A 55,259-nucleotide genomic window follows, 5' to 3' on the forward strand; every position below is an offset into this window, starting at 1 on the left:
TTGCCGACCCCACACCGGAGCCGACGCCGGAACCGATACCCGAGCCGGCACCCGAGCCGATACCGGAACCGATACCGGATGAGGGTGTCACCCACCTCGGCACCGACGGTGACGACCTGTTCCGGGTCCACAGCACCCGCGATACGATCGAGAACGCGGGAACCGGAACGGACACCGTCGAGACCACCGTCAATTTCACCCTGCGGCGGCATTCGGACGGTGATGACCTCGACAACCTCGTGCTCGCGGGGGACGCGGACCTCGTCGGTGTCGGCAACTCCGCCGACAACGTGCTCACGGGCAACACCGGCGACAACCATCTGAGCGGCGTCTGGGGGGATGACACCGTATTCGGCGGCAGCGGCGATGACACGATCAAGGGGGTCAACGGCGATGATTGGCTGTTCGGCAATCAGGGACAGGACGAGATTTCGGGTGGCAAGGGACATGACACGCTCATCGGCGGAGGCGGTGATGATCAACTGATGGGTGATGCCGGCGATGATCTCCTTTCCGGCGAAGGCGGTAACGACATCCTGACCGGTGGAGAAGGGGCGGATCGCTTTGTGGTCCTCACCGACAACGACGGGCTGGATGTGATCCGGGACTTCACGCTCGGAGAGGATGTCCTTGACCTGTCGTTCAGTGGAGCAAGGTCTGCGGCGGATTTGGTTGTCGAGGTGCAGGATGATCGTGTGTTGATCCGGGAACCTGGCGGCAGCGGCGTCGCCCTTCTCGATTTCGACAGCAGCGACGTGGAGATGCTGACCGACACCGGAACGATCTTTTCCGGTCAGGGCGGTGCGGCGCAAGATCCCGCATACGTGACAGCCACCGCATATGATTATCCGGGCGATGAATTCCTGTCCGATCCTGTCGCGTATGACACGGCGCCGGGGGGCGGACCGGCCGACGGCGTCCTGTCCGGTTGGTAAGGGGAGGTTCTCATGTATGGTCGCGTGCCACCGATCCCGTTCGACCCGTCTCGCCTGTGGGCCTGTTCCGCCTGCCTGTGCGTCCGCGTCTCATGCCCGACACGCGGGCCTGTACGGTCCCGGCCTGTGGACGCCACGATGATTCCTGCGTGATCTCTAACCTGTGCTGGAGGCTGTTCGGTATGGTCAAGATATTCAGATCGGCGCGGAGCGGAGCGTCCGGTTGGTTGCCCGGGCGGTTCCTGCTCTCATGCATGGGAGGGAGCGCCATTGCCAGGCCCCCGGAAATCCCGACGTGTTTGGCAATTTTTATGCGAGGACGCATCCGGCAGCCGATGGCATCCGGTGCCCGGCATACGATCTCGCCCGTGCCGCACCCGCGAAACGAAATATGGAAAGCTGTCGGAAAATCGCTTACAAATTCGGCATGGGTGCAGCGTGCACAGAAACGGTGCGGAGCTTGGTCCGCCGCCTTTGCAGGTGGCAACTGCGCCCTGCTTCGGAAAGGCGCGGGTAACATGGTGGCACCTCCGACCCTGACGCAGGACATGGTCGGGACCTTCGACCTCTGCCCGACGGCGATTCTCGTGTTCGAGATAGAGAACTTCGGGATCGTCGCAGCGAACGCCGCAGCGGCCCGGCAATACGGTTACTCCAAAGAAGACCTCTCAACCATGACGATCATGGATCTGCGGCCGCCGGAAGAGGTGCCGAGGATCGCCGCCCTGGCCAGCCGGATTATGGACGGTCCGGACGCCGCGGGCCGGTCGCGGCATTTGAACAGCGAGGGCGAGGAGTTCATCACAGAGGTGACCACACAGGTGGTGGAGATGAACGGGCGGCTTTGCAAGCTGGCGGTCATCCACGACGTGACGCAGCAGGTCGAACAGGAAGAGAAGGCGCACGCGCTGTCGGTCGCGGCGACGCAGCGCAGCCGCGAGGCCGACGCGACGGCGCGGCATTTTGCCGAGTTGTTCAACCTGGCCCCCGGGCGCTGCGCCATCGTCACCCCCGGGAGTTTCGAGGTGGTCGCGGTCAGCGACCGCTACCTGGACGCGGTGGGAATGCAGCGTGCCGGGGTGATCGGGCAACCACTGCTCGGGCTGTTGGCTGGCCTTGCCCCGGAGACCGGGGACGACCCCGCCGGGCGCGTGCGCGAGTCGCTGGACCGGGCCGCCCGGACCGGGCAGGATGACGTCATCGAGACCACCGGGCTGGCTTTCGACCTGCCGGCCGCCGGTAACGGCTCTGCTCCGGACTGGAGCGTGGTGCACATGCCGCTCAAGGGGCCTGACGGGGTGGTCGAATTCGTGCTGCACTGCCTGTTGGCGGACCCCGAGAGCGATACCGGAACACCCGAAGACGCCGATGCGCGCGAATTGCACCGTGCCCTTTCAGACAATCTGCATGGGCTGGAAGCGGCCAAGCTGTCGCAGCGACTGGCCGAACGCGAGGCGCTCCTGCGCACGACCAGGCGGCTACTGAAAGTACATGTCTGGCGTTTCGACGTCGACAGGCAGCGGCTTGAATGGACGGATGATCTGTTCGCGTTGTTCGGCCTTCCGCTCGACACCGAGGCCCCCACCTTCGACGCCTACGTGGCGATGGTCCACCCCGAGGACCGCGATGCGATGATCGCCAATTTCGAGGCGTTCATGGCAAGCCCGGATCAGGAGTTCGCCTTTGCTCACCGGATCGTGCGCCCCGACGGGCAGGTCATTTACCTGAAGGGGGCCGCCGAACGGATGTTCGAGAACGGGCGCACCGTGTTGAGCGGCGTCGTGCAGGATGTCACCGAAGAGGCACGGACCCGCGCCAAGGCGGAACGCCGGGATTACCTGGTCCGTGTTGCCGGCGGGCTCGGCAATATCGGTGGCTGGCGTGTCGATCTGGAAAGCAGGATTGTGGAATGGTCCCCCGAGGTCGCCCGTATCCACGAAATTCCGGAAACCCGGCAGGTGGGTCTGCAACGCGGGCTGGATTTCTATCCGCCAGAGTACCGGGACCGAATAGCCGAGCGGTTCAACGCCTGCGCCGAAGACGGCACCCCGTTCGATGAGATACTGCAGATCGTCACGGCCCGCGGCAATCGGGTATGGATCCGGGTTGTCGGCGAGGCCGATCGCGATGCGGGGGGGCGCATCGTTGCCGTGATCGGCGCGTTTCAGGATCTGTCCGAAGTTGTCCGGATCGACGAGGAGCGCCAAGCGCTGCGCGATCGGCTGGGCCGAACGCTCGAGCGCATGGGGGACGCCTTTTTCACGCTCGACCCGAAGTGGCGCTTCACTTACGTGAACCAGCAATGCGAGGCGCTGCTGCGGCGCACGCGCGCGGAGCTTCTGGGCAGGAATGTATGGTCGGAATTCCCCGAGGCCGCCGGAAGCCGCTTCGAAACCGAGTATCACCACGCCGTCGAGTCGGGTGAATCGGTCGAGTTCTCGGAATATTTCCCCCCGCTCGACACCTGGTTCCGGGTGACCGCCCATCCCTCGTCCGACGGTCTGGCCGTATATTTTCGCGACGTGACCCGCGACCGCCTCCGCGACCAGAGCCTGCGCATGCTCAATGCCGCGGTCACGCGGATGGACGATATTCTGTTGATTACCGAGGCGAGCCCGATAGACGCCCCGGACGGACCACGGATCACCTATGTCAACAGCGCGTTCGAACGGCTGACCGGCTACAGCGCGGAAGAGGCGATCGGCCAGACCCCGCGTTTCCTGCAAGGGCCCGAGACTCAAAAGGACGAACTGGATCGTATCCGCGCCGCCCTCGAACAGCAGGAACACGTGCGCGCCGAGATCATCAACTATGCGCGTGACGGTCAAAAGTACTGGATCGAGATGGACATAACCCCGCTCACCGATGCGGCGGGCAAGACCACGCATTACGTCGCCCTGCAGCGCGACGTCACCGAGGGGCGAAAATGGATTGAAGATCTCCGGGTCAGCGAAGAACGCTTCCGGCTGGTCACGAATGCCAGCAAGGATGTGATCTGGGACTGGGACGTTCGCACCGGATCGCTGTGGTGGAGCGACAAGCTGCGCACGGTGTTCGGGTACGACCCGGGAACAACCCCCGCCCTCGCGAGCGATATCACGGCTTGTGTGCACCCCGATGACGCCGAAAAGGTGAGGTCCGGGCTCGGTCGCCTCGTTGAGGGCCGGAAAGACGTGTGGCAGGAGGAATACCGTTTCCTGCGGGCGGACGGGCGCGTCGCCTATATCCGTGATCGTGCTATCGTCCTGCGGGATGACGACGGCGCGGCCATGCGCGTGATCGGCAGCATGGTCGATGTGACGCAGGAGCGCGAAAGAGAGGCTATCCTGCGCCACTCCCAGAAGCTCGACGCTATCGGCCAGTTGACGGGCGGGGTGGCGCACGATTTCAACAATCTTCTGACCGTCATGCTGAACAACGGCGATTTTCTCGTTGAAAAACTGACAGAGCGCGAGGATCTGCGTGCCATGGCAGAGCAGATCGTCGGTGCCGCCGAGCGCGGCGCCGAGTTGACCGCCCGGTTGCTCGCAGTCGCCCGGCAGCAGCCGCTCTCGCCGCAGGTAACCGACCTGAACGAAGTGGTGCGCTCGATAGAACCGCTGCTGCGCCGCACCCTCGGCGAGGACATGGAAATGGAGGTCATGCTGACCGATGACCTCTGGCTCGTCGAAATCGACCCCGGTCAGCTCGAGGGGGCGTTGCTCAACCTCACGCTCAATGCCCGCGATGCCATGCCGTCAGGCGGCAAGCTGACCGTCGAGACCGCCAACGCCTGGATCGACGCCGGAACCGCCAGCCTGATCGATATGGAAGAGGGGCCGTTTGCGGTCGTCGCCGTGACCGATACCGGTGTCGGCATGTCGTCGCAAGTCAGGGACCGCGTGCTGGAGCCGTTCTTTACCACCAAAGCCGAGGGGAGCGGGCTCGGATTGCCGATGGTGTTCGGCTTCACCAGGCAGTCGCACGGGCATCTCAAGGTGTATTCCGAGCAGGGCGAGGGCACGACGATAAAGCTCTTTTTCCCGCGATCCGCTGCCCGGGAGGCCGACATGTCAGGCGCTCCGGGGATCACGGAGGTGCCCGCGGGCCAGGGCGAACACATACTAGTCGTCGAGGACGATCCGCATGTGCGGCAGAATGTCGTGACCATGGTCGCCAGCCTCGGCTACCGGGTGACCGCAGCCACGAACGCCGGCGAGGCGCTCGACGTCCTGGAGGGCAGCGACGACATCGCGCTGTTGTTCACGGATATCGTCATGCCCGGCGGCATGAACGGCCACGAACTGGCCCTGGCCGCTCGCGAGCGCCGCCCCGACCTGCGCGTGCTTTATACCTCTGGCTACACCAAGAACGCGATCGTCCATCAGGGGCGTCTCGATCCCGGGGTGGACCTCTTGTCAAAACCCTATCGCAGCCAGGATCTCGCGCAGAAGCTGCATTCCGTTCTGACGGACCGCACACCGCGGGGGTGACACATTTTCAGGCTCCTGCGTTTTCACGGGTATCGCGGTCGAAAAAGGTCACACAGGCCCCGTACATTTTTGCACATGCCTCGCACGTTTTCGTGGATCAGGACCAAAAAATGGCGAAAGACGGGCTGCATACAGGTGTCGTCGGCAAATGGGCCGACGCACTTACTTGGGGGTAGAAAAATGACCAGAACGATGCTCGTTGGTGCCGACCGTGCACTCTTCAACGAAACGGCGGATTTGCTGCGTGAAGCCGGGGATCAGGCATTGGTCGTCGCCGATGTCGAACGTGCAGAGAAGGAAATTGCGAGGTTTCGGCCCGAAATGATCGTGGTCTCGCTCGATGACACTGAGGCCAGCGGCTGGAAGTTCATGTTCCGGCATGGCTTCAATGGCGGGGCACGGGTCATTGCGGTAACGGCCCATGGTGACGCGTCTCAGGAATTGACGGTCCTGCGCCTTGGTGCGCAAGACTATATCCGTTTGCCGATTTCGCCCGAAGTGCTGTTTGCGCGCATAACGTTTCGTGCGGGTTTGAACGAAGACTCTCATGCTTGCGCGGTGGAGCAGACCCTCGAGGTCAAGGGAAAGCGTGGTACGCTCGTCCTGGACAAAAGCCGCTTCCAGTCATTCTGGATGGAGTCCGAACTGGTCCTGACCAAGACGGAATTCGAGATCCTGTTTGCTTTGGCGCGTCATGACGGGCTTGTGAAATCGCGCGAACAACTGATTGACGCCGTCTATGATCACAGCCAGCAATCCGACGTCAATGACCGCAATATAGACAGTCATATCAAGCGGGTTCGCAACAAGTTTCGAAAGGTCGACAGCTATTTCGATGGAGTGGAGACGATCTACGGAGTCGGCTACAAGTTGCGGGTCGATCGCACGCGCCGGGTCAAGCATGCCGCGATACCGATTCAACGCAAATGGTCATCCGGTGCGGTGTGCGGGTCTCGGGCGTCACGCCTTGTGACGCTACCGCATTCGGCTGCGCACACGGCTGGAATGTGACAACGGAGGCAAAAGGGACCGTGATCACCCTCCGCGGACGGCATCGCAGTCTGCCGGGATGGAGATCAGGACCCAGAGCCAATAAATACCGGAATACACGACGGTGTTGCGGTGGGGGGCGAAATGGAGTCGGTTTGGAGATTCTCGACAAAAGGATCTTCAGGATGTCCAACGCCATGATCGCCCCTCTGCTTGGCACGCTACGCGGTCGCGCCCCGGCAGGTGATGACAGAGGCCGCGCGTGGAGCCATCTGGCGTGGCGTGAGCCGCGCGACCCCGCCGGAACGCGCGTCCCGAACCGCACATAGTGCATCAACGGCGGCTGCACCCGCGTCTATTCGGAAATGAACCGTTTGCGCATTTCCACTTCCTGCTGCCGCATCAAGGCCCAGGCGGTTTTCATGTGGTCCGTCATGACCGCACGCGCGCGCTCCGCGTCTCCGACCCTGAGGGCCTTTACCAGATACTGCTGGTGGTCGCGGCCCTGCTGCCAAAGTTCGCGGTTCGGTGGCGAATAGAGGCGGCGGTAGACTGTCAGGTCGGTGAGCAGGTTCACCATGAAGTCTATCGCGAACCCCAGGAGCGGGTTCTCCGACTGTTCTGCAAGGATGGCATGGAATCGCAGCGATGCCACATGCTGTTCGCGTTCCTCTTCCAGCGTCGTGGCCGGCTCTGAATACTCCGCGATATTGGCCTCGAGCTCCTGCAGGACGTCTTCGCCGAGTTTCCCCGCGAGGGAGGCCGAAAGCTCCGGCTCCAGCGCGAGGCGGAGCTGGTAGATGTCTCCGATCGTCAGGTTCTTGAAGTAGAAGTAGTTGCCCAGGAGCGCCTTGGCCCGCTGTCGGCTGACCTCGTGCACGAAGCTGCCGCCGCCCGGTCCGGTGCGGGTCTTGATGATCCCCTGCGCTTCGAGAATGCGCATGGCCTCGCGGACCGTGCCCTTGGACATGCCAAACCGGGCGATGAGATCGGTCTCGCCGGGCAGGCGGTCGCCTGGCTGCAGGCCCTCGTCCACGACCCAATCCTTGATCGCCTCCGCGACCTGGACGGGGCGGCTGGGCCTGGCGTCAGCCTTCGGGCGGTTCGATCGGGTGGTGGCAGGCGGCAAGTTGATCTTCTCCCATTGGTCTGAGCCGCGGCTCGTCGGTCCGGCACCGCTCGGTCGCGCGCGGGCAGCGGCCGGCGAAGGCGCAGCCCGGGGGCGGGTCGAGGGGATCGGGAAGCTCGGTGCCCTTCTGCTCCGGCGCGGTTAGCGCGCGGCCCACCGCCGGGGCGCTGTCGGCCAGCAACTTCGTATACGGATGCCGCGGTGCTGCAAAGATATTCTCGGCTTTTCCCAGCTCGACGACCGAACCGAAGTAAAGCACCATGATCCGGTCGCTGACGGCTTCGACCACCGCCAGATCGTGGGTGATAAAGAGATAGGTCAGGCCAAACTCTTCCTTCAGCCGACCCAGCAGGTTGAGCACCTGCGCCTGCACCGACACATCGAGCGCCGAAACCGGTTCGTCGAGGATGATGATCCGCGGGTTGGCGGCCAGTGCCCGGGCGATGCCGATGCGCTGTGCCTGCCCGCCCGAGAACTCGTGCGGGTAGCGCTCGAGAAACTCCTCGCGCAGGTTGACCGAGTCGAATATCTCGCGGATACGCGCGTCGCGCTCCGATTTTCGCATATTGTACAGTCGCTTAAGCGGCGCTTCCATAACCTGGCGAATCGATTTGCGGGGGTTCAGGCTGCTGTTGGGGTCTTGAAACACATACTGGATCAGCTTGCCGAATTCGGCCGGGTCGGCATTGTCCAGCGCGCGGCCCTCGATCTCGATCGTGCCTTCGGTGGGCTCCAGGAGCCCCACCAGCATCCGCGCCAAGGTCGATTTTCCGCAGCCGGATTCGCCCACCACGCCCAGCGTTTCGCCCGGTTCGACCGAGAAGCTCATCGGCCGGACAGCGCGCACGCCGTCTTTCGCGGGGCGGAAGAACCCGCCCTTCAGGGGGAAGGTCTTGGCGAGGGTCTCGACTTTCAGCGCGGTCATGCGGCACCCTCCGGAACGGGGTGAAAAGGCGTGTCTGTATCACGTCGGTATTCTGTCGGTATCACGTCGGGATGTCTGACCGTCATAGCGCCTCCTCGGGGTAGAGGCAGCGCACCGCGCGCACGCCCGAGCGGTCGAGGCTGACGTCACCGGCGCGGCAGCGATCCTGCGCCTTGTCGCAGCGCGGCGCGAAGCTGCAACCCGGCGGCAGGTCGTCCACCACCGGCGGCAGACCGGGGATGGCGGCCAACTCGCGGCGGCCTTCGCCCAGTTCCGGCACGCACGCGATCAGCCGCTTCGTGTAGGGATGCAGCGGATGTGCCAGCACGTCCCCGGTCGGCCCTTCCTCGACGATGCGGCCGGCATACATCACCGCCATCCGGTCGCAGAGTTGGGCGACCACGCCGAAATCATGGGTGATGAAGATGATCGCCAGCCCCCGCTCGCGCCGCAGATCGTTGAGCAGGGCGAGGATCTGTGCCTGCACGGTGACGTCGAGCGCCGTGGTCGGTTCGTCGGCGATGATCACGTCCGGCTCGTTGGCCATAGCCATGGCGATGCCGACGCGCTGGCGCATCCCGCCGGACATCTCGTGCGGGTAATTGTCCAGCCGGCTTTCGACGTTGGGAATGCGCACATCTTTCAGAAGCTGGATCGCGCGGTTGCGGGCCTCGGAACTGGACACATCGTGGTGCGACTGAATCGATTCCGCCAGTTGATGGCCCACCGTGTAGAGCGGGTGAAGAGTCGAAAGCGGGTCCTGGAAGATGTAGGCGACGCGATCACCGCGTCGCCGCCGCAGCGTCTCGTAGGGCGCACCGACCAGGTCCTCGCCCTGAAAGCGCACCGCACCGCCCGTGATCACCCCCGGAGGAGAGGCGACCAGCCCCATCACCGACAGCGCTGTGACGGATTTGCCCGAGCCGGACTCGCCGATGACGCCGAGACATTCACCCGGCTTCACGGCGAGAGAGACACCGTCCACGGCCCTGTAGATACGCTTGCCGACGTGAAACTGAGTCGCCAGCTCCTGGATGGCCAGCAGATCGTCGGTTGCCGGCGGAACCTCCCCCTTGCGGTCCACCAGGGTGGTGGGCAGCGGCCGCGACAGCGCGCCCGAGCGCAGGCGCGGATCGAGCGCGTCGCGCACGCCGTCGCCCAGCAGGTTGATGGACATGACGATCAGGAAGATCATGATGCCGGGCACCACCGAGGTATGCGGGTGCGAGATGAGCGCCGAGCGCGCCTCGCCCAGCATGGAGCCCAGGTCGGCCTGAGGCGGCTGGGAGCCCAGCCCGAGGAAGGAAAGGCCCGCGGTTTCCAGGATCATCCAGCCCACGGTGGTGGACATGGCGATGATGATGACCGGCAGCACGTTGGGCAGAAGCTCGGTCAGGATGATGCGGGTGTGCCCCATCCCCGCAAGCCGCGCCGCGTCGATGAATTCGCGCCCGGCGAGACCGACCGTGATGCCGCGGATGTTGCGGGCGAAGAACGGCACGTTGACCGCCGCCACCGCGATCAGCGCGTTCATCAGCCCGGGGCCGAGCGCCGCGACGATCGCCAGCGCCAGCAGGATGTAGGGAAACGCCATCAGCATGTCGACGCCGCGCATGAAGATGTTGTCCACCTTCCCGCCGAAATAGCCTGCGGTGATGCCGATCGCCGAGCCCAGGAAGGCCGCGATGACCGCTGCCGCGACGCCCACGGCCAGCGACAGGCGCGTGCCCCAGAGCAGCCGGCTCAGCAGGTCCCGTCCCAGATGATCGGTCCCCAGCAGATGCCCGCCGGTGAGCGGTCGCTTGAACCGGTCGGCCGTTGCGGTCACGTCCGGGTCCGGCAGGGGAAGGAGGGGGGTCATCAGAACCAGTATCACGATGACGGTAAGAACGACCGCTCCCAGAGTCGCCAGCTTGTTGCGGAAGAGAAGTTTCAGGAACGCGATCATGTCTTGATTCTCGGGTCGAGGAGGCTCTGCGCGACGTCGACGGCGATGTTGAACAGCACGTAACAGGCCGCGACGAAGACGACGCCGCCCTGCACCAGCAGCAGGTCGCGGGTGAGGATGGCGTCGACCAGCATCCGGCCCACGCCCGGCCACTGGAAGACGATCTCGATATAGACCGCGCCGGACAGCACGAACCCCGCCTGGATGCCCAGGACCGGGATGATCGAGACCATCGCGGCGCGCAGCGCGTGGCCCATGATCACGCGGCGCTCGTGCACGCCCTTGGCGCGGGCGGTGCGGATGTAGTCCTGCCGCAGCACTTCCAGCATGGCCGAGCGCGACAGCCGCGCGATGACGCCGGTGGCCACCGCCGACAGCGCCAGCGCCGGCATGATGAGGTGGCGGATCAGGTCGGGCATGTCACCGCCGCCATAGATGGCGTACATGCCCGAGACAGGCAGCCACTTCAGGTCCACCGCGAAGAGCAGGATCATCATCATGCCGAGGAAAAAGGACGGCACCGAGATGCCGATCAGCACGGTGAAGGTGATGGCCTTGTCGGCCAGTCCGTATTGCCGCGCGGCCGAGACGACGCCGGCGAGGATGCCCAGGACGGAGCAGAGCACGAAACTGCTGCCGGCCAGTACCAGCGTGGCATTGAAGCGCTCGATCACCTCGTCGAGCACGGGGCGGTTGAGTGAAAACGAGCGGCCGAAATCGCCCTGGAGCATGTTGCCGAGCCAGATCAGGTATCGCTGCACCATCGGCTTGTCGAGCCCGAGATCGCGGTTGAGCTTCTCGACGTTCTCGGGTGTGGCGTAGGAGCCGAGGATCGCGGTGGCCGGGTCGCCGGGGATAAGCGACATGATCAGAAAAACGATGATGGTGATTCCCAGCAGCACCGGGATGGCCGAGAGAAGTCTCTTCAGGATGTAGCCGCCCATGGTGCGCCTCCGGTTGGGGACGTTTTCCCGAGCAGAAAACGGGCCGGAATTCTTTGCTGATTCCGCCGGGTCCCGGGCGCGGACCGCGCCCGGGCCAGTGGCGTCAGTTCTTGGTCACGCCCTGCAGGTTCAGCAGAAAGGAGGGCTGAAGCCGGAAGTTCGCGACCCGGTCGCTGGTCACCGCGTTCTGTTTCCAGTTGGCGATGAAGACCCAGGGCGCTTCCTTCTGCACGATCTCCTGCATCTCGCGGTAGAGCTTTGCGCGTTCCTCCTGGTCGGTCGCGGTGCGGGCCTTTTCGAGCAGATTGTCGACCGTCTCGTTGGCGTAGTAGCCCGAGTTGAACCCACCCTTGTCGGGCCATGCCTCGGAGCGCAGCGCGAGATAGGGCAGCGTGTCGGGGTCGTTGGTCATCCACGCCATCTCGGCCATGTCGGCCTTGCCTTCGAGGCCGGGGTTCACCTCGCCCAGGAAGGTGTTCCATTCGTAGGTCTCGATGGTCACGTCGAAGCCCACCGCCTCGAGATCGGCCTGGATCGCCGTGCCCATCGGCACCGGGTCCAGCATTCCCGAGCCGCCCTCGGTGACGTAGAAGGTCAGCTCCGCGCCCTCCGCGCCAGCCTCGGAGATAAGCTGTCTGGCCTTCTCCGGGTCGTAGGGATAGGGGTCGAGTTCCTCGTTATAGGCCCATGCGAAGGCGGGCGGGGTCGGGCCCGCGGCGACGGTGGCCGTGCCTTCGAGCACGTCGTTGACGATCGCTTCCTTGTTGATCGCGTAGTTGGCCGCCTGCCGCACCTTCATGTCGGCGAAGGGGCCTTCCTTGGCGTTGAGGATCAGGAACCACACATGCGGACCGGCCTGCTCGTGAACGGTGTACTCCGCGCCCTCGAACTGGCCCATCGAGGTGGGCGGCACCTCGACCATCATGTCGATGCCCCCGGCAAGCATCTCGGCCACGCGGGTGTTGGCGTCGGTGATCGGGCGGAAGACGACGGCCTGCGTGCCGGCGTTCTCGCCCCAGTAACCCTCGTAGCGGTCAACCACGACGCGCGCGTTGGATTGCCATTCGACGAACTTGAACGGCCCGGTACCCACGGGGTTGCGGCCGAAATTCTCGCCGTCGGCCTTCACGGCCTCGGGTGAGACGATCAGGCCCGTCGGGTAGGCGAGGTTGGACAGGAACGGCGCATAGGGCGCGTTCAGGGTGAAACGCACCGTCATGTCATCGACTGCCTCGGTCTTTTCCACCGCACCGAAGAAGAAGGACAGCGGGAAGGGGCCGGTATCGTGATAAGGGTGATTCTCATCGAGCATCCGGTCGAAGTTGAACTTCACCGCCTCGGCGTCGAACGGAGTGCCGTCATGGAAGGTGACGCCCTCGCGCAGGTTGAAGGTGTAGACGGTGCCGTCCCCGGAGATTTCCCAGTCGGTTGCCAGCGCCGGCTCGGGTTGCAACGTGCCGTCCTTGTAACGGGTCAAACCTTCGTAAAGATTCACGAGAATCCGGAAATCGTTGACCGCCGTCACGGCGGCCGGGTCGAGCGATTTGGGCTCCGCGATCTGGCCGACGATGAGCACGTCCTGCGGTGTCTGGGCGTTGGCGGAAGGGGTCTGGAATCCGAGCGCGAGCATAGCGCCCGTCGCCGCTGCCAGCACGCCTCGCCGGGTCCGGTTGAAGAATGTCATGAAAGATCTCCCTGTTGATTTTATGGCACCGAAATTATCATGATAAATTGCACCGGTCAATTTTTCATGATAAATGAGAAGTATGATGATCGGCACGACACCATGACCTTTTCGATCCTTGCGCGGGACCGCGAAACGGGTGCCATCGGCGGCGCGGCCGCCACCGGCAGCCTCTGCGTGGGGGGCTGGGTGTTGCGAGGAAACCTTTCGGCCGGGATGAGCGCCAGCCAGGGCGCTTCCCCGTCGACCATCTGGGGCGAGGACGTGCTCGAGGTCATGCAGGGCACCGATGCCGCGACGGCCGTGGCACGGATCACGCAGGCGGATTCAGGCCGTGCCTGCCGTCAACTCGCGGCGTTGGACCTCGACGGCGGGACGGGCGCGTTCACTGGCGACAGGAACACGCCCGAGATGGGCAGCCATGTCTTTGACGACGGGATCGCCTCCGGCAACATGCTGACCGGGCTCGACGTTTTGGATGCGATGACCGGCACCTTCCGGTCCGCCAGCGGCACGCTCGGTACCCGGCTCATCGCGGCGCTCCGCGCGGCGGAGACGGCGGGAGGCGACAGCCGGGGCCTTCTCTCGGCGGCGCTGTTGGTGCTGCATCCCGATTGCGCGCCGCTGACACTTCGCGTGGATCACCATCCGGACGACCCGATCGGCGCGCTTGCCGATCTGCACGGGCGGGCCACGACCGGGGATTATGCCTGCTGGGCCCGCAAGGTGCCGGTATTGACCGCGCCGGAGCGCGGGTTTGACTGACCGGGGCGACCGCGCCGCCGGGTTCCCCGAACCCGGACCGGGCGTGACGTTGCTGCCTTCGGATGGGATCGCGCCAGGGGTCCGTCCGCGAGGGCCGCCTTGAAAACCACCGGCCCGCAACCGGCACCACAGTTCGCCACCGGTCCGACCGCGGCCCACCCACACCCGCCCCAGCCACGGCGGTCAGCCGCGCCTCAACAGCGGCAGGTTTCCGCCCCGGCAGCGGGTCGATGCGTCGGGTGCGCTGGTCGCGGCCTCCGCCGAGAGCAAGGCGAAAATGACGGACCAGACCTTGAGGGCGTAACGTTCGCCGCGCAGGTGCCGGTGCCCGCGCGCCGCTCACCGCTCGCTCAGAGCGCCGCGCGCCGGGCGAGCCGCCGGTCGATCAGCCTCATGACGTGATCAAGACAGGCCGCCGCGCCCGGGCCGCCGAGACCGCGCGCGGCGTGGGCGAGTGCGCCGTCGCCCGCGTCGCGCGCCACGCCCGAGAGGAATTGCGCGGCATAGCTGAGCACGGCGTCGTCGGGGTCGGTGCCGAGAAGGTCGCGCATGTGATCGAGATCGTCGCGATAGGCGAGCGGGTCCGGTGCGACGTCGTCCGCCGGGAGCGGGCGCAGCCCCGGCACGCCCTGATCCGGCGGCAGGTGGCGCAACATTTCGGCCTGGAACAGATCAAGCCTGTCCAGCGGTTTGGCGAGAAACCCGTCCGCCCCCGCCGCCCGCGCGGCTTCGTCCATACCGACTGTGCCGCTCATCGCGAGAATCGTGCCGATGCGGGGCTGCGCACGGGCGAGCGCCGCGACGAGATCGAGCCCCGAACCGTCCGGCAGCCCGGCATCGATGATGATCGCCGACGGGCGATAGACCTGCAGGTGGCGCCAGGCCGCGCCGAGGCTGTCGGCGCGGCGGATCCGCGCGCCGCTGCGCAGGCACATGAGGCGAAGTGCCTCGGAGGCGAAGCGGCTGTCCTCCACCACGAGGATGGTCAGGCCCAGAAGCGGGCGCGCCGTGCGCCGCGCGGGGCGGGGGGCGAGGCTGTCGTGATCGCGCATCGCGATGATCCCTCCTTGTTCGGTGCCCCCGAGCATGGCCCGGCATTGGTGAACGCAAGGTTAACGGCGGGCTGCGGCGGCTCGTCTGCTTGCCTCACGCGCGCGTCGGCCCCATAACGTGGCCAGATCTGCCAGCAGAGGAGTGCCCCATGATCGGACGTCTCAACCATGTCGCCATCGCCGTGCCCGATCTCGAGGCCGCGCGCGCACAGTATCGCGATGCGCTGGGTGCCAAGGTGGGCGCGCCGCAGGACGAGCCCGATCATGGCGTGACGGTGGTGTTCATCGAATTGCCCAACACCAAGATCGAGTTGCTCTATCCGTTGGGAGAAGACAGCCCCATCCAGGGCTTTCTCGACAAGAACCCGGCGGGCGGCATCCACCATGTCTGCTACGAGGTCGAGGACATCCTCGCCGCCCGCGACCGCCTCAGGGCCAGCGGTCTGCGGGTGCTGGGCGATGGCGAGCCGCGGATCGGCGCCCATGGCAAGCCGGTCCTGTTCCTGCACCCCAAGGACATGAACGGCACGCTGACCGAGCTGGAGCAGGTGTGATGGGCATCACCTCGGCCATCGTGCTCTATGTCGTGATCTGGTTCCTGACCTTCTTCGTGGTGCTGCCGGTGCGCATTCAGACGCAGGGCGATCTGGGCCGCATCGTGCCCGGCACGCAGGCCGGATCGCCCGAACATCACCACCTGAAAAAGAAGGCGTGGATCACCACCGGCATCGCCGCCGTGCTGTGGGCGGTCTGTGCCTATGTCATCCTGTCGGGCATGATCTCGGTGCGCGATATCGACATGTTCAACCGGATGGGCCCGCCTTCCGCCGGATAGCGTGGTAGATATGGGTGAAGGTGGCGGCCCCGAGGATCGGGATCAGCAGGTTCATCACCGGCACCGACAGCGGCATCGCCATCAGCACCCCCGCCGCCCAGATCGTCAGCCGGTTCTTCTTGCGCAGGCGGATCGCGGCGATGCGCCCCTCGCGGCGCATGGCGGCCAGCGTGAAATATTCCATCCCCAGCAAATAGCCGTTGAGGCCCCAGAAGATGAACAGCGCGAAGGGCGTGAAGATCGCGTAGAGGATCAGCGCCAGCGTGTTGGCGAGGATGATGACCCCGAGGAAATTGACCGTGTCCTTGAGCCCCTCGCCGAAGGAGGGGCCCTCGACCGGCGGCAGTTCGCGGTAATGGCGGTCCTCCACCGCCGCGGCCACCTCGTCGAGGAAAAGCGACGTGATCGCCGAGGCCACCGGCACCATCAGGAACACCGAAAGCACCACCATCAGGAAGAGCGACGCCCCGCTGAGCAGATCGCCCAGCCACGTCACCTCGCCGATCACGGGCAGCACGGTGGTGTCGCCCACCGTCGCCTGAATGAGCCACAGCACACCGGCATAGACCGCGATCAGCAGCGCGAGCGTCAGCCCGACGCCGAGCAGCAGCACCCGGCGGAACCGCCGGTCGCCCAACTGACCGAGGGTCTTGAGGAAGGCGGCGAAGATCATGCGTCCATCCAGGTGGTGAGGGCGTCGGTGTCGGGGCGCGGGCGTTCGGGCGGTGTGGCCGATTCGGTGCCGATATGGATGAAGCCGGTGATCCGCTCGTGATCGGCGAGGCCGAGCGCGTCGCGCGCGAAGGCGGCGTCATGGCTGGCCCAGCCCGAGAGCCAGTTGGCCCCCCAGCCCGCCGCCAGAGCAGCATTGAGCAGCCCGTAGGCCACGCAGGCGGCGGAATGCCCCTGCTCGATCCCGGGCACCTTGTCGGAAGGTTTGGGTGCGAAGATCACCGCCACCGCCAGATGCGCGTCGGCGAATTGCGCGCGCTGCTTGGCGATCTCGGCCTCGGTCTTGCCCAGCCGCGCGCCGCAGTCTGCCACCAGCCCGGCGACGCGGGCGAGGGCGGCGCGCTCCAGCACCACGAGGCGCCACGGCTCGAGCTTGCCATGATCGGGGCAGCGCAGCGCCATGTCTAGCAGCGGGCGCAGCGCGGTCCGGTCGGGCACCGGCAGGCCCAGCGTCCTGGCGGGCCGCGAGCGGCGTCGTTGCAGAAAGGCTAGGGCGGCGGGGTCGGGATCGGGCATCGGGATGTCTCGCGGCTTGCTGCCGCTTAGATGTCGGCAACCCGGCACCCGGGGTCAACCCCCTTGCTTGCGCGCGGCCCCGGCCCGTTCGTGCCCGACGCCCGCGGGGCGCGGGCGGCCCGGAGCCCCCGAGGGACCACGGAGAGGTCGGGCCGGGGGGACCAGTTGGCCTATACCTGCCATTCGCCTCCCTGGCGCCGGCGCGGAATCAAGGCCGAAGGCCGCCGCGCCATCGCATGTCCGCCCCGTCGCACCGAAGGTGCGCCGATACAGGCGGCACGCCTTTGGCGTGACGGACAGGCGATTTGGCCAAGCCAGCGCGCCGATTGCATGTTTTGCGGGAAAGCAGACATAAAGCGTGCTGAAAAACCGTTGGATCGCCTGCCCGGGGAATCGCCTGCCCGGGGACATGCGATGGCGCGGCTCACCCCGAACGTCCCCTTCAGGCCAGGACCACCCCCCGTCCCCGGTCACGCCATGGCCGGCGGTGCCTCGCCGCCTCGCCGCCGGTCGCGCCTGCGCCCGCCGACCGTCACCGCCTGACCGGATCCACGGCCGGGGCTTGCACAGACCAAAGGCGCGTGGAAGGTAGGCCGGGCGCGAACGCCCCGCGCCCCCTGTGACCCGGAGATGCCCCATGCCCTCCCCCCGCCTCGCCGTGCGCGCCGTCATCGTCGAGGACGGGCGGCTCCTCCTCGTAAACGCCTTCGCCGATCCTGCCAGCACGCTGTGGTGCGCGCCGGGCGGCGGGGCCGAGGCGCATGCCTCGCTGCCCGAGAACCTGATGCGCGAGGTGCACGAGGAGACCGGGCTGGAGATCTCCATGGGCGCGCCGTGCCTCGTCAACGAGTTTCACGAGCCTGAGCGGGGCTTTCATCAGGTGGAGGTGTTCTTTCGCTGCCGTCTGGTCGGCGGTGCGCTGCGCGACGACTGGCGCGATCCCGAAGGTGTGGTGAGCCGCCGCCGCTGGGTCACGCGGCAAGAGATGGCGGCGCTTCGGGTCAAGCCCGACAGCCTTGGCGACGTGGCGTTCGCGCTGGGCATGGGGTACGATCCGCTGGAACGTCTCGTCAGCCCCTGAGCCGCAGCACCGAAATCGCCACACCGCCCAGCACCAGCGCGCTGGCCAGAAGGGTTTGCAGCCCGAGGCTCTCGCCGAGGAAGATCATCCCCCCCGCCACGGCGATCACCGGCACCGTGAGTTGCGCCACCGCCGCCACCGCCGAATCGAGCCCCGGCAGGACCCGGTACCACAGCGCGTAGCCCAGACCGGACGTGACCGCCCCCGCGAGGACCGCCAGCGCGATGCCCTCGGCCCCGGCATGGGTGCCGCCCGCGCCCGCGGGCAGGGCAAGCCCCACGAGCACGCCCAGCGGCGCGGCGAGGATGAAATTCGCCGCCGTGGCCTGGAGCGCGTCCGGCTCGCGCCGCCCGGTCAGCGAGTAGAGGCCCCAGCCCACCCCCGCGAGCGCCATCGACAGCCCGTGAGGCACGCTGATCTGCGGCCCCGCGCCGGGCCACAGCAGCCACGCCAGCCCGGCAAAGGCCAGCGCCGCCCCGATCCAGCGGCGCGGCGGCGTGGCCTCGCCTGCCAGCAGACCGCCCGCGAACATGGTGATCTGCACCACCCCGAACAGGATCAGCGCGCCCAAGCCTGCGTCGAGCGCGGTATAGGCGGCGGAAAAGCCGTACATGTAGACCAGAAGCGCCAGCACGCCCATCACCCGCCCCGCGCCGCCGAGCCGCAGCCCGCCGCGCAGCGCGAGGCTGAGTGCGCCGAGCATCACCGCCCCGGCAATCAGGCGGATGCTGCCGAAGCTGGCCGCGTCGATGCTGCCCCCGGCGAGCGCCATCCGGTTCAGTACCGAATTGGCGGCGAAGGCGGTCATGGTGAGGGCGGTGAGGAAAAACAGGCGCATGGCCCCCCAATAGAGCGGTGCACGGCAGGTGTATAGTCACGGATGGATGACCGGGGTGTCTTGACCTCCGGCGCGACGCCCCGCACGTTGCGATCCGACGCCACCTCCCGAGGACTGCCATGACCCCCGAAGAGATCGCCCGCCTGCCCTATCGCCGCTGCGTCGGCGTGATGCTCGCCAACCGCGCGGGCGAGGTGTTCGTCGGGCAGCGGATCGACAACGACGCCCCCGCCTGGCAGATGCCGCAGGGCGGCATCGACGGGGACGAGACGGCGTGCGAGGCGGCGCTGCGCGAGCTGTGGGAGGAAACCGGTGTGACGGGCGACAAGGTTCGCATCGAGGCCGAGACGGCGGACTGGCTGCATTACGACCTGCCCCACGACCTCGTGCCGCGCATCTGGAAAGGGCGCTATCGCGGGCAGGCACAGAAATGGCTGCTGATGCGCTTTCTCGGTCAGGACGCGGACGTTGACATCGCCACCGACCACCCCGAGTTTTCCGAGTGGCGCTGGCTGCCGCCGGGCGATCTTCTGTCGAATATCGTGCCGTTCAAGCGCGCGGTCTATGCCGCCGTGCTCGACGAATTCGAGGGCAGACTCTGAGCCATTTGCGCCGCTTCCGCGATCCGCGATGTCGGAATCGGCTTGTTGCACGCCGGTCCATGCCTATACTCCTCTGCTAATGCAAGAGGGTCCGACCCGCGCCGACGATGTGGCGCGGCTTGAGGAGCGGACCACGGAACAGGGGGCAGGCGGACATGGATAGCGCCGGAGTGTTCTTGCCGATTATCGCGGCGCTGCCCTTTCTGGGCGCGCTGCTTCCGGGGCTAATGATACAGGCGGGGCGCAACACCTGCACCGTCTTTACCGCCGCGCCGACGATCCTTGCGCTGGCGCTGCTGATGCTCTGTGTGCCGTCGGTGCTGCGCGGCGAGGTTCTGACCTATCACATCGACTGGCTGCCGTCGCTCGGTCTCAACGTCAATTTCATGCTCGACGGCCTTGGGCTTCTGTTTGCCGGGATGATTCTCGGGATCGGATTTCTCATCATCATCTACGCCCGGTTCTACCTGTCGCGCGAGGATCCGATGGGGCAGTTCTTTACCTACCTGCTGCTCTTTCAGGGCGCGATGGTGGGGATCGTCCTGTCGGACAACATCCTGCTTCTGCTGGTGTTCTGGGAGCTGACATCGCTGTCGTCCTTCCTGCTGATCGGCTATTGGAAGCACCTGCCCGAGGGGCGGCAGGGCGCGCGCATGGCGCTTGTCGTGACCGGCATGGGCGGGCTGGCGATGATCGCGGGGATGCTGATCCTGGGCAACATCGCCGGAAGCTATGACCTGAGCGTGATCCTCACGCAGAAGGACGCCATTCAGGCGAGCCCGATGTACCTGCCCGCGCTGATCCTGATCCTGGCGGGGTGCTTCACCAAATCGGCGCAGTTCCCGTTCCATTTCTGGCTGCCGCACGCGATGGCGGCGCCGACGCCGGTCTCGGCCTACCTGCATTCGGCCACGATGGTGAAGGCGGGGCTCTTTCTGATGGCGCGGATGTGGCCGGTGCTGGCGGGCACGCCGGAATGGTTCTGGATCGTGGCCTCCACGGGCCTCATCACGATGGTGATCGGTGCCAAGATCGCGCTCTTCAAGGATGACCTGAAGGCGCTGCTGGCGTTCTCGACGGTCAGCCATCTGGGGCTGATCACCCTGCTTCTGGGGCTGGGGACCAAGGCGGCAGCGGTGGTGGCAATGTTCCACATCATAAATCACGCGACCTTCAAGGCGGCGCTGTTCATGACCGCGGGGATCGTCGATCACGAGGCGCATACCCGCGATATCAAACGGCTCGGCGGGTTGCGGCACCTCATGCCGATCACCTTCACCATCGCCACGGTGGCGGCGCTGTCGATGGCCGGTATCCCGCCGCTCAACGGGTTCCTCTCCAAGGAAATGATGCTGGAAGAGGTGGCCCATACCCACTGGATCGGTCCGGCGTGGATGATGGGGGCGGTGGCGACACTCGGCGCGCTCTTTTCGGTGGCCTATTCGTTTCGCTACATCGCGCACGTCTTTCTCGGGCGGCAGCGTCATGATTACCCGACGCACCCCCACGATCCCGGTTTCGGCATGTGGGCCGCGCCCGCGTTCCTGACGGTGTTGGTGGTGCTGATCGGATTCATGCCGATGACCTTCGCCGGTGACCTCGTCAGGGTGAGCGCACAGGCTGTGACGGGGGGCGAGCCTCATGTGAAGATCTATCACTGGCACGGGCTTGTGCCCGCCTTCTGGATGTCCGTGGTCGCGGTCATCGGCGGGGCGGTGATGCTGGCGCTGCACGCCCCCCTGATGCGGCTGTGGAATGCCACGCCGCGCCCGGAGGCGAAGGTGATGTTCGACGCCGTGACCCGCGCGGCGACGCGGGGGGCGACGGCGCTGACCGACGGCGTGCATGACGGCAGCCTGATGCGTAACGCCGCGGTGTTCGCCGTGGTGGTGCCGGTGCTGGGCTGGTTCGCCTTTGCCGCGGGCGGGATGGCGCCGCCCACGCGCGAGCCGCTGCCGGTGGCGCTGGTTCCGGCGGTGGGCTGGATCATCCTTCTGGTGGCGACGGCGCTTCTGGTGGTCTACCACCGCGCACGCTTTACGGCGCTCGTGCTGCTGGGGATCGTCGGGCTGATGGTGTCGCTGGGCTTTGTCTATTTCTCGGCCCCCGACCTGGCGCTCACGCAGATCTCGGTGGAGGTGGTCACGATCATCCTGCTGCTGCTGGCGCTCAACTTCCTGCCGCGCGAGACACCCGCCGAGAGCGGCGGCGCGCGGCGGCTGCGTGACGGGGTGATCGCGGTGGCGGGCGGCGCGGCGGTCACCGGCCTGACCTACGCGATCCTGGTGCGCGATTTCGCGCAGGAGAGCATCTCGGCCTTTCACCTCGCCAATTCCTACAAGGGCGGCGGCGGCACCAACGTGGTCAACGTGATCCTGGTGGATTTCCGCGGCTACGACACGTTCGGCGAGATCATCGTGCTGGGGATCGCCGCGCTGGTGATATTCGCGCTGACCGACACGGTGCTCAAGGGGCCGGGCGGGCGTTGGCTGGCGAGCTGGGACCCGGACACCAACCCCGAGGGACAGGCGGGCGACCGGCACCCTCTGATGATGGTGGTCGCGACCCGCGTGATGATGCCCATCGCGCTGATGGTCGGGGCCTATATCTTCCTGCGCGGGCATAACGAGCCGGGGGGCGGCTTCATCGCCGGTCTGATCGTGGCGATCGCGTTCCTGATGCAGTACATGGCGTCGGGCTTTGCCTGGGCGGAAGCGCGGCAGCGTGTGACCTATCACGCCACCATCGGCCTTGGCGTGCTGATCGCGGCACTGACCGGGGTGGGTGCGTGGCTCGCCGGCCGGCCATTCCTGACCTCGGATTACGGCTACCTGCATTACCCGCCGATCGAGGAGTTTGAATGGGCGACGGCGATGGCCTTCGATCTCGGCGTGTTCCTGACGGTGGTGGGCGCGGTGATGCTGGCGTTGCAGAGCCTGTCGAGCATGGCGCGTCGCACCGGCGAGACGGTCAACGTGTTCCCGATGGACGTCAACCCGGCACGCGAAGAGGGCGGCGAGAGCGGAGGAGACACCTGACATGGAACTGCTCATGGCATCTGCCATCGGTGTGCTGACCGCCGCGGGGCTCTACCTGGTGCTGCGGCTGCGGACCTTCCCGGTAATCGTCGGGCTGTCGCTGCTGACCTACGCGGTCAACCTCTTTCTGTTCGTCACCGGGCGGCTTGTCGTCGACATGCCGCCGATCCTGCGCAAGGGGGTCGAGACCTATACCGACCCGCTGCCGCAGGCACTGGTGCTCACGGCGATCGTGATCTCCTTCGGGATGACGGCGGTGGTGGTGATGCTGGCGCTGGGGGCGTATCTGTCGTCGCGCTCGGACGATGTGAGCCTGCCGCCCGAGGATGACAGCCGGGAGGGCGAGGCATGAACCACTGGATCATCGCGCCCGTCGTGCTGCCCGCCATCCTCGCGGCCATCCTGACCCTGTCGATGCGGCATCACCCGGCGCTGCAACGGGTGTTCTCGGTGGCGGGCTGCATGGCGCTGTTGGCCATCGCGCTGGGACTGACGGTGCAGGCATCGGGTGGCGGCATCGGCGTCTACGAGTTGGGCAACTGGCCCGCGCCATTTGGCATCGTGCTGGTGCTCGACCGGCTGTCGGCGGTGATGGTGTTGCTGACGGCGGTTCTGGCGCTTGTCGTGCTGCTGTACGCCATCGGCACGGGCTGGGATCAGCGCGGGCGCAATTTCCACGCGCTGTGGCAGTTTCAGCTCATGGGTATCTGCGGCGCGTTCCTCACCGGCGACGCCTTCAACCTCTTTGTGTTCTTCGAGGTGCTGCTCATCGCCTCCTACGGGCTGATGATCCACGCGGGCGGCGGGCGCAGGCTCAAGGCCGGGGTGCAATACGTCATCTACAACCTGCTGGGCTCGACGCTGTTCCTGTTCGCGCTGGGCACGCTCTATGCCGTGACCGGTACGCTCAACATGGCCGACCTGGCGGTGCGCGCGGCGGAAATCCCTGTCGAGGACAGTGCGCTGTTGCGGGTGGGGGCGATGCTTCTGTTCCTCGTCTTCGCGATCAAGGCGGCGCTGCTGCCGCTGCATTTCTGGCTGCCCAACACCTATGCCGAGGCCCCCGCGCCGGTGGCCGCCCTGTTCGCGATCATGACCAAGATCGGTGCCTACGCGATCCTGCGCTTCTACACGCTGATCTTCGGCCCCGACCTCGATGTCACTGCCAACCTGATCGACGAGGTATTGCTCTTTGGTGCGCTGCTGACGCTGGCGGCGGGGATGATCGGCATTCTCGGAGCGCGGCGGCTTGGGCGTCTGGCGGCGTTCGCCGCGATCGGATCGATGGGTACGCTCTTGATCGCGGTGGCCGGGTTCACGCCGCAATCCTCGGCGGCGGCGCTCTATTATGCGATCCACTCGACGCTGGGCGGTGCTCTGCTGTTCGTGGTGGTCGATCTGGTGCGCGAGCGGCGCGGGACGCTCGCGGGTGCGCTGGTGCCGGGCCCGCGCATGGCGCAGCACGGGATGGTCACGGCGCTGTGGTTCGGCGCGGCGATCGCCACCGCGGGGCTGCCGCCGCTGTCGGGCTTTGTCGGCAAGCTGCTGATCCTCGACGCCACGCGCGACATGGCCGATGTCTGGCTGATCTGGGGGGCGGTTCTGGCCACCTCGCTGGTGGCCGTGCTGGGATTCGCGCAGGCGGGCAGCGTGCTGTTCTGGAAGGTGGACCCGCGCGCCGCGGCGGTGGACGCCGGGCCGCAACCGGCAATGCCGCTGGTCGCGGCCTTCGGCCTTCTGGCCGGGATCGTGGCGCTTTCGGTGTTCGCGGGGCCGGTGATGGGCTATCTTGAGGCGACGGCGGCGCAGTTGCACGCGCCCGTGGGCTACATTGCCGCTGTTCTGGGACAGGGCTGAGGGAGGAGAGACGATGCTGCGCAAGATCCTGCCCCATCCGTTCCTGACGCTGCTGTTGATCGTGGTCTGGCAGATGCTGGTCAACAAGGTGACGGTGGGCAACCTCGTGCTCGGTGCGATGCTCGGCCTCGTCATCCCGCTCTTCACCGCGCCCTACTGGCCCAACCGGCCCAAGCTGCGCAGCGTGCCACGGATCGTGGAATACGTTCTCATCGCGCTATGGGATATCTGCGTGGCCAACGTGCAGGTGGCCTATGTGATCCTGTTCAAGTCCAACGCCAATACGCACCCGGCGTGGATCGCCATCCCGCTGGAGCTGCGCACCCCCGAGGCGATCACCGTGCTGGCAGGCACCATCACCATGACCCCCGGCACGGTGTCGAGCGACGTGAGTGCGGACGGCCGCAGCCTGCTGGTGCATTGCCTCGACGCGCCCGACCCCGACGCCGTTCGCGACGGGATCAAGGCGCGCTACGAGGCCCGGCTGAAGGAGATATTCGAATGATCGGATACGCGCTCACCTTTGCCTTTGCGTGTTTCGGCCTCGGCCTGCTGCTCAACATCTACAGGGTGGTGCGGCCCCCCACCAAGGGCGACCGCATCCTTGCGCTCGACACGATGGTGATCAACGCCATCGCGCTGCTGGCGCTGTTCGGTATTCTCAAGGGCACCACGATGTATTTCGAGGCGTCGATGATCATCGCCATGACCGGCTTCATTTCCACCGTGTCCTACACGCGCTTCCTGCTGCGCGGGGACATCATCGAATAGGGAGGGTCCGATGCTCGCCGAGGTATTGATATCGGTCTGTCTGGTGATCAGCGGGATTTTCGGGCTGGTGGGATCCTTCGGCCTCATCAAGCTGCCCGACCCGATGATGCGGCTGCACGCGCCCACCAAGGCCACGACGCTGGGGGTGGGGGGCGCGCTGATCGCGTCGATGCTGTATTTCCATTTCGTCGTGGGGACGTTCTCGTTCCACGAGTTGATGGTGACGCTGTTCCTGTTCCTGACCGCGCCGATCACCGGGCATTTCGTGGCCAAGACGCATCTGCACCTGACCCGCACCCCGGGCGACCTGCCGCCCACCGGCAGCGACCGGCCCTGGGCCAGCTACGAGAGCGACGCCGAGCGCGCCCGGGTCGAGGCGACGGCAGAGGGCGACACGGCGGGGTAGCCGGCGGAGCACGGTCGGGGGCTGCCCCTGCGCCGCCTCACGGCGTGCTGTGGCAGGCTCACATCGTCTCGAGGCAGTGCCGCCGGAACGCACGTTTCAGCAGGTCCAGCTCCTCGCGCAGGAGTGCGATCTCGGCGCGCAGATCGTAGGCGAGCGCATCGCCCGCCACCAGTGCGAAACTGTCGAGCACCGCGCCGCTGGTGCGGTCGCGGATAACGAAGGTCTGCACCCCGTCGGATATCCGGTCGGCGGGGATCGGCACGCGCAGCACGAAGTCGCCGCGGTCAGGGCGGGCGGTCACTTCGACCCCGGCGAGCGGTTCCTGCTGGTGCGTGACCTCGATCGCGGGGGGCGTGTCCGGTGCCCCCGGCCCCGCGAGCACACCCTCCCAGACGCCTTCGAACAGCCGGGTCTTGGTCAGGGTCCAGTCGTCCATTGCGGTGTCCTCTGTCAGAGAGCCGCGCGGGGGCGGCGGCTGAAGGTAACGTCGCGCAGGGTGACCTGGCTCATCGCCGGAGTCTCGAAGATCAGGTCAATCCAGCCGCGTTCGATTCGCTTCTCGTTGATACTGGAATAGGCGAGGTCGAATTCAACGGTATTTTCCTGCGTGGTGAGCGGCAGCTCGCGGACGATCTGCTCGGTATTCGGGCCGTGACGGATGTTGAGGCGGGCAAAGATGTCGAGCGGCTTTTCCAGTTCGACGATGGTATCGAGGCGGATCAGGTGGCGTTTGGTCAGCCCCTCGACTGCCTCCTGCGGCAGGTCGATCACCAGCGACAGGAACGAGCCGTCGAACGCGAAGCTGTCCATGCGCAGCCCGTAGGGCGCGAGATCGGCCTCGCGCGTGTTGCGCACCTGCCGCAGCGACAGTTCCGACCGGGAGCAATCGTGAAACAATGTCACCTCGCGGCCCATCATCGCGCGCGACTGTGCCGAGGCCATGCCGGGCACGGGCAGCGGCAGGCGCCAGATTTCGGGCCGCCACGACCAATCGGTGCCGTGGGGGCGGGGAAAGGCGGTCGACCCCACGACCGGCAGGGCGAGGCGATGCTCGGCCACGGCGCGCGCTTCCTGCACGAAATGCGACAGCCGGGCACTGCGCGACCGCAGGCGGCGCAGCTCATCGAGGCTCATGCCGGGGGCCTCCTGCGCGGCCCTTCGCCAGACGCGGACCGCGCGGCGATGCAGGACGGTGTCGAGCAGTTTCATGCGGGGCGCACCTTGGAAAACCTTGTCGCACGCGGCGGTGGCCGCGATGTTACCATGACCGGAATGTGCATAGCATTAATTCGATCGGGGAAACAATCGCGCGAAAAACCCTCGTTGCGGGGAGTCCGGCGCTTTTGCTTCCGCCTCTTCGTGATCCTGCGCACTGGCGTCTGACGCTGCATCCGCGTCTGCCGTTGCGGGCTGCGCCGATAACCCGGCGGCGAGGTCGCCGATCAGCAGCCGCCCCTCGCGCCCGGCAAGCGGGCTGCCCTCCGGCGCGTAAAGCGCGAGGCTGGCGAGGTGTTCGCCGACGGCGCGCGTGCCGCGCCAGTGGCGCGGGTCGCCGCCGGGCAGCACCGCCTCGCCGCCCTGCATCACCTGAGCGTAGACAAATCCCGCCGCCTGCCCCTGTGCGCCGACCGGCGCGGGGGCGATGGCGGCTGCGAGGGCCTCGGCGTCGGGCGGGGCGGCGTCGCGGCGCTGCGGCATGACCGAGACGGTCATCAGCGCAGGGGCCGCGGCGATGCCCGGAGTTGCGGTGAGTTGCGCGCAGGGTGCGAGCAGCGCAAAACCACCGCCACCTGCGAGCTGACGCAGGCTGCTCTTGTCGATGCAATAGCCGCGCGGCGCACTCACCCGAACCGGCCCCGGTCCGAGCGTGGCCTCGGTCAGGGGCGGTTGCGGGCCTTGTGGCCCGAGGGCGAGGCAGGCGGGCAGCGCCAGCAGCAGCGCGGCGCAGGCGAGCGCGCGCTGCATGCCGTGCTCAGATATCCATGTAGACATGGGATTCGGCTTTTGCGCCGGGATGGGTGACCGCGCCCTTGTAGGTGGGCCCCACGAGCTGCGCGTATTTCCACAGCGCGCCCGCAGTGTAGATGGTGGTGCGCGCGCCGCCCCACGCCGCGCCGCGGCGGGCGAGTTCCTCGTCCGACAGATCGACCGAGAGCGTGCCCGTGATCGCGTCGATGGTGATCATATCGCCGGTTTCGATCAGCGCGATTGGCCCGCCCTGCGCCGCCTCGGGGCCGACATGGCCCACGCAGAAGCCGCGCGTCGCCCCAGAGAAACGGCCGTCGGTGATGAGCGCGACCTTCTTGCCCATGCCCTGACCCGAGAGCGCGGCGGTGGTGGCGAGCATTTCGCGCATCCCCGGCCCGCCAGCGGGCCCCTCGTTGCGGATGACGATCACCTCGCCCTCCTCGTAGCCGCGCGCCTTGACGGCGGCAAAGGCGTCCTCTTCGCATTCGAATACGCGCGCGGGACCGGTAAAGACCTGGTTTTCGGGCGCGATGCCCGCAACCTTGACGATGGCCCCCTCGGGCGCGAGGTTGCCCTTGAGCCCGACAACGCCGCCGGTTTTCGTGAGGGGGGTGTCGATGGTGTGGATCACCCGGCCATCGGCCTCGCGCTCGATCTTGTCGAGCTCCTCGCCGATGCTGTGACCGCTGGCGGTGATGCAATCCTCGTGGATGAGCCCCGCCTTGCGCAATTCCTTCATCACCACGGGGATGCCACCGGCGTCGTAAAGGTCCTTGGCAACGAATTGCCCGCCCGGTTTCAGATCGACGAAATAGGGCGTGTCGCGGAAAATCTCGCAAACGTCGTCGAGGAAGAAGTCGATCCCCGCCTCGTGGGCGATGGCGGGCAGGTGCAGCCCGGCATTGGTGCTGCCGCCGGTGCAGGCCACCACGCGCGCCGCGTTCTCAAGGCTCTGACGGGTGACCACGTCGCGGGCGCGGATGTTGCGCTCCAGCAAGTTCATCACCGCGCGCCCCGACGCCTCGCCATACTGATCGCGGCTCTCGTAGGGGGCGGGCATGCCCGACGAGTTCATCAGCGCCAGCCCGATCGCCTCGGAAACGCAGGCCATCGTGTTGGCGGTGAACTGCCCGCCACACGCCCCCGCCGAGGGGCAGGCCACACGTTCGAGCATTTCCAGCGCGGCATCCGACAGCGTGCCGTTCTGGTTGCGGCCGACCGCCTCGAACATGTCCTGCACGGTCAGATCGCGCGAGCGGAAATCCTCGGGGATCTCGTCCACCTGCGGCGCGCGGCCCGGCAGGATCGAGCCGCCATAGATGAACACCGACGGCACGTTGAGCCGCACCATCGCCATCATCATGCCCGGCAGAGATTTGTCGCAGCCCGCCAGCCCGACGAGCGCGTCGTAGCAATGGCCGCGCATGGTGAGTTCCACCGTGTCGGCGATCGCCTCGCGGGATGCCAGCGAAGAGCGCATTCCTTCGTGGCCCATCGCGATGCCGTCGGTGACGGTGATGGTGGTGAACTCGCGCGGGGTGCCGTGCGCCTCCTTGACGCCACCCTTGACGGCCTGTGCCTGACGGCTGAGCGCGATATTGCACGGTGCGGCCTCGTTCCAGCAGGTGGCGACGCCGACGAGGGGCTGGTGAATCTCGGCCTCGGTCATGCCCATCGCGTAGTAGTAGGACCGGTGCGGCGCGCGCGCGGGGCCTTCTGTCACGTAACGGCTGGGCAGTTTCGACTTGTCGAAGCGGGTCATCTGGGGCCTCTCGGAATTGGCTGGCGGTTTTCGGCTGGCATCCGGTCTAGGCCAGCGCGCGGCGCGGGGCAAGCCGATTGCACCCCACCCGGCCCCCCGCTAGCGTGGCCGCCATGCGGTATGGTGCCCACGAGACCCTCGTCGCCCCGGCCCGTCCCACCGCCGCGCTGGGGCGGCTGGCGGCGGGTATCGTCATGACGATGGCGCTGTTTCTGGCGCTGAGCATCCTGTGGTCGGGGCTGATGCCCGCGCTCTTCGGGGCCGAACAGTGGATGCGGATGATGCCCGGAGTGACGGCGGCGGCGACGCCCGTGGGCGTGCTGATCAACCTGTTCACCTTTGCGCTCCTGATCGCGGCGCTGGCGCTCAGCCTGCGGGCGGTGCATCGGCGCGGCCTCCTGAGCGTGGTCGGGCCGCTGCCGGATGCGCTGCGGCAGTTCCGGCGCGCGCTCATGGCGGTGGCGGCGCTATATGTCGTGATCTCGCTCGTGCCGCTGCCCGAGGCGATGGCACCCGAGCGCAACCTCGCCCCCGGCACATGGGCGTTTTTCCTGCCGCTGGCGCTGCTCGGGCTGCTCTGCCAGGTGTTTGCCGAGGAGGTGGCGTTTCGCGGCTATCTGCAAAGTCAGCTTGCCGCGCGCTTCCCCTCGCCGGTGATGTGGCTGGGCCTTCCCGCGCTGGCCTTTGGTCTGCTGCATTTCGACAGCGGCACCTACGGTGCGAACGGCTGGCTGGTTATGGCCTGGGCCGTCGGCTTCGGGCTGGCCGCCGCCGACCTGACCGCGCGGTTTGGCACGCTGGGGCCCGCCACGGCGCTTCATCTCGTCAACAATTTCAGCGCCATCCTCGTCGCCGCGCCCAAGGGGCAGTTCGATGGGTTGGCGCTCTATGTCTTTCCCTTCGCGCCGGGCGACGAAGACGCGGTGCTGGCTATCCTGCCTGCGGATATCATGATGCTGCTCTGTAGCTGGCTGGCGATTCGTCTGGCCCTGCGCGGCTGATTGCATTTCGCACAGCCCCGGCTTAAGTGAGGGCGAGATCAGCGACAGGACCCCGCACCGCGATGAACTGGATCACCAATTACGTCCGCCCGCGCATCAACTCGATCTTCTCGCGCCGCGAGATGCCAGAGAACCTGTGGACCAAGTGCGACGAGTGCGGGACCATGCTGTTTCACCGCGAACTGTCGGCCAATCTCAACGTCTGCACCAGTTGCGGCCACCACATGGCGATCACGCCGCGCGCCCGCTTTGCCGCGCTGTTCGACGGCGGCGTGTTCACCGAAGTGGCGGTGCCCGCGCCCACCCCCGACCCGCTGCAATTCCGCGACCAGAAGAAATACCCCGACAGGCTGCGCACAGCACAGAAGACCACCGGCGAGAAAGAGGCGATGCTGGTCGCCACCGGCGAAATGGGGCGCACGCCCGTCGTCGCCGCCGCGCAGGATTTCAGCTTCATGGCCGGGTCGATGGGCATGTATGTGGGCAACGCGATTATCGCCGCCGCCGAGGAAGCGGTGGCGCAAAAGCGCCCGCTGATCCTGTTTTCCGCGGCGGGCGGCGCGCGGATGCAGGAGGGCATCCTGTCGCTCATGCAGATGCCGCGCACCACCGTGGCGGTGCAGATGCTGCGCGAGGCGGGGCTGCCCTATATCGTGGTGCTCACGCATCCCACCACCGGGGGCGTCACCGCCTCCTATGCGATGCTGGGCGACGTGCAGATCGCCGAGCCCGGCGCGCTCATCTGTTTCGCCGGGCCGCGCGTGATCGAGCAGACCATCCGCGAGAAACTGCCCGAGGGCTTTCAGCGCGCCGAATACCTGTTGGAGCATGGCATGCTCGACCGGGTGACGCCGCGCACGGCGATGCGCGATGAACTCATTACCATCACCCGGATGCTGATGGGCCTGCCGCCTGCGGTGAAGGGCGATCTGCCCGCCCCCGCGCCGCTCTCGCTCGAGGAGCAAGTGGCGGGCGAAGCGGCCGACGCGGACAAAGCGGAAAAATGAGCGCGCCCACATCGGACCTCATCCTGTCGCGGATGATGGCGCTGCACCCCAAGATCATCGACCTGACGCTCGACCGCATGTGGCGGCTTCTTGATGCGCTGGGCAATCCGCAGGAGCGGCTGCCGCCGGTGATTCATATCGCGGGCACCAACGGCAAGGGCTCGACGCTCGCCATGATCCGCGCCGGGATCGAGGCGGCGGGGCAGACCTGCCACGCCTATACCTCGCCGCACCTGGCGCGGTTTCACGAGCGTATCCGGCTGGCGGGTGACCTGATCGCAGAGGATCACCTGACGGCGGTGCTCGACGAGTGCGAGGCCGCCAATGGCGGTGTGCCGATCACCTATTTCGAGATCACCACCTGTGCAGCACTTCTCGCCATGTCGCGGATCGACGCGGATTACACGCTGCTGGAGGTGGGGCTTGGCGGGCGGCTGGATGCCACCAACGTGATCGACCGGCCGGCACTGACGGTGATCACCCCGGTGTCGATGGATCACGAGGGTTTCCTGGGCGATACGCTGGCCGCGATCACGGGCGAGAAGGCGGGGATTATCAAGCGTCTGGTGCCGTGCGTCGTCGGCCCGCAGGATGACGCGGCGATGGACGTGATCGAGGCGCGCGCCGCCCGGCTGGGCGCGCCGCTTCTGGCCCACGGACAGCACTGGCATGTGCAGGAGGAGCGCGGGCGGCTGGTCTACCAGGACGAGCACGGGCTGTGCGACCTGCCGCTGCCGAACCTGCCCGGCGCGCATCAGATCGAGAACGCGGGCGCCGCGCTGGCCGCTCTGCGGGCGCTGGGCCTGGGCGAGGCGGCGGCGGAGGGCGCGGTGACACGCGCCGAATGGCCCGCGCGGATGCAGCGGCTGGCATGGGGGCCGCTGGTGGATGCGGCGGGCGGTGCGGAACTGTGGCTCGACGGCGGACACAACCCCGCCGCCGGGCAGGCGCTGGCACGACACCTCGCGGGGCTCGCCCCACGGCCCACCTACCTCGTTTGCGGGATGCTCAACACCAAGGACGTGGCCGGCTATCTCGGGCCGTTGGCGCGGGTGGCGCAGGGCCTGACCGCCGTGCCCATCCCCGGTGAGGCCAACACCCTGCCCGCCGACGCCACGGCGCAGGCCGCGCGCGGCGTCGGGATGCGGGCGGGCGTGGCCGAAAGCGCGTTGGCGGCGGTGGAGGATATCGCCACCCGGGTGCCCCGCGCGCGGATCCTGATCTGCGGCTCGCTCTACCTCGCGGGCGGCATCCTGCGCGAGAACGGCTGACCCGGGGGAGGTGCCCCCCCTGTCCCGGAGAGGATGCGCGGCCCCTCACGGCCGGGCCGAGGGCCCTGTCGGGGCCAGAGCCCGCCCCCCTTCCCGAAGCGTCACGCCCGCGCACCGAATCCTGAAAAGCACGGCGGGCGCAAAGCTGCTGCTTGATCCGCGGCCTCGCAGCCGTCATCTCTGTGGCAGGAGTTGGGAGACGGACGGCATGGAAATCCTTGGACGGCCGATCGAGGGGTCCGCGGTCGAGGCGCGGCTCGACGCGCTGGTGGCGCGGCACGCGCGCGCGGGCAGCGGCGCGATGGAGGTGCTCAACCTGATCGGCGCGCAGGCCGAGGGTCTGCTCGACCGGCTGCCGCCCGAGGCGCGCGCCCGGCTCGGAACGGTCACGGAGCGCGCGCTGCTGGGCGCGGCGGAGGCGGCGCATGGTACGCGCGGCTCGGTGCCCGATATGTCGCAGGGGCGCACGCGGCTGCTGACCACGGTGATGGGCGCGGCGGGCGGCGCGGGCGGCCTGCCCACGGCGCTGGCAGAGTTGCCGGTGACGGTGACGGTTTTGTTGCGCGCGATCCAGGACGAGGCCGCCGCCCACGGGTTCGACCCCGCCGAGCCGGGGGTGCGCTTCGCCTCGGTTGAGGTGTTCGGCACCGCCGGGCCGCTGCGCGATGACGACGGAGCCGACCTGGGTTTCATCGGGGCCCGGGTGACGCTGACCGGGGCCGCGCTGCGGGCGCTGATCGCGCGGGTGGCCCCGAGGCTGGCGGTGGTGCTGGGCCAGAAGCTGGCGGCGCAAAGCGTGCCGCTGTTGGGCGCGGCGGCCGGGGCGGCTACGAATTACGCCTACACGCGCTATTATCAGGACATGGCGCATGTCCATTTCGGATTGCGGCGGCTGGCCATCGAGGCCGACCGCGACCCGCAGGAGATTGTGGCGGCGTTCCGTGAGAGGGCGGGACAGTCCTCGGGTCAAGCCCGAAGCTGACGGGCACCCCTACTGCAAATCCGCGAACGCGGCCTGTAGCCGCTCTACCGCCTCGGCCACCCGCGCGCGGGGCGTGGCGATGTTGAAGCGCAGAAAGCTCTCGCCGCCGGTGCCGAAGGTCGGGCCGTGATTGACGCAGATGCGTGCTGCGCGCTCCACCCGGCGGGTGAAGTCTGCCGTGTCCATGCCGGTTCCCGAGAAATCGACCCAGGCGAGGTAGGTGGCCTCGAGCGGCATGGATCTGAGCCCCGGGATGGCGTTGACGCCGGCATCGAAAAGCGCGCGGTTGCCGTCGAGATAGGCGCAGAGCGCATCGACCCATTCGGCCCCCTCCTCGCTATAGGCGGCCTCGGCCATGAACAGGCCAAAGGAATTGGGCGAGAGGCCCATCGCCGCCATGCGCCGGGCAAAGCGCGCACGCAGCCCGTCGTCGGCGATGATCACGTTGCCGAGATGCGCGCCGGCGATGTTGAAGGTCTTGGTGGTCGCCGTCATCATCACCAGCCGGTTGGCAACGCCGTCGATATGGGCCATCGGGATGTGTCGCTGCCCGGGCATGAGCAGGTCGTGATGGATCTCGTCGGAGACGAGGATCAGGTCGTGACGGCGGGCGAATTCGGCCACGCCCTGCAATTCCGCGCGGGTCCAGACACGGCCGCCGGGATTGTGCGGCGAACACAGGATCAGCATCCGCTCGGTGCCGGTCATCAACGCATCACAAGCCGCGAAATCCATCTCGTAGCGGCCATCATTGTTCACCAGTGGGCATTCGCGCACCTCGCGCCCCGCCGCGTTTATGACCCGCGCGAAGGCGTGGTAGACGGGGGTGAAGAGCACGACCGCATCCCCCGGTTCGGTGAAGGTATCGATGCACATCGCGGTGCCGTTGACGAGACCGTGGGTGGTGAAAATCCATTCCGGCTCGATCTGCCAGCCGTGCCGTTCCTTCATCCACCACCGGATCGCCGCACGATAGCCCCGGTCGTCGCCGTAATAGCCATAGATGCCGTGCCGGGCCATGCCCTCCACCGCCCCGGTCACGCAGGCGGGCGGGCGGAAATCCATGTCGGCCACCCACATCGGGATGCCGTCCTGCGGCGAGATGCCGTACTTGGCCTGCATCATGTCCCACTTGTCGGAATGGGTGCCGCGCCGGTCGATGATCTCGTCGAAATCCATGCCTGTCTCCTGCTCGTTGCCGGGGCGCAGGCTAGCCGAATGCGCGGCGGCTGCAAGGGCGTTGCGGAACGCGCGCCGATCCCCTAAATCAGCGCCATGAAACGGCCCATCCTCATCCATCCCGACCCGCGGCTCAAGAAGGTCTGCGCGCCCGTCGAGGAAATCACCGGCGATCTGCGCAAACTCGCCGGTGACATGCTCGAGACCATGTATGACGCGCCGGGCATTGGCCTCGCCGCGCCGCAGGTGGGGGTGCTGTCGCGGCTGATCGTGCTCGACTGCGTCAAGGGTGAAAACGAGACACCGCGCCCGCTGGTGATGATCAACCCCGAGGTGGTGGCGTCCTCGGACGAGACCAGCACCTACGAGGAGGGCTGCCTGTCGATCCCCGATCAATATGCCGACGTGACGCGGCCCGCGGAGGTCGAGGTGCGCTGGACCGACCCGGACGGGGCCGAGCACCGCGAGGGGTTTGACGGGCTGTGGGCGACCTGCGTGCAGCACGAGATCGACCACCTCAACGGCAGGCTCTTCATCGACTATCTGGGCGCGATGCGGCGGCAGATGATCACCCGCCGGATGGTCAAGCTCAAGCGCGAGAAGGCCCGCGCGTGAGGGCCGTCCTGCGCTGGCCCGATGCGCGGCTGCGCCGGGCTGCGACGCCGGTGGCGGAGATCGACGATGGCGTGCGCGCGCTCTGGGACGAGATGATCGCGGTGATGGAGGCGATGCCGGGCGTGGGCCTCGCCGCACCGCAGCTTGGCGAGATGCGGGCGCTGGCCGTGGTGGATGCGGGCCGCGACCGTGGGCAGGCGGTGCGGATGGCCAACCCCGAGGTGCTGCATGCGAGCGTGGAGTTGCGCGCGCACGAGGAGGCGAGCCCCTGCCTGCCCGGTGTTTCGGCGATGGTGACGCGGCCGCGCGCGGTGACGGTGCGGTTCCTGAACGCGGGCGGAGAAATGGAAGAGCGCGATTTCGTCGGCCTCTGGGCGACGAGCGTGCAACACCAGATCGACCATTTGCAGGGGCGGATGTATTTCGACCGGCTGGGCCGCGTGAAACGGGACATGTTGTTGCGTCGGGCGAGGAAGGTGGGGTGAACCCCACCCTACGGGAGGTGTCATGCGCGTGATCTTCATGGGAACGCCGGAGTTTTCCGTGCCGGTGCTCGATGCGCTGGTCGGGGCCGGGCACGAGGTGGTGGCCGTCTATTGCCAGCCGCCGCGCCCGGCGGGACGCGGCAGGAAGGACCGCCCCGGCCCGGTGCAGGCGAGGGCCGAGATGCTGGGCCTGCCGGTGCGCCACCCGGTGAGCCTGAAGGAGGCGGCGGAACAGGCGGCGTTCGCGGCGCACAAGGCCGACGTGGCGGTGGTGGTGGCTTACGGCCTCATCCTGCCGCAGGCGGTGCTCGATGCGCCGCGCGCGGGCTGCCTGAACATCCATGCCTCGCTTTTGCCGCGCTGGCGCGGGGCGGCCCCGATACAGCGCGCGATCATGGCCGGGGATGCCGAGACCGGGGTGTGCATCATGCAGATGGAGGCGGGGCTCGATACCGGGCCGGTGCTGATGCGTGAGGCAGTGACGATCGGGGTCGAGGAGACGGCAGGGGGGCTGCATGACCGGCTGTCGGCGCTGGGGGCGCGGCTGATCGTTGAGGCGTTGGGACAGTTGAATGATCTCGTGCCCGAACCGCAGTCCGAGACGGGCGTTACCTATGCCGCCAAGATCGACAAGGCCGAGGCGCGGCTGGACTGGGGCCTGCCCGCGCAGGAGGTGGACCGGCTCATCCGGGGGCTCTCGCCCTTTCCCGGTGCCTGGTGCATGGCCGGCGGCGCGCGGGTGAAGCTGCTGGCCTCGCGGCTGGCCGAGGGGCAGGGCGCGCCCGGCGTGGTGCTCGATGATGTGGCGACCGTCGCCTGCGGGCAGGGCGCCGTGCGGCTTTTGCGCTTGCAACGCGCGGGGCGCGCGGCGCAGGATGCGGACGAGTTCCTGCGGGGCATGGCGCTCGCGCCGGGGATGCGACTGGAGTGACGCGATGTTCCTGCAACTTTTCGGCACGGTGGTGATCGCGGGTATCGTCGGCTACGCCAGCGAGCGGAGCGGGTTCACGCGCAACGGCTTTGTCCCGTCGATCATCATCTGCGTCGGTGGCGCGTTCCTGTTCTATTTCATCCGCATCATGTTCGGCATCCGCTTCGGCGCGCCGGGGATTGACGCGGTCCTGTCGTCGGTCGGCGCGCTGATCATCGTGCCGACCCATTGGCGCAGGCGGAGGTGAGCCATGAGCGTGGTCTACCTGATCATCATCGGTGCCGCTGCCGGATTTCTCGCGACGCGGCTGATGGGGGTGCAGGCGGGGGTGGTGCCCACGGTCCTGCTGGGCATCGCGGGCGCGCTCATCGGCGGGGTGCTCATTCGGGTGATCCTGACGGTGACGGGCCTTCTGGGCGGGCTGATCGGCGCGGTTCTGGGGGCGGTGCTGCTGATCTGGCTTTACCGGGTGTATCTGGACCGGCGGTAGAGCGTCAGCCGCGCGGCGGGCGCGCCTTGTAGACCGGCAGCCGCCAGCCGAAGGCGAGCGAGCCTGCGCGCAGCGCCCAGGTGAGGGCGGCGCAGGCCCCGAGTATCAGCAGCAGGTCATCGGTGAAAACCCGCGCCCCCACCGCCCCGAGTGCCCCTGCAAAGGCCGCCGAGACGTAAAGCTCGCCCTGTTTCAGCACCAGCGGCACCTCTCCCACCACCACGTCGCGCATCAGCCCGCCCATGCAGCCGGTGACCATGCCCATCAGCACCACGATCACCGGGGTCTGGCTCATCGCCATGGCGGCGCTGACGCCTGCGGGCACGGCTACGGCGAGGGCGAAACTGTCGAGCCACAACAGCCAGCGATAGCGGCTCTCGACCAGATGCGCGGTGAGAAAGACGGTGAGCGCGGCGGCGCAGGCGATCAGGATGTAATCCGGGTTTCCCATCCAGAACACCGGGTTGCGATCCAGCAGCACGTCGCGCAGCGTGCCGCCGCCCACCGCCGTCAGACAGGCGAGAAAGGCAAAGCCCACGATGTCGAGTTGGCGGCGCGAGGCGACGAGCGCGCCGGTCAGGGCAAAGATCAGCACCGAGGCGTAATCGAGCAGGATGAGCGCGCTCATGCCCCGGATTTGCCCGGCTTGAACGGGGCCATGCCCGCGCGGGCAAGCTCGTCCGCGCGCTCGTTCTCGGGGTGGCCCGCGTGCCCCTTGACCCATTCCCAGGTCACGTTGTGGCGTTTCTGCGCCTCGTCCAGACGCTGCCACAGCTCGACATTCTTGACCGGCTTTTTCGCGGCGGTTTTCCAGCCGTTGCGCTTCCAGCCCTGCATCCACCCGGTGATCCCGTTCTTCACATAGGCGCTGTCGGTGACGATGGTGATGGCCGATGGCTTTGACAGCGCCTCGAGCGCGTGGATCGCCGCCAGAAGCTCCATCCGGTTGTTGGTGGTCTCTGCCTCGCCGCCCGAAAGCTCGCGCTCCTTGACGATCTCGTCGCCCGCCATGGCGCGCATCAGCACGCCCCAGCCGCCGGGGCCGGGATTGCCGGAACAGGCCCCGTCGGTATAGGCGAAGAGATCAGCCATCCATGAGCCCAACGAAACCCGGCAGCGCCGCCATGCGCGCGCACCATGCGGTGAGGCGCGGAAAGCGGCCCATGTCGAACCCGCCGCGTGTGCCGGCGGTGTGGGTGTAGGCATAGAGCGCGATATCGGCGAGCGTGGGGGAGGGGCCGCAGAACCAGTCCTGCCCGTCGAGTGCCGCCTCCATCAGCCCAAGCAGCGCGTGGCCCTGATCGAGCAATTCGGCCATGCGCTCGGGCGTGGCCTCATGCGCCAGATGCGGATAGGTGGCGAGCGAGGCGCGCACGGCGACGACCGGCTCGTGCCGGTTCTGCTCGAAGAACATCCAGGCGAGCATCTGCGCCTGTTCCAGCGCGTCCTCGGGCACCCATCCGGTGCCGCGTCCGAGATACCACAGGATCGCGTTCGATTCCGTCAGGATCGTGCCACCCTTCAGATGCAGCGCGGGCAGCTTGCCGAGTGGCAGATGCCCCGCTGCCCTGGCCTCGGCCAGTTCGGGGGTGTTGGTCTCGATCGGCACATGGGTATAGGCCCGCCCTTCGAGCGCCAGCATGAGCCGGACCTTGTAGCTGTTGCCCGAGGAGGGCATGGAATAGAGCGTGAGATCGGTCATGTCGTGGGCCTCAGAGGAAGGTGCCGACCGCGAGGCACGCGATCACCACGGCGCTGAGCAGGAGCCGTAGCGGCATCCACCAGCCGGGCGCAAGCCCCCAGCGGGTGAATTGCCAGTCCAGCAGCAGGAGCCCGGCAAAGCCGAAGATCAGGTTCATCCCCGCCGAGACCGGCCCGCCGCCGGTCATGAAGAACGCCCAGAGCGCCGGGATCACCGAGAGCGCGTAGCCGGTGGTGGCCAGTGCGCCGGTGGCCCGTGCGGCAAAGCCCCAGAGCACGCCGGACATGAACGACAGGATCACCGCGCCGTAGAACAGCATGACGTAAGGCCCGGCGAACCGGGGGCCGATATTTTGCGCCGTCCATAGGCCAATATCGGGCATGAGCACGGTCAGCGCCCCCCAGAGAAAGGGGAGGAGACCGGCAAGGCCAAGGATCAGCGGGGCGCGCGGGATGGTCTGGAACATGGCGTGACGGCCTGTTGCAAGCGTTGGACAGGAGTATTTTTCCCAAGAAGAATTCACGCCGTCTCGCGCAGCACCCTCGGCACCTTGAACTCGACGTTTTCCTGTGCGGTCTCGACCTGCTCGATGGTCACGTCATAGCGGGCGCGAACCGCGTCGATCACCTCCTCCACCAGCACTTCGGGCGCTGACGCCCCGGCGGTGATGCCGATGGAGGTGATGCCCTCAAGCGCCCGCCAGTCGATGTCGGCCGCGCGCTGCACCAGTTGCGAATAGGTGCACCCGGCGCGCGCGCCGACCTCGACCAGACGCCTGGAGTTGGACGAATTGGGCGCGCCGACCACGAGCATCGCGTCGGCCTCGCGCGCCATCGCCTTGACGGCCTCCTGCCGGTTGGTGGTGGCGTAGCAGATGTCTTCCTTGTGCGGGCCGATGATGGACGGAAAGCGCGCCTGAAGGGCTGCGACGATCTCGGCGGTGTCATCGACCGAAAGGGTGGTTTGCGTGACAAACGCGAGTTTCGCCGCGTCGCGCGCGTTAAGGTGCGCCACATCGCCGGGCGTCTCGACCAGCAGCACCTCGCCCGGCGGCAATTGCCCCATCGTGCCCACCGTTTCGGGGTGGCCGGCATGGCCGATCATCACGATCTGCAACCCGTTCTCGTGGTGGCGCTCGGCCTCGATATGCACCTTGGACACCAGCGGGCAGGTGGCATCGACAAAGAGCATCTGCCGCGCTGCCGCCTCGGCGGGCACTGATTTGGGCACGCCATGCGCCGAAAAGATGACGGGCCGGTCGTCGGGGCAGTCGTCCAACTCCTCGACGAACACCGCCCCCTTGGCGCGCAGATCGTCCACCACGTATTTGTTGTGCACGATCTCGTGGCGCACATAGACCGGCGCGCCGTATTTCTCCAGCGCCATCTCCACGATCCTGATCGCGCGGTCCACACCGGCGCAGAAGCCGCGCGGCGCGGCGAGCCAGAGGGTGAGGGGGGGCTTTGTCATGACGCTCTCCTGCATGGGACCGAAATAGGCCAGCGCATGGCGCGGGTAAAGGGCGTGCGTGCAGCCTCTCACCCGCCTCTCATCCACCCGCCTGCGCGGTGAGCCACGCGAGCGCGATGTAGCGGCCCGTCTTGGCCAGCGTCACCAACACGAGGAACAGCCAGACCGGCGTGCGCATCACCCCCGCAATCACGGTGAACCCGTCGCCCAGCGGGGCCCAGCTCATCAGCAGGGTCCAGACGCCCCAGCGCGCGTACCACCGCTGCGCGCGCGCCAGTTGCGCGGCGTTGACCGGAAACCAGCGGCGGGTGCGGAACCGTTCGATCCCCCGGCCCATCACGTAATTGACCACCGCGCCCAGCGTGTTGCCGACGCTCGCCACGGCCACCAGCCACGCCACCGGCGCGCTGCCCGCCAGTTGCAGCCCGACGAACACCACCTCGGACTGGAACGGCAGGATCGTCGCCGCCCCGAAGGCGGCGGCGAAGAGCCCGGCAAGCTGCCCGAGCAGGGCGAAATCGGGGGTCATCATGCGGGCGCGCGTGTCATCATCGGCGCACCCTGCGCCGGATCGCCCGCGTTTCCAAGCCGCAGTTGGGGCGAAAACGCCACACTAGGGTGACCGAAGACCGGGCGTGTCAGACAGGGGTTGATCGGGCGCTCGAACGGTGCCTATACATCGGAATATACTTGCGTGCCACGGCGCGCCTATTTCAGAAAATTGCTTGAAGGAGTCATTCAGCATGTCCCACTTGTCCTCCCGCGCCTGCCTCACCTCCGTCATCGCCCTCCTCGCCGGCCTCGGGGCCGCGAGCGCGCATGCGCAGAGTCTTGGCGGCGGCGACGACTCCGGCACGGACAGCCTCGCCGTCGGCGCTGGCAGCACCGCCTCGGGTATCCAAAGCACGGCGGTCGGCCCGGACAGCACGGCTTCGGGACCGAACAGTACGGCGACCGGTATGCTTAGCAATGCCTCGAGCAATAGAAGCACGGCGGCCGGTTTCGGAAGTTCAGCCAGGGCGGCTAGAAGTATCGCCACCGGAGAGTACGCGACGACCTTGGAGGATGCCGAGGGAGGCATTGCCATCGGCGGCGATATGGATTTCGACGCCGTTGGCGCGCTGTCGGGTGCCGAAGGGGCCATCGCCATCGGCGCCGACTCGGAAGCCAGCAGCGTGAACGCGGTGGCCATCGGGCGCGGCGCGTTGGCCTCGGGCTCGACCGCCGTGGGCGGCAATGCGCAGGCGACCGGGGCCAACTCGGCGGCCTTCGGCGAGGACGCGGCGGCGACCCTGGATAACGCCACCGCGCTGGGCGAGCAGAGCGTGGCCTCGGGCGTGGACAGCACGGCGGTCGGTCAGGGCAGCACGGCGTCGAATGACGGCGCGACGGCGCTGGGCCAGGGCAGCACCGCGTCGGGCCTGGGCAGCACCGCGACGGGCGAGGGCAGCACGGCCGAGGGCGATTTCAGCACGGCGACCGGTCAGGGCAGCAGCGCGTCGGGCACGAACAGCACGGCGACGGGGGCGGGCAGCAGCGCGTTCGGTGCCCTGAGCACGGCCACGGGCGATTTCAGCAGCGCCACGGGCGATTTCAGCACGGCGACCGGCCAGGGCAGCAGCGCCGCCGGCCTGCAGGGCACCGCGACGGGGCAGTTCAGCGCGGCGTCGGGCGATTTCAGCACCGCGACCGGGCAGGCGAGCGAAGCCTCCGGTGTGGCCAGCACCGCCACTGGCCAGTTCAGCGCCGCATCTGAGGTGCAGAGTACCGCGACGGGCGCGGGCAGCCAGGCGTCGGGTGTGACCAGCACCGCGACGGGCGAGGCGAGCGTCGCCTCGGGCGCGCAGGGCACGGCCACCGGTCAGGGCAGCGAAGCGTCGGGCGTCGCGAGCACCGCGACGGGTCAGGCCAGCCTTGCCCAGGGCGACAACAGCACCGCGACGGGCCAGTTCAGCACCGCCTCGGGGCAAAACAGCACGGCCAGCGGCGCGGGCAGCGTGGCCTCGAACACGAACACGACGGCCACGGGTCAGGGCAGCACCGCCGACGGCATCAACGGCACGGCGCTGGGTCAGGCAAGCACCGCCTCGGGCGTGGGCTCCACGGCGGTTGGGCATATCAGCGTAGCCTCGGGGACGACCAGCACCGCGACGGGCCAGGCCGCGACCGCTTCGGGCGATTTCAGCACCGCAACAGGGCAGTCAAGCCAGGCCCAGGGGCTTGAAAGCACCGCGACAGGCCAGTCCGCCCGGGCCGTGGGCGCGCAGAGCACGGCGACCGGCGCGCTGGCCTTCGCCGAGGGTGACGACAGCATCGCCACCGGCACGCGCGCGTCGGCCACCGGCGCGGGCAGCATCGCCATGGGCTCGGACGTGGACGGCAGCGCTTTCGGTGCGCGGGCCACCGCTGACGGGGCCATTGCCATCGGCGGCGATGCCGAGGCGACGAGCGTGAACGCGGTGGCCATCGGCCTCGGGGCCGTGGCCTCGGGCTCGACCGCCGTGGGAGGCAATTCGCAGGCCACGGGGGCCAATTCGGCGGCCTTCGGCGAGGACGCGGCGGCGACGGGGGACGATTCGACCGCGCTGGGCGAGCAGAGCGTCGCGTCGGGGCTGGGCAGCACGGCGACGGGGCAGTTCAGCCGCGCAACGGGCCTTTTCGCCACGGCGACGGGGCAGGGCAGCGTTGCCACAGGCGCGAACAGCACGGCGACGGGGATGAACAGCGAGGCCTCGGGCTTTTCCAGCACGGCGATCGGGACGAGCAGCGAGGCCTCGGGCGCGGGAAGCACGGCGATGGGGCAGGGCAGCACCGCCTCTGGCGAAGACAGCACGGCGATCGGGCAGGCCAGCCGCGCCACGGGCGCGGGAAGCACCGCATTGGGCGAATTCACGCAGGCCACGCATGACAACTCCATGGCGCTGGGCTCCCGCGCGCAGACCACCGCCGACAACCAGGTGGTGATCGGCGCCGCCACCAACACCTACACCACGCCCGGCATCACCTCGGCGGCGAGCCGCGCGGCGCAGTCGGGGCCGATCGAACTCGTGACCACCGACGCGCAGGGCAACCTCGCCTCCGATCGCGGCCGGACTGCCCAGGATATCCGTGAGAACACCGATGGTGTCGCGATGGCGCTGGCGATGAAGACGCCCTCGCTCGCCGGGGCCGAGACGTTCGGCCTGTCGGGCGGCTTCGGGGCCTATGCCGGTGGCAGCGCCTTTGCCGCGACGGGCGCGGTGCGGATCGCCCCCAACGCGCAGCTTGAGGGCGGTATCGGCATCGGCTTTGAAGAGAACAAGGTCGGTGGCCGGATCGGCGTGACGATCAAATGGTAACAGGCCTTCGGACGCTGACGGGCGCGGTTCTGCTGAGCGCTGTGCTCGCCGCGTCCGCGACCGCCCAGACACAGACGGCGCCACCGCCCCGGGGGGAGGTGGCGCGACTCATCTGGGGCACGCTCACCGCCCTCGGCCACGCCAACCGGACCGGTAATTACACGGTGCTGCGCGATCTGGCGGCATCGGGGTTTCGCGCCGCCAACGACGCGGCGCGGCTGGCCGGGGTGTTCGCGCGCAACCGCGACCTGCCGCTCGGGCGGGCGGTGCTCTACGCCCCGCAACTGAGCGTCGCGCCCGAGATCGCCGAGGACGGCACGCTGCGTCTGCAGGGCCGCATCCCGATGCGCCCCGAGGCGGTGCTGTTCGACATGCTGTTCGTGCAGGAAGACGCCGAGTGGCGGCTCTTGGGCCTTTCGGTGGGGCGCGGCGGCCCCACGGCACCGGACGCGGAGGCGGACGGCGCGCGCGAGTGATCCCCGCGCACGCCCCCCGGTCCGGTCACTCGTGTGCGGTGGCGTAGGCGGTCTCGCGTTCGGACGGCTCGCGCGGCGGGCGCCCGATCACCTCCTTGAGATCGGCCAGTTCGATGAAGTTGTCGGCCTGACGGCGCAGCTCGTCCGAGATCATCGGCGGCTGGCTTCGGATGGTCGAGACCACCGACACGCGCACACCCTGGCGCTGCAGGCTCTCGAGTAGCGGCTTGAAGTCGCCATCGCCCGAGAACAACACGATATGATCGACGCGCGGCGCAAGCTCCATCGCATCGACAGCAAGTTCGATGTCCATGTTGCCCTTGACCTTGCGGCGGCCCTGGCTGTCGGTGTATTCCTTGGCCGGTTTGGTCACCATCGAATAGCCGTTGTAGTGCAGCCAGTCGACGAGCGGGCGGATCGGCGAATACTCGTCATTGTCAAGCAGCGCGGTATAGTAGAAAGCGCGAAGCAGCTTGCCCCGGCGCATGAACTCGTTGCGCAGCAGCTTGTAGTCGATGTCGAAGCCAAGCGCCTTGCCTGCGGCATAGAGATTCGATCCGTCGATGAACAAGGCCAGACGGTCATCCTTGTAAAACATCCTGGAATGTCCTTTCAAATCGGTTCGGCGCGTCTGTGAGTGGTGAGTGGTGTGGCGCGCCGTATGGTTTTCGAGAATTAATGGGTGGTCGTGCCGCCCGCAAGGGACGACCAATTCACAAAAGGATAGTTTTGCGATGACGTCGAATCAACTGTGCTTGATCGCACTGGGCGCAAACCTGCCGTTGCGCGACGGAACCGGCGGGGACGGCCCGGGGGCGACGCTCGATGCTGCGCTGCGGCATCTCGGGGCGATGGCGGACACGCCCCCGACGGCGAGTGCGTTCTACCGCACGCCCGCCTTTCCGCGGGGATCGGGGCCCGATTTCGTCAACGCCGCGGTGGCGCTGCGGATGCCGGGCGCGCCCGGCGACGTGCTGGCGCGGCTGCACGCCATCGAGGCGGAGTTCGGGCGCAGCCGGGCGGCGCGCTGGGGCGCGCGCACGCTCGATCTCGACCTGCTGGCCATGGGCGACCGTGTCCTGCCCGATGCCGCTGGCCACGCGCGCTGGCGCGCGCTCGACACGCGCGAGGCGCAGGGGCAGGTACCTGACCGGCTGATCCTGCCGCATCCGCGGATGCAGGAGCGCGCCTTCGTGCTGGTGCCGCTGGCGGATGTGGCCCCCGACTGGCGTCATCCGCTGCTTGGGAAAACGGTGCGCGAGATGCTCGCGGCGCTGCCTGACGCGGCGCGCGCCGAGGTGGAGGCATTGCCGAATCGGCGCTTGTAAATCCCGGCCCGACGCCTTAAATACATGGCTTCTGATCGAAATGCCCGACAACTGCCGGAGGTCGCATGGCCCGCGTAACCACAGAAGACTGCGTCGACAAGGTCCCGAACCGATTCGATCTGGTGATGCTTGCGGCGCATCGCGCGCGCGAAATCGCCGCCGGCGCGCCGCTCACGGTGGATCGCGACCGCGACAAGAACCCGGTCGTCGCCCTGCGCGAGATCGCCGAAGAGACGCAGTCGGCAGACGACCTGCGCGAACGCCTGATCGAATCGCAGCAAACGCAGATCGAGGTGGACGAGCCCGAAGAGGACACCATGGCGCTGATGATGGGCGCGGAGACCGATCAGCCGGAGCCGGACGACATGTCCGAGGAAAAGCTGCTGCGCGCCTTGATGGAAGCGCAGGGCGAGGGCTGAGGCCCGTCGCAACCGCCAGCGAACCGGGGCGTGCCACCAGATGATCGCCGTCGATGACCTGATCTCGCTGGTGCGGCATTACAATCCGAAGACGGACGAGGCGCTCATCCGCGACGCCTATGCGTTCGGGCGCGAGATGCACGAGGGCCAGACCCGGCACTCGGGCGAGCCCTATTTCACCCATCCCGTTGCCGTCGCCGCGATCCTGACCGAACAGAGGCTGGACGACGCGACCATCGTCACCGCGCTCCTGCACGACACGGTAGAGGACACCAAGGCCTCCTACCGCACGGTGGAAGAGCGGTTCGGCACCGAAATCGCCGAGCTGGTCGATGGCGTGACCAAGCTCACCAACCTGCAACTGTCGAGCTCCGAGACCAAGCAGGCCGAGAATTTCCGCAAGCTGTTCATGGCCATGTCGCGCGATCTGCGGGTCATCCTCGTGAAGCTCGCTGACCGGCTGCACAACATGCGCACGATCAAGGCGATGCGTCCCGACAAGCAGTCGCAGAAGGCGCGCGAGACGATGGACATCTACGCGCCGCTGGCCGGGCGCATGGGGATGCAGTGGATGCGCGAGGAGCTCGAGGATCTGGCGTTCCGCGTGCTGAACCCCGAGGCGCGCGCCTCGATCATCCGCCGTTTCATAACCTTGCAACGCGAGACCGGCGACGTGGTCGAACGCATAACCGGCGACATGCGCGCCGAACTGGACAAGGCCGGCATTGCCGCCGAGGTATTCGGTCGCGCCAAGAAGCCCTATTCGATCTGGCGCAAGATGCAGGAAAAGCAGATGGGCTTCTCGCGCCTCAGCGACATCTACGGCTTTCGCATCATCACCGACAGCGAGGAAAACTGCTACGGCGTTCTCGGCGTGATCCACCGGCGCTGGCGCGCGGTGCCGGGACGGTTCAAGGATTATATCAGCCAACCGAAATCAAACGGCTACCGCTCGATCCACACCACCGTGTCGGGCCGCGACGGCAAGCGGGTGGAGGTGCAGATCCGCACGCAGGCGATGCACGACGTGGCCGAGACCGGGGTCGCGGCACACTGGTCCTACCGCGACGGGGTGCGCGCCGAGAACCCGTTTGCCGTCGATCCGGCGCGCTGGATATCGTCGATGAACGAGCAGTTCGACGCCGAGGAGGATCACGAGGATTTCCTCGAGGCGGTCAAGCTGGAGATGTATGCCGACAAGGTGTTCTGCTTTACCCCCAAGGGCGACGTCATCAAGCTGCCGCGCGGGGCCACGCCGATAGATTTTGCCTATGCCATCCACACAAGGATCGGCCATGCCTGCGTGGGCGCCAAGGTGGACGGCATGCGCGTGCCGCTCTGGACCCGGATCAAGAACGGGCAGTCGGTCGAGATCATCACCGCGGGCGGGCAGATGCCGCAGGCGGCGTGGCTCGACATCGCCACCACCGGCAAGGCGCGCGCCGCCATCCGCCGCGCCCTGCGCGAGCTGGACCGCGACCGCTATGTCAAGCTGGGCCGCGAGCTTGCCCGCTCGGCCTTCGAGCATGTCGGCAAGCGCGCCACCGACAAGGCGCTGGAGGCTGCGGCGCGCACGCTTCGGCTCAAGGATGCCGACGAGGTGCGCGCGCGGCTGGGCAGCGCCGAGTTGACCGCAAGCGAGGTGCTGCGCGCCGTCTATCCGGATCTCGTCCCCGTGGGCGAGGCCGAGGTGGCGCGCGAGCGGGCGGTGATCGGTCTGCGCTCGGATCAGGGCTTTGACCGCGCGCGGTGCTGCCAGCCGCTGCCGGGCGAGCGCATTGTCGGCATCACCCATCGCGGTCAGGGCGTGGTGATCCACGCCATCGACTGCGAGACGCTGTCGCGCTACGATCAGCAGCCCGAGCGCTGGCTCGACCTGCACTGGCACACTGGCAAGCACCCGGCGGTCTATGCCGTCACGCTCGATCTGACCATTGGCAACGACGCCGGCGTGCTGGGTCGGATTTGCACCTTGATAGGCGAGCAGAAGGCCAATATCTCGGATTTGACATTCGTCGACCGGAAACCAGATTTTTACCGATTGCTGATCGATGTCGAGTTGCGCGATGCCGAGCATCTGCACAGCGTCCTGTCGGCGCTTGACGCCGAGGCGGACGTTGCCGCCGTGGAGCGCTATCGCGACCCGTCCCGTTCGGGGGACAAGCGCGAGGAGCCGTAGGCGTGATCTTCAGACGCCGAGACCGTAGGCCGTGGTGGCGCATCGTGGCGGATTTCCTCTGGCCGCGCGGCGGCTGGGCGCGCGCGTTCACCTATGTCAAGCATCGCGTCAATCGCCTGCCCGATCCGCCCGACCGCATCGCGCGGGGCATCTTCGCCGGTGTATTCACCACCTTCACGCCGTTCTACGGGCTGCATTTCCTCGTCGCAGCCGGGATCGCGCTGGTGGTGCGCGGCAACATCCCGGCGGCGCTTCTGGGGACGTTTTTTGGCAATCCGCTGACCTATCTGCCGATCGGGGTGGTCTCCTTGCAGACCGGCCATGTCATCCTCGGGCGGCATACCCCCCACGAGGATGAGATCAGCCGCTCGCTCGGCGGCAAGTTTGTCGATGCAGGCGAGGATCTGAAGAACAACATCATCGCCATGTTCACCGACCGGCAGGCGGATTGGCATGGACTCGGAATTTTTTATGACGAGGTGTTCTTTCCCTACATGATCGGCGGTATCGTGCCCGGGATCGTGGTCGGGCTCGCCGCCTATTACATCAGCCTGCCGGTGGTTGCCGCCTATCAGAAGCGGCGGCGCGGCGCGCTTCGTGCCAAGTGGGAAGCGCTGCGCGAGAAGCGCGCGTCAAAGGACAAGGCGGCGCGTGACACCGGAGAGGACCACAAGCCCGAGCGCGATTCCCCGGCGAGGCGCCCATGAGCGAGGAGCAACCGATGACGGCAGAGACAGGACTGCGCCTTGGCGTGAACATCGACCACGTCGCCACCGTGCGCAACGCGCGGGGTGGCGCCTATCCCGATCCGCTGCGCGCCGCGCGCATCGCCGAAGAGGCGGGGGCCGACGGCATCACCGCGCATCTGCGCGAGGACCGGCGGCATATCTCGGACGCCGATATCGACGGGCTGATGGAGGTGCTGTCGGTGCCGCTCAACTTCGAGATGGCGGCAACGGTGGAGATGCAGAAGATCGCCCTGCGCCACAAGCCCCACGCCGTCTGCCTCGTGCCCGAAAAGCGCGAGGAGCGCACCACCGAGGGCGGGCTGGAAGTGGCGCGCGAGGAGAACCGGCTGGCGCATTACATCGCGCCGCTGCGCGAGGCGGGCTGCCGGGTGTCGATCTTCATCGCCGCCGACTGCCGACAAATCGACGCCGCCCACCGGATCGGGGCCGAGGTGATCGAATTGCACACAGGCGCCTATTGCGACGCCCATGCCGAGGGCGATACCGCCGTCCGCGACCGCGAGTTGCAGTCGCTGACCGAGATGGCCGCCTATGCCCATTCGCTGGGGCTCGAGGTGCACGCGGGCCATGGCCTGACCTACGACACGGTGCAGCCGATCGCGGCCCTGCCCGAGGTGCGCGAGCTCAATATCGGGCATTTCCTGATCGGCGAGGCGATCTTTCTCGGGCTGGCCCCGGCGATTGCCGAGATGCGCCGCCTGATGGATGAGGCGCGGGGCTGATGCGGGGCCGATGCCCGATCCCGTGATCCCCACCGCCCCCGAGCGGCAGGCCCTGTCGGAGATCTGCGACTGGGCGTTGCGCCTCGCCGAGGGTGAGGGCGCGCCGAAATTCACCGCGGCCATCCTGCACGGCGATGCAGAGATCGCGCGGGCGCGCAACGAGGTGGCCGCGACCTGCGATCCGAGCCGCCATGCCGAGATCGTCGCCATCGCCGCGGCGGCCCGGCGGCTTGGCCGGCGCGACCTGTCGGGCCACACGCTCCTGTCCTCCTGCCAGCCTTGCGAGATGTGCCTCGCCGCGATGCGCTGGGCGCGGATCGACCGGCTGATCTTTGCCGCGCGGAGGGAAAGCCTGGGCGCGGGGTTTTTTCAGTTCGGCGCGCTGGATATCGGTGATCTCGCACGCGCCTCGGGCCATGCCTTCGCCTATCTTGGCGGCGTCGGGGAGGCGCGGGTGCTGCCCCTCTACCGCCCGCAGGACGAGAGCGGTGACGCATGAGCCGGGTGGTCGTCCTTCTGCTTGGTTTTGCGCTGGCCGCGGTCGCGCTGTGGCAACTCGAGGCGCAGCGCGCGGGGCTGGAGATCACCACGCGGCATGTCGGCGAGACACCGGTGACGCGCATCGCATTGCCCGGTGCGGATGGTCCGGTGGCGGTGTTGGCGCACGGCTTTGCCGGGTCGCGGCAGATGATGCAGGCTTATGGGCAGGATCTGGCGCGGGCGGGCTACCGGGTCTGGGCGTTCGACTTTCTCGGGCATGGGCGCCACCCCGGGCCGATGTCGGGTGATGTGAACAGCATCGACGGCACCACGCGGATGCTGATCGAGCAGACGCGGGGCGTGGTGGATGCGGCGCTGGCGGCGGAGGGCTGGCAGGGCGAGGTCGCGCTCCTGGGGCATTCCATGGCCACCGATATCATCATCCGCACCGCGACCAGTGATCCCCGGATCGGCCCCGTGGTGGCAATCTCGGCCTTTTCCAAGGCGGTGACAGCGACTGCACCTGAAAACCTTTTGCTCATCACCGGCGCGTGGGAGCCGGGGCTGCGCGGCTTTGCCCGGGATGCCGTGGAGATGGTGGACCCCGAGGCGGGCGAGGGCGAGACCGCGCGCGCGGGCGAGGTGATCCGCCGGGCGGTCGTGGCCCCGTTGGCCGAGCATGTGGCGGTGCTGCACAGCCGCGCGGGGCGGGCCGAGGCGGTGGCGTGGCTCGATGCCGCCTATGGGCGCGAGAGCGATATCGCGGTGCGCGCGACGGGGCCGTGGTTTCTGGCGCTGATGGTCGCCATCGTGGCGCTGGCGGCACCGCTCTCGCGGCTCTTGCCAGAGCGTGCGCCGCCGGTGCCGGGGGCGCTTTCATCGGGGCGCTTTGCGCTGGTCGTGGGCCTGCCCGCGGCTCTTGCGCCGCTTCTGGCGGTGCAGGTGGAAACGCGGCTCCTGCCGGTGCTGGTGGCGGATTACCTTGCGCTGCATCTGGCAATTTATGGCCTTTGCCAACTGTCCCTGCTTTGGTGGCTGGGTCGGCGGCCCGAGGCGCTGCGGCCCGTCGCGGTGCTGGCGCTTCTGGTCTGGGGTTTGGGCGTTTTCGGCTTTACGCTCGACCGGTATGGCGCGAATTTCTGGCCGACGCCCGAGCGTCTGACCATCATTGCCGCCCTCTGCCTTGGCGCGCTGCCCTTCATGCTGGGCGATGCGCTGCTGGCACGCGGGGCCGCGCTCTGGCAACGCATCACGGCACGGCTGGGCTTTCTGCTGTCGCTCGCACTTGCCGTGCTGCTCGATACCGAGCGGCTGTTCTTTCTCGCCATGATCGCGCCGGTGATCCTGCTCTTCTTCCTGATATTCGGGTTGATGGGCCGGTGGGTTGCGGCGCGGGCAGGGGCTGTCTCGGCGGGCGTGGCACTCGGCCTGATCCTCGCCTGGGCGCTTGGCGTGAGCTTTCCACTTTTTGCACCCGGAGGGCAGGGATGATCCTTGGTATCGGCACTGATCTGGCGAATATCGAGCGGATCGCGGGTACGCTGGAGCGGTTCGGCGACCGGTTTCGCAACCGCGTCTTTACCGATATCGAACAGGCCAAGGCCGAGCGCCGCGCCGACGTGGCGGGCACCTATGCCAAGAGGTGGGCCGCCAAGGAGGCGTGTTCCAAGGCGCTCGGCACCGGGCTGCGCATGGGAATCGCGTGGAAGGACATGGCGGTGACAAATCTGCCCACCGGCCAGCCGGTGATGCACGTCACGGGCTGGGCCGCCGACCGGCTGGCCGCGATGACGCCCGCGGGGCACGAGGCGATCATCCACGTTACGCTGACCGACGATCACCCCTGGGCGCAGGCCTTTGTGGTGATCGAGGCGCTGCCGCTGCATGAGCGCTGAGCCCGGCGCATTTCCAATGGCCCGGGTTTAGGGCTAACTGACGGTCATGGATATCGTCATTCTCACCACGATCATTGCCGCGCTCTTCCTGGTGATCGGCCTGGCCGAGCCGCTGGCCACGCGCCTGCGCCTGCCCTACAGCGTGATCCTCGCGGGTCTCGGCATCATGATCGGGGTGGCGGCGAGCTTCTTCCTGCGCACCGAACTGACCGATGCGCTCAACCCGGTGGCCGAGGCGATCCTCGCGCTGCCGATCCGATCCAACGTGTTCCTCTACGTTTTCCTGCCGACGCTGCTCTTCCAGGTGACCCTGGGCATGAACCTGCGGCGGATGCTGGACGACTGGGTGCCGATCCTCGTGCTGGCGGTGGTCGCGGTGGTGGTGGCGACGCTGTCGGTGGGCTATGCGCTTGCTTGGACCGGCGCGCTGCCGCTGGCGGCCTGCCTGCTCGTCGGGGCCATTGTCTCGACGACCGACCCGTCGGCCGTGGTGTCGATCTTCCGCTCCCTGTCGGCCCCGCGCCGCCTGACCCGGATCATCGAGGGCGAAAGCCTGCTCAACGATGCCGCCGCGATCGCGCTCTTCGGGCTGTTCATGGGGTTCGTGATGCTGGGCGTGCCCGACCCGAACCCCGTCGACGCGTTGGCGCGCTTTCCCCTGCTGATGGCGGGCGGGGCGCTCACGGGTTGGCTTGCGGCGCGCGCGGCGCTGTGGCTGATGGCGCTCTTTGCCGCGTGGGAAAGGGCGCAGATCTCGATCTCCGTGGCGCTGCCCTATCTCGCCTATATCGTGGCCGAGCAGAGCATCGGCGCATCGGGTGTGATCGCGGTGGTCAGCGCCGGGCTTACCCTCAACCTCGCGGCCCCCGGACGGCTGCGCCCGCAGGCATGGGCCAACATGCGCGAGGTCTGGGACCTGCTGGCGCATTGGGCCGGCGCGCTGATCTTCATCCTCGCCGCCCTGCTGATCCCGCGGCTGCTGGAAAAGGTCCGGATGGAGGATATCGGCCTTGTCGCGGTGGTGATCCTCGCCGCGGCCGGCGCGCGGGCGGTGATCCTGTTCGGGCTGCTGCCGCTTCTGACCGCGCTGAGGCTGTCGCCCGCGGTCGAACGGCCCTACCGGGTGGCGATTCTCTGGGGCGGACTGCGGGGGGCGGTCACGCTCGCCCTCGCGCTCGCGGTGACCGAGAGTTTCCGGGTGCCCGACGGCATTCAGCGCGTGGTGGGTATCCTGGCCACCGGCTTCACGCTGTTTACCCTGGTTGTGCAGGGCACGACGCTTCGGGCGATGATCTGTCGGCTGGGTCTGGACCGGCTCTCGCCGATCGACGAGGCATTGTCGCGGCAGGTGGTGGCGGTCGCGCTTCAGACCGTGCGCGAGGACCTGGGCCGCACCACCGGGAACTACGAGCTGAGCCACGATATCGTCCGTGCCGAGGCCAAGCGTTTCGGCGATCGGCTGGACCAGGCGGTGAAACACGCCGACGCGCGCGCCGAAATCCTCGAGCGCGACCGCGTCACCCTCGGGCTGATCGCGCTTGCCGGGCACGAGCGCGACACGATCCTTGCCCGCGTCCGCGAACGCACGATCTCGGCCCGCATGGCAGAGCAGGTGATCACGGATGCCGAGCGGCTGATCGAGGCGTCGCGCACCGCCGGGCGCAGCGGCTATCAGCGTGCGGCGCGCCAGAGCATCGCCTATGGCCGCGTGTTCCGCGCCGCCGTCGTGCTCAACAACCGGCTCGGCCTGTCGGCCCCGCTCGCGCATCTGACGGCCGTCCGGTTCGAGCACCTCCTGTCGCAGCGCCTGATCCTGCGCGACCTAGGCGCGTTCATCGACCGGCGCATCCGGCGGATTCACGGCCGACGCGTGGCCGAGCTGCTGCGCGATCTTCTTGCGCGCCGCATCGAGGGAGTGGAGAGCGCCCTCGACGGGCTGCGCCTGCAATATCCGGGATACGCCGAGAAGCTCGAGCGCCGCTTCATCCGTCGCACCGCGCTTCGGCTGGAAGAGCGGGAATACGTCACCATGCGCGAGGACGGGCTGATCGGTGCCGAGGTTCACACCTCGCTCATGGCCGATATCGCGCGCCGTCGTGCCGCGACCGAGGCGCGCCCCCGGCTCGACATCGCGCCGCAACGCACCGAACTGATCCGGCAGTTGCCGCTGTTTTCCGATCTCGACGAGGCCGGGCTGCGGCGTCTGAGCCGCGCGCTCGCGACCCGCTATGTCAATCCCGGCGATCTTCTGATGCGCAAGGATACCCAGGCCAACAGCGTCTTTTTCATCGCCTCCGGCGCGGTCGAGGTGGAACGCGCGGGCGAGACATGGCGGCTCGGGCGCGGCGAGATGTTCGGCCAGATGGGCGTGCTCATGCGCAAGACCCGTGTCGCCGAGGCGCGCGCCATCGCGCCGTCGACCCTGCTTGTGCTCGACGAGGCACGGTTCCGCCGCCTGTTGCAGCGAAGCGCGGCGCTGCGCGAGGCGGTCCGGCAGAGCGCCGGAAAGCGCGGCATCGACCCCGAGGCACTGTTTTCCGGCGCGCGGCAGGGGGCCTGAGCGCCGACACCCGCTCGCGCCTTGACACCCCGGCCCCCGCGCCCCATGAAGCGCCGGACCACGAGGCACCCCCGGCGGAGACAGGCATGGCATCCCAGACCCAGAAAGGCAGCTCCATCTGGGAGACGGTCAAGACCGTCTTCTGGGCGCTGATCATCGCGGGCATCTTCCGCACCCTTTTCTTTCAGCCGTTCTGGATCCCGTCGGGGTCGATGAAGGATACGCTGCTCATTGGCGATTTCCTGTTCGTCAACAAGATGGCCTATGGCTATTCCTACGCCTCCTGCCCGTCGATCCGGCTGGGCGGGCTCGATATCGATGCGGCCGATATCTGCGGCTGGCTCGACGGCGACAACACCCGCATCCTCGGGAGCGAGCCCGAGCGCGGCGATATCATCGTGTTTCGCCATCCCGTCGACGGCACCGATTTCATCAAGCGGTTGATCGGGCTTCCGGGCGACCGGATCCAGATGCGCGGCGGCGTGCTGCACATCAATGGCAAGCCGGTGGAGATCGAACCGGCGGGCGCGTTCGTCGAGGAATTCGCCCCGCAGGGCCCGATGCGCATCCGCCCGCGCTGTTCCAACGGTGTGGTCGGCGTGGGGGCGGATTGCATCAAGCAGCGCTTCACCGAAACGCTGCCGGGCGGGACCCGCCACGCTTTCCTCGACATCGGGCCGCAGCGCGCCGACAATACCGGCGTGTTCACGGTGCCCGAGGGGCATTACTT

The 55,259-nt window shown here is 67.6% G+C and carries 56 protein-coding genes (1 of these 56 running past the window's edge); 35 read left to right on the forward strand and 21 right to left on the reverse strand.

The features are described from left to right. From ACFFU4_RS16760 to ACFFU4_RS16770, 3 genes are all read left to right on the forward strand, one after another. Positions 1-935: calcium-binding protein (locus tag ACFFU4_RS16760; RefSeq protein WP_377071000.1), on the forward strand; the 935-nt coding region annotated here is incomplete at its 5' end. A gap of 518 nt (positions 936-1,453) precedes the next feature. Then, positions 1,454-5,407 (forward strand): PAS domain S-box protein, encoded by a 3,954-nt coding sequence (locus ACFFU4_RS16765; RefSeq protein ID WP_377071001.1) that lies wholly within the window; start codon positions 1,454-1,456, stop codon positions 5,405-5,407. Positions 5,408-5,587: 180 nt separating this feature from the next. After that, entirely contained in the window at positions 5,588-6,418 is an 831-nt protein-coding gene (locus tag ACFFU4_RS16770) for a winged helix-turn-helix domain-containing protein (protein WP_377071002.1), read from the forward strand. Positions 6,419-6,752: 334 nt separating this feature from the next. Here ACFFU4_RS16770 and ACFFU4_RS16775 read toward each other — a convergent pair whose 3' ends face one another. The 5 genes from ACFFU4_RS16775 to ACFFU4_RS16795 all read right to left on the reverse strand — a co-directional run bounded on the left by ACFFU4_RS16775 (position 6,753) and on the right by ACFFU4_RS16795 (position 13,027). Next, positions 6,753-7,526 carry a FadR/GntR family transcriptional regulator gene (locus tag ACFFU4_RS16775; protein ID WP_377071003.1) on the reverse strand — a complete coding sequence of 258 codons (774 nt, stop codon included), beginning with the start codon at positions 7,524-7,526 and terminating at the stop codon, positions 6,753-6,755. Further along, entirely contained in the window at positions 7,486-8,451 is a 966-nt protein-coding gene (locus ACFFU4_RS16780; RefSeq protein WP_377071004.1) for an ABC transporter ATP-binding protein, read from the reverse strand. The genes ACFFU4_RS16775 and ACFFU4_RS16780 overlap by 41 nt, the downstream gene beginning before the upstream one ends. Before the next feature lie 82 nt (positions 8,452-8,533). Then, positions 8,534-10,399, reverse strand: a complete 1,866-nt coding sequence (locus tag ACFFU4_RS16785; protein WP_377071005.1) for a dipeptide/oligopeptide/nickel ABC transporter permease/ATP-binding protein — start codon at positions 10,397-10,399, stop codon at positions 8,534-8,536. Continuing rightward, entirely contained in the window at positions 10,396-11,343 is a 948-nt protein-coding gene (locus tag ACFFU4_RS16790) for an ABC transporter permease (protein ID WP_377071006.1), read from the reverse strand. Before ACFFU4_RS16790 ends, ACFFU4_RS16785 begins: the two co-directional genes overlap by 4 nt. A 103-nt stretch (positions 11,344-11,446) precedes the next feature. Beyond that, positions 11,447-13,027 (reverse strand): ABC transporter substrate-binding protein, encoded by a 1,581-nt coding sequence (locus ACFFU4_RS16795; RefSeq protein WP_377071007.1) that lies wholly within the window; start codon positions 13,025-13,027, stop codon positions 11,447-11,449. Between the two features lie 102 nt (positions 13,028-13,129). Here ACFFU4_RS16795 and ACFFU4_RS16800 point away from each other — a divergent pair, with 102 nt between their 5' ends. After that, on the forward strand, positions 13,130-13,792 hold the full coding sequence (locus tag ACFFU4_RS16800; protein ID WP_377071008.1) for a DUF1028 domain-containing protein: 663 nt from the start codon (positions 13,130-13,132) through the stop codon (positions 13,790-13,792). A 350-nt stretch (positions 13,793-14,142) separates the two neighbouring features. Here ACFFU4_RS16800 and ACFFU4_RS16805 read toward each other — a convergent pair whose 3' ends face one another. Continuing rightward, positions 14,143-14,844, reverse strand: a complete 702-nt coding sequence (locus ACFFU4_RS16805; RefSeq protein ID WP_377071009.1) for a response regulator — start codon at positions 14,842-14,844, stop codon at positions 14,143-14,145. 149 nt (positions 14,845-14,993) lie between these two features. Between ACFFU4_RS16805 and mce the strand changes: the two genes are divergently transcribed. After that, positions 14,994-15,398, forward strand: a complete 405-nt coding sequence (gene mce / locus ACFFU4_RS16810) for a methylmalonyl-CoA epimerase (RefSeq protein ID WP_377071010.1) — start codon at positions 14,994-14,996, stop codon at positions 15,396-15,398. Beyond that, a complete protein-coding gene (locus ACFFU4_RS16815; RefSeq protein WP_377071012.1) occupies positions 15,398-15,679 on the forward strand; it encodes a DUF1467 family protein in 282 nt (93 codons plus the stop codon). The genes mce and ACFFU4_RS16815 overlap by 1 nt, the downstream gene beginning before the upstream one ends. On the opposite strand, the gene ACFFU4_RS16820 is transcribed toward ACFFU4_RS16815, so the two are convergent. Beyond that, positions 15,648-16,352, reverse strand: a complete 705-nt coding sequence (locus ACFFU4_RS16820; protein ID WP_377071013.1) for an EI24 domain-containing protein — start codon at positions 16,350-16,352, stop codon at positions 15,648-15,650. The two genes, ACFFU4_RS16815 and ACFFU4_RS16820, sit on opposite strands and share 32 nt — an antisense overlap. Beyond that, complete coding sequence (locus tag ACFFU4_RS16825; protein ID WP_377071014.1) at positions 16,349-16,927, reverse strand: nitroreductase family protein; 579 nt, start codon at positions 16,925-16,927, stop codon at positions 16,349-16,351. Before ACFFU4_RS16825 ends, ACFFU4_RS16820 begins: the two co-directional genes overlap by 4 nt. Before the next feature lie 637 nt (positions 16,928-17,564). Between ACFFU4_RS16825 and ACFFU4_RS16830 the strand changes: the two genes are divergently transcribed. Then, complete coding sequence (locus ACFFU4_RS16830; protein ID WP_377071015.1) at positions 17,565-18,008, forward strand: NUDIX domain-containing protein; 444 nt, start codon at positions 17,565-17,567, stop codon at positions 18,006-18,008. Here ACFFU4_RS16830 and ACFFU4_RS16835 read toward each other — a convergent pair. Continuing rightward, positions 17,998-18,846, reverse strand: a complete 849-nt coding sequence (locus tag ACFFU4_RS16835) for a DMT family transporter (protein WP_377071016.1) — start codon at positions 18,844-18,846, stop codon at positions 17,998-18,000. The two genes, ACFFU4_RS16830 and ACFFU4_RS16835, sit on opposite strands and share 11 nt — an antisense overlap. Before the next feature lie 119 nt (positions 18,847-18,965). Here ACFFU4_RS16835 and ACFFU4_RS16840 point away from each other — a divergent pair, with 119 nt between their 5' ends. The 7 genes from ACFFU4_RS16840 to ACFFU4_RS16870 all read left to right on the forward strand — a co-directional run bounded on the left by ACFFU4_RS16840 (position 18,966) and on the right by ACFFU4_RS16870 (position 25,520). Continuing rightward, positions 18,966-19,448 carry an RNA pyrophosphohydrolase gene (locus ACFFU4_RS16840; RefSeq protein WP_377071017.1) on the forward strand — a complete coding sequence of 161 codons (483 nt, stop codon included), beginning with the start codon at positions 18,966-18,968 and terminating at the stop codon, positions 19,446-19,448. A 155-nt stretch (positions 19,449-19,603) separates the two neighbouring features. Beyond that, positions 19,604-22,486 carry a monovalent cation/H+ antiporter subunit A gene (locus tag ACFFU4_RS16845; protein ID WP_377071018.1) on the forward strand — a complete coding sequence of 961 codons (2,883 nt, stop codon included), beginning with the start codon at positions 19,604-19,606 and terminating at the stop codon, positions 22,484-22,486. A gap of 1 nt (position 22,487) precedes the next feature. Continuing rightward, positions 22,488-22,838, forward strand: a complete 351-nt coding sequence (locus tag ACFFU4_RS16850) for a Na+/H+ antiporter subunit C (RefSeq protein WP_377071019.1) — start codon at positions 22,488-22,490, stop codon at positions 22,836-22,838. Then, complete coding sequence (locus ACFFU4_RS16855; protein WP_377071020.1) at positions 22,835-24,343, forward strand: monovalent cation/H+ antiporter subunit D; 1,509 nt, start codon at positions 22,835-22,837, stop codon at positions 24,341-24,343. Before ACFFU4_RS16850 ends, ACFFU4_RS16855 begins: the two co-directional genes overlap by 4 nt. Before the next feature lie 13 nt (positions 24,344-24,356). Beyond that, positions 24,357-24,848: a Na+/H+ antiporter subunit E gene (locus tag ACFFU4_RS16860; RefSeq protein ID WP_377071021.1), complete on the forward strand. Its 492-nt coding sequence runs from the start codon at positions 24,357-24,359 to the stop codon at positions 24,846-24,848. After that, a complete protein-coding gene (locus tag ACFFU4_RS16865) occupies positions 24,845-25,114 on the forward strand; it encodes a K+/H+ antiporter subunit F (protein WP_377071022.1) in 270 nt (89 codons plus the stop codon). The genes ACFFU4_RS16860 and ACFFU4_RS16865 overlap by 4 nt, the downstream gene beginning before the upstream one ends. 10 nt (positions 25,115-25,124) lie before the next feature. Next, positions 25,125-25,520, forward strand: a complete 396-nt coding sequence (locus ACFFU4_RS16870) for a Na+/H+ antiporter subunit G (protein WP_377071023.1) — start codon at positions 25,125-25,127, stop codon at positions 25,518-25,520. A 58-nt stretch (positions 25,521-25,578) separates the two neighbouring features. Here the strand turns inward: ACFFU4_RS16870 and ACFFU4_RS16875 are convergent, their stop codons facing one another. From ACFFU4_RS16875 to ilvD, 4 genes are all read right to left on the reverse strand, one after another. After that, entirely contained in the window at positions 25,579-25,956 is a 378-nt protein-coding gene (locus ACFFU4_RS16875; RefSeq protein WP_377071024.1) for a hypothetical protein, read from the reverse strand. A 14-nt stretch (positions 25,957-25,970) separates the two neighbouring features. Continuing rightward, entirely contained in the window at positions 25,971-26,729 is a 759-nt protein-coding gene (locus ACFFU4_RS16880; RefSeq protein ID WP_377071025.1) for a DUF6478 family protein, read from the reverse strand. Positions 26,730-26,804: 75 nt separating this feature from the next. After that, a complete protein-coding gene (locus tag ACFFU4_RS16885) occupies positions 26,805-27,512 on the reverse strand; it encodes a hypothetical protein (protein ID WP_377071026.1) in 708 nt (235 codons plus the stop codon). After that, a complete protein-coding gene (gene ilvD / locus ACFFU4_RS16890) occupies positions 27,493-29,250 on the reverse strand; it encodes a dihydroxy-acid dehydratase (protein WP_377071027.1) in 1,758 nt (585 codons plus the stop codon). Before ilvD ends, ACFFU4_RS16885 begins: the two co-directional genes overlap by 20 nt. Before the next feature lie 113 nt (positions 29,251-29,363). On the opposite strand from ilvD, the gene ACFFU4_RS16895 reads away from it, so the two are divergent. The 4 genes from ACFFU4_RS16895 to ACFFU4_RS16910 all read left to right on the forward strand — a co-directional run bounded on the left by ACFFU4_RS16895 (position 29,364) and on the right by ACFFU4_RS16910 (position 33,511). Beyond that, entirely contained in the window at positions 29,364-30,251 is an 888-nt protein-coding gene (locus ACFFU4_RS16895) for a CPBP family intramembrane glutamic endopeptidase (protein WP_377071029.1), read from the forward strand. Between the two features lie 62 nt (positions 30,252-30,313). Beyond that, positions 30,314-31,258 (forward strand): acetyl-CoA carboxylase, carboxyltransferase subunit beta, encoded by a 945-nt coding sequence (gene accD, locus ACFFU4_RS16900; RefSeq protein WP_377071030.1) that lies wholly within the window; start codon positions 30,314-30,316, stop codon positions 31,256-31,258. Beyond that, positions 31,255-32,529: a bifunctional folylpolyglutamate synthase/dihydrofolate synthase gene (locus tag ACFFU4_RS16905; protein WP_377071031.1), complete on the forward strand. Its 1,275-nt coding sequence runs from the start codon at positions 31,255-31,257 to the stop codon at positions 32,527-32,529. Before accD ends, ACFFU4_RS16905 begins: the two co-directional genes overlap by 4 nt. Before the next feature lie 208 nt (positions 32,530-32,737). Continuing rightward, positions 32,738-33,511, forward strand: coding sequence for an EcsC family protein (locus ACFFU4_RS16910; RefSeq protein WP_377071032.1), 774 nt, complete (start codon positions 32,738-32,740; stop codon positions 33,509-33,511). 9 nt (positions 33,512-33,520) lie between these two features. On the opposite strand, the gene ACFFU4_RS16915 is transcribed toward ACFFU4_RS16910, so the two are convergent. Beyond that, positions 33,521-34,690, reverse strand: a complete 1,170-nt coding sequence (locus ACFFU4_RS16915) for a MalY/PatB family protein (RefSeq protein WP_377071033.1) — start codon at positions 34,688-34,690, stop codon at positions 33,521-33,523. A gap of 96 nt (positions 34,691-34,786) precedes the next feature. Here ACFFU4_RS16915 and def (ACFFU4_RS16920) point away from each other — a divergent pair, with 96 nt between their 5' ends. From def (ACFFU4_RS16920) to ACFFU4_RS16940, 5 genes are read left to right on the forward strand one after another with little or no spacing between them, the layout of a single operon-like run. Further along, on the forward strand, positions 34,787-35,305 hold the full coding sequence (gene def, locus ACFFU4_RS16920) for a peptide deformylase (RefSeq protein WP_377071034.1): 519 nt from the start codon (positions 34,787-34,789) through the stop codon (positions 35,303-35,305). Beyond that, entirely contained in the window at positions 35,302-35,790 is a 489-nt protein-coding gene (def, locus tag ACFFU4_RS16925) for a peptide deformylase (RefSeq protein WP_377071035.1), read from the forward strand. The genes def (ACFFU4_RS16920) and def (ACFFU4_RS16925) overlap by 4 nt, the downstream gene beginning before the upstream one ends. A gap of 22 nt (positions 35,791-35,812) precedes the next feature. Beyond that, positions 35,813-36,721 (forward strand): methionyl-tRNA formyltransferase, encoded by a 909-nt coding sequence (gene fmt / locus ACFFU4_RS16930; RefSeq protein ID WP_377071036.1) that lies wholly within the window; start codon positions 35,813-35,815, stop codon positions 36,719-36,721. Between the two features lie 4 nt (positions 36,722-36,725). Further along, positions 36,726-36,968, forward strand: a complete 243-nt coding sequence (locus ACFFU4_RS16935; protein ID WP_377071037.1) for a hypothetical protein — start codon at positions 36,726-36,728, stop codon at positions 36,966-36,968. A gap of 3 nt (positions 36,969-36,971) precedes the next feature. Continuing rightward, the gene (locus ACFFU4_RS16940; RefSeq protein ID WP_377071038.1) at positions 36,972-37,211 is read left to right on the forward strand and encodes a GlsB/YeaQ/YmgE family stress response membrane protein; all 240 of its coding nucleotides are present in this window, start codon (positions 36,972-36,974) and stop codon (positions 37,209-37,211) included. A 4-nt stretch (positions 37,212-37,215) separates the two neighbouring features. Here the strand turns inward: ACFFU4_RS16940 and ACFFU4_RS16945 are convergent, their stop codons facing one another. The 6 genes from ACFFU4_RS16945 to ACFFU4_RS16970 form a co-directional block, all read right to left on the reverse strand. After that, positions 37,216-37,839: a trimeric intracellular cation channel family protein gene (locus ACFFU4_RS16945; RefSeq protein ID WP_377071039.1), complete on the reverse strand. Its 624-nt coding sequence runs from the start codon at positions 37,837-37,839 to the stop codon at positions 37,216-37,218. Further along, on the reverse strand, positions 37,836-38,303 hold the full coding sequence (gene rnhA, locus ACFFU4_RS16950; protein ID WP_377071040.1) for a ribonuclease HI: 468 nt from the start codon (positions 38,301-38,303) through the stop codon (positions 37,836-37,838). Before rnhA ends, ACFFU4_RS16945 begins: the two co-directional genes overlap by 4 nt. Further along, complete coding sequence (locus tag ACFFU4_RS16955) at positions 38,296-38,913, reverse strand: glutathione S-transferase family protein (protein ID WP_377071042.1); 618 nt, start codon at positions 38,911-38,913, stop codon at positions 38,296-38,298. The genes rnhA and ACFFU4_RS16955 overlap by 8 nt, the downstream gene beginning before the upstream one ends. A gap of 10 nt (positions 38,914-38,923) precedes the next feature. Then, on the reverse strand, positions 38,924-39,379 hold the full coding sequence (locus tag ACFFU4_RS16960) for a DUF3429 domain-containing protein (protein WP_377071043.1): 456 nt from the start codon (positions 39,377-39,379) through the stop codon (positions 38,924-38,926). A 53-nt stretch (positions 39,380-39,432) separates the two neighbouring features. Next, positions 39,433-40,383, reverse strand: a complete 951-nt coding sequence (gene ispH / locus ACFFU4_RS16965) for a 4-hydroxy-3-methylbut-2-enyl diphosphate reductase (protein ID WP_377071045.1) — start codon at positions 40,381-40,383, stop codon at positions 39,433-39,435. A 79-nt stretch (positions 40,384-40,462) separates the two neighbouring features. Further along, positions 40,463-40,912: a YqaA family protein gene (locus tag ACFFU4_RS16970; protein WP_377071046.1), complete on the reverse strand. Its 450-nt coding sequence runs from the start codon at positions 40,910-40,912 to the stop codon at positions 40,463-40,465. Between the two features lie 214 nt (positions 40,913-41,126). Between ACFFU4_RS16970 and ACFFU4_RS16975 the strand changes: the two genes are divergently transcribed. Beyond that, on the forward strand, positions 41,127-43,721 hold the full coding sequence (locus tag ACFFU4_RS16975; protein ID WP_377071047.1) for a YadA family autotransporter adhesin: 2,595 nt from the start codon (positions 41,127-41,129) through the stop codon (positions 43,719-43,721). A gap of 98 nt (positions 43,722-43,819) precedes the next feature. After that, positions 43,820-44,197, forward strand: coding sequence for a hypothetical protein (locus ACFFU4_RS16980; RefSeq protein WP_377071048.1), 378 nt, complete (start codon positions 43,820-43,822; stop codon positions 44,195-44,197). Positions 44,198-44,222: 25 nt separating this feature from the next. On the opposite strand, the gene ACFFU4_RS16985 is transcribed toward ACFFU4_RS16980, so the two are convergent. Continuing rightward, the gene (locus ACFFU4_RS16985) at positions 44,223-44,795 is read right to left on the reverse strand and encodes a LabA-like NYN domain-containing protein (protein ID WP_377071049.1); all 573 of its coding nucleotides are present in this window, start codon (positions 44,793-44,795) and stop codon (positions 44,223-44,225) included. A 157-nt stretch (positions 44,796-44,952) separates the two neighbouring features. On the opposite strand from ACFFU4_RS16985, the gene folK reads away from it, so the two are divergent. The 10 genes from folK to lepB form a co-directional block, all read left to right on the forward strand. After that, entirely contained in the window at positions 44,953-45,525 is a 573-nt protein-coding gene (gene folK, locus ACFFU4_RS16990; protein ID WP_377071050.1) for a 2-amino-4-hydroxy-6-hydroxymethyldihydropteridine diphosphokinase, read from the forward strand. A gap of 65 nt (positions 45,526-45,590) precedes the next feature. Beyond that, positions 45,591-45,944, forward strand: coding sequence for a DNA-directed RNA polymerase subunit omega (gene rpoZ, locus ACFFU4_RS16995; protein WP_377071051.1), 354 nt, complete (start codon positions 45,591-45,593; stop codon positions 45,942-45,944). A 40-nt stretch (positions 45,945-45,984) separates the two neighbouring features. After that, a complete protein-coding gene (locus tag ACFFU4_RS17000) occupies positions 45,985-48,123 on the forward strand; it encodes a RelA/SpoT family protein (RefSeq protein WP_377071052.1) in 2,139 nt (712 codons plus the stop codon). 2 nt (positions 48,124-48,125) lie between these two features. Beyond that, positions 48,126-48,830 carry a DUF2062 domain-containing protein gene (locus ACFFU4_RS17005; RefSeq protein WP_377071053.1) on the forward strand — a complete coding sequence of 235 codons (705 nt, stop codon included), beginning with the start codon at positions 48,126-48,128 and terminating at the stop codon, positions 48,828-48,830. A 14-nt stretch (positions 48,831-48,844) separates the two neighbouring features. Then, positions 48,845-49,594 carry a pyridoxine 5'-phosphate synthase gene (locus ACFFU4_RS17010; protein ID WP_377071054.1) on the forward strand — a complete coding sequence of 250 codons (750 nt, stop codon included), beginning with the start codon at positions 48,845-48,847 and terminating at the stop codon, positions 49,592-49,594. Next, a complete protein-coding gene (locus tag ACFFU4_RS17015; RefSeq protein ID WP_377071055.1) occupies positions 49,578-50,093 on the forward strand; it encodes a deaminase in 516 nt (171 codons plus the stop codon). The genes ACFFU4_RS17010 and ACFFU4_RS17015 overlap by 17 nt, the downstream gene beginning before the upstream one ends. Then, the gene (locus ACFFU4_RS17020) at positions 50,090-51,565 is read left to right on the forward strand and encodes an alpha/beta hydrolase (protein WP_377071056.1); all 1,476 of its coding nucleotides are present in this window, start codon (positions 50,090-50,092) and stop codon (positions 51,563-51,565) included. The genes ACFFU4_RS17015 and ACFFU4_RS17020 overlap by 4 nt, the downstream gene beginning before the upstream one ends. Beyond that, positions 51,562-51,969, forward strand: coding sequence for a holo-ACP synthase (gene acpS / locus ACFFU4_RS17025; RefSeq protein WP_377071057.1), 408 nt, complete (start codon positions 51,562-51,564; stop codon positions 51,967-51,969). Before ACFFU4_RS17020 ends, acpS begins: the two co-directional genes overlap by 4 nt. Positions 51,970-52,015: 46 nt before the next feature. Continuing rightward, positions 52,016-54,529, forward strand: a complete 2,514-nt coding sequence (locus ACFFU4_RS17030) for a cation:proton antiporter (protein ID WP_377071058.1) — start codon at positions 52,016-52,018, stop codon at positions 54,527-54,529. Between the two features lie 86 nt (positions 54,530-54,615). Continuing rightward, a protein-coding gene (gene lepB, locus ACFFU4_RS17035) for a signal peptidase I (RefSeq protein ID WP_377071059.1) crosses the window boundary here: on the forward strand, positions 54,616-55,259 show its 5' portion. The gene runs 187 nt beyond the window's last position; the window shows 644 of its 831 coding nt (coding positions 1-644); its start codon is at positions 54,616-54,618; the stop codon falls past the right edge of the window.

The organism is Roseovarius ramblicola (genome assembly GCF_042430665.1).
Lineage (GTDB): Bacteria > Pseudomonadota > Alphaproteobacteria > Rhodobacterales > Rhodobacteraceae > Roseovarius > Roseovarius ramblicola.

Bases quoted from the DNA above. Each gene is read 5' to 3' on its own strand.
- ACFFU4_RS16765 (WP_377071001.1), top strand. From the start codon at position 1,454: ATGGTGGCACCTCCGACCCTGACGCAGGACATGGTCGGGACCTTCGAC.
- ACFFU4_RS16770 (WP_377071002.1), top strand. From the start codon at position 5,588: ATGACCAGAACGATGCTCGTTGGTGCCGACCGTGCACTCTTCAACGAA.
- ACFFU4_RS16780 (WP_377071004.1), bottom strand. From the start codon at position 8,451: ATGACCGCGCTGAAAGTCGAGACCCTCGCCAAGACCTTCCCCCTGAAG.
- ACFFU4_RS16785 (WP_377071005.1), bottom strand. From the start codon at position 10,399: ATGATCGCGTTCCTGAAACTTCTCTTCCGCAACAAGCTGGCGACTCTG.
- ACFFU4_RS16790 (WP_377071006.1), bottom strand. From the start codon at position 11,343: ATGGGCGGCTACATCCTGAAGAGACTTCTCTCGGCCATCCCGGTGCTG.
- ACFFU4_RS16795 (WP_377071007.1), bottom strand. From the start codon at position 13,027: ATGACATTCTTCAACCGGACCCGGCGAGGCGTGCTGGCAGCGGCGACG.
- ACFFU4_RS16800 (WP_377071008.1), top strand. From the start codon at position 13,130: ATGACCTTTTCGATCCTTGCGCGGGACCGCGAAACGGGTGCCATCGGC.
- ACFFU4_RS16805 (WP_377071009.1), bottom strand. From the start codon at position 14,844: ATGCGCGATCACGACAGCCTCGCCCCCCGCCCCGCGCGGCGCACGGCG.
- mce (WP_377071010.1), top strand. From the start codon at position 14,994: ATGATCGGACGTCTCAACCATGTCGCCATCGCCGTGCCCGATCTCGAG.
- ACFFU4_RS16815 (WP_377071012.1), top strand. From the start codon at position 15,398: ATGGGCATCACCTCGGCCATCGTGCTCTATGTCGTGATCTGGTTCCTG.
- ACFFU4_RS16820 (WP_377071013.1), bottom strand. From the start codon at position 16,352: ATGATCTTCGCCGCCTTCCTCAAGACCCTCGGTCAGTTGGGCGACCGG.
- ACFFU4_RS16825 (WP_377071014.1), bottom strand. From the start codon at position 16,927: ATGCCCGATCCCGACCCCGCCGCCCTAGCCTTTCTGCAACGACGCCGC.
- ACFFU4_RS16830 (WP_377071015.1), top strand. From the start codon at position 17,565: ATGCCCTCCCCCCGCCTCGCCGTGCGCGCCGTCATCGTCGAGGACGGG.
- ACFFU4_RS16835 (WP_377071016.1), bottom strand. From the start codon at position 18,846: ATGCGCCTGTTTTTCCTCACCGCCCTCACCATGACCGCCTTCGCCGCC.
- ACFFU4_RS16840 (WP_377071017.1), top strand. From the start codon at position 18,966: ATGACCCCCGAAGAGATCGCCCGCCTGCCCTATCGCCGCTGCGTCGGC.
- ACFFU4_RS16845 (WP_377071018.1), top strand. From the start codon at position 19,604: ATGGATAGCGCCGGAGTGTTCTTGCCGATTATCGCGGCGCTGCCCTTT.
- ACFFU4_RS16850 (WP_377071019.1), top strand. From the start codon at position 22,488: ATGGAACTGCTCATGGCATCTGCCATCGGTGTGCTGACCGCCGCGGGG.
- ACFFU4_RS16855 (WP_377071020.1), top strand. From the start codon at position 22,835: ATGAACCACTGGATCATCGCGCCCGTCGTGCTGCCCGCCATCCTCGCG.
- ACFFU4_RS16860 (WP_377071021.1), top strand. From the start codon at position 24,357: ATGCTGCGCAAGATCCTGCCCCATCCGTTCCTGACGCTGCTGTTGATC.
- ACFFU4_RS16865 (WP_377071022.1), top strand. From the start codon at position 24,845: ATGATCGGATACGCGCTCACCTTTGCCTTTGCGTGTTTCGGCCTCGGC.
- ACFFU4_RS16870 (WP_377071023.1), top strand. From the start codon at position 25,125: ATGCTCGCCGAGGTATTGATATCGGTCTGTCTGGTGATCAGCGGGATT.
- ACFFU4_RS16875 (WP_377071024.1), bottom strand. From the start codon at position 25,956: ATGGACGACTGGACCCTGACCAAGACCCGGCTGTTCGAAGGCGTCTGG.
- ACFFU4_RS16880 (WP_377071025.1), bottom strand. From the start codon at position 26,729: ATGAAACTGCTCGACACCGTCCTGCATCGCCGCGCGGTCCGCGTCTGG.
- ACFFU4_RS16885 (WP_377071026.1), bottom strand. From the start codon at position 27,512: ATGTCTACATGGATATCTGAGCACGGCATGCAGCGCGCGCTCGCCTGC.
- ilvD (WP_377071027.1), bottom strand. From the start codon at position 29,250: ATGACCCGCTTCGACAAGTCGAAACTGCCCAGCCGTTACGTGACAGAA.
- ACFFU4_RS16895 (WP_377071029.1), top strand. From the start codon at position 29,364: ATGCGGTATGGTGCCCACGAGACCCTCGTCGCCCCGGCCCGTCCCACC.
- accD (WP_377071030.1), top strand. From the start codon at position 30,314: ATGAACTGGATCACCAATTACGTCCGCCCGCGCATCAACTCGATCTTC.
- ACFFU4_RS16905 (WP_377071031.1), top strand. From the start codon at position 31,255: ATGAGCGCGCCCACATCGGACCTCATCCTGTCGCGGATGATGGCGCTG.
- ACFFU4_RS16910 (WP_377071032.1), top strand. From the start codon at position 32,738: ATGGAAATCCTTGGACGGCCGATCGAGGGGTCCGCGGTCGAGGCGCGG.
- ACFFU4_RS16915 (WP_377071033.1), bottom strand. From the start codon at position 34,690: ATGGATTTCGACGAGATCATCGACCGGCGCGGCACCCATTCCGACAAG.
- def (WP_377071034.1), top strand. From the start codon at position 34,787: ATGAAACGGCCCATCCTCATCCATCCCGACCCGCGGCTCAAGAAGGTC.
- fmt (WP_377071036.1), top strand. From the start codon at position 35,813: ATGCGCGTGATCTTCATGGGAACGCCGGAGTTTTCCGTGCCGGTGCTC.
- ACFFU4_RS16935 (WP_377071037.1), top strand. From the start codon at position 36,726: ATGTTCCTGCAACTTTTCGGCACGGTGGTGATCGCGGGTATCGTCGGC.
- ACFFU4_RS16940 (WP_377071038.1), top strand. From the start codon at position 36,972: ATGAGCGTGGTCTACCTGATCATCATCGGTGCCGCTGCCGGATTTCTC.
- ACFFU4_RS16945 (WP_377071039.1), bottom strand. From the start codon at position 37,839: ATGAGCGCGCTCATCCTGCTCGATTACGCCTCGGTGCTGATCTTTGCC.
- rnhA (WP_377071040.1), bottom strand. From the start codon at position 38,303: ATGGCTGATCTCTTCGCCTATACCGACGGGGCCTGTTCCGGCAATCCC.
- ACFFU4_RS16955 (WP_377071042.1), bottom strand. From the start codon at position 38,913: ATGACCGATCTCACGCTCTATTCCATGCCCTCCTCGGGCAACAGCTAC.
- ACFFU4_RS16960 (WP_377071043.1), bottom strand. From the start codon at position 39,379: ATGTTCCAGACCATCCCGCGCGCCCCGCTGATCCTTGGCCTTGCCGGT.
- ispH (WP_377071045.1), bottom strand. From the start codon at position 40,383: ATGACAAAGCCCCCCCTCACCCTCTGGCTCGCCGCGCCGCGCGGCTTC.
- ACFFU4_RS16970 (WP_377071046.1), bottom strand. From the start codon at position 40,912: ATGACCCCCGATTTCGCCCTGCTCGGGCAGCTTGCCGGGCTCTTCGCC.
- ACFFU4_RS16975 (WP_377071047.1), top strand. From the start codon at position 41,127: ATGTCCCACTTGTCCTCCCGCGCCTGCCTCACCTCCGTCATCGCCCTC.
- ACFFU4_RS16985 (WP_377071049.1), bottom strand. From the start codon at position 44,795: ATGTTTTACAAGGATGACCGTCTGGCCTTGTTCATCGACGGATCGAAT.
- rpoZ (WP_377071051.1), top strand. From the start codon at position 45,591: ATGGCCCGCGTAACCACAGAAGACTGCGTCGACAAGGTCCCGAACCGA.
- ACFFU4_RS17000 (WP_377071052.1), top strand. From the start codon at position 45,985: ATGATCGCCGTCGATGACCTGATCTCGCTGGTGCGGCATTACAATCCG.
- ACFFU4_RS17010 (WP_377071054.1), top strand. From the start codon at position 48,845: ATGACGGCAGAGACAGGACTGCGCCTTGGCGTGAACATCGACCACGTC.
- ACFFU4_RS17015 (WP_377071055.1), top strand. From the start codon at position 49,578: ATGAGGCGCGGGGCTGATGCGGGGCCGATGCCCGATCCCGTGATCCCC.
- ACFFU4_RS17020 (WP_377071056.1), top strand. From the start codon at position 50,090: ATGAGCCGGGTGGTCGTCCTTCTGCTTGGTTTTGCGCTGGCCGCGGTC.
- acpS (WP_377071057.1), top strand. From the start codon at position 51,562: ATGATCCTTGGTATCGGCACTGATCTGGCGAATATCGAGCGGATCGCG.
- ACFFU4_RS17030 (WP_377071058.1), top strand. From the start codon at position 52,016: ATGGATATCGTCATTCTCACCACGATCATTGCCGCGCTCTTCCTGGTG.